Here is a 56,985-nt window from a genome sequence, read left to right as displayed (position 1 = left end):
CATTTCCTGCGCACGTTCGGGCGAGTGGATGCCCGCGGCGATGGCGACGCGCGCCAGCGAGACAAACGCCTCGTCGCCGAGCAGGCGAAGCTTCTGCGTTATCAGCTCCAGCAACTGCGCGCGCAACGGGCGGTCGGGACGGTAGGCCACGTCGACCGCAGCGGCGCTGCGGTCCCACAACTGCTGGAGGATCTGCGCAAACAGCACCTCCTTGCTCGGGAAGTGGTTGTAGACGGTGCGCTTGGACACGCCCGCGCTCGCGGCGATGCGGTCCATGCTGGTCGCCTCGTAGCCGGACAGACGGAATTCCTCGATCGCCGCCTCGACGATCGCGGCGCGCTTGCGGTCGGTCAGGCGGTTGGGAGCAGGGCTGGCAACGGTCATGGCAACATTTTACACCGAGCAGTGTACTTTCCTGTGATTGGGAACTACACTGGGTAGTGTAGGTTCTTGGGTCGGTCCCCGATCCGCCACTGCCTGAGTCCCATCCATGAAACGTTTGGTCTGCCTGACCGCCGGAGCCCTGATCGTGACTGCCTGCCTGTTGCCCGCCCTGCCCCGTCCCGTCGCCGACTACACCGGTTCGCCCCAGCAGGTCGACGGGCGATTCCGCAATTCAGCACCCAAGCCCGCCGAGCGCTTCGGCAAGAGCCTGCGGATTGCCTGGGACTTCTTCTTCAACAAGCCGGCCGGCACCGAGCCGACGACGCCGCTGCCGATGCAGGAGCTGACGCGTTCCGACCTGGACGCGGCGCCGGACCGGAGCCTGTTTCGCCTTGGCCATTCGACCGTGCTGTTGAAGCTGCGCGGCGACTACTGGATCACCGATCCGGTGTTCGCCGAGCGCGCGTCACCGCTGCAGTGGATCGGGCCCCGGCGTTTCCATGCGCCGCCGATCGCGCTCGACGCGTTGCCGTCGATCCGCGGCGTGATCTTGTCGCACGACCACTACGATCACCTCGATCGCGCCACCGTGCAGCACCTTGCCAAGACCGCCGGCGTGTTCCTCACCCCGTTGGGCGTCGGCGATCGCCTGATCGCGTGGGGCGTGGATCCGGCCAAGGTGCGCCAGCTGGATTGGTGGGAGGGTGTTGACATCGACGGGTTGCGCATCATCGCGACGCCCGCGCAGCACTTCTCCGGACGCGGCATGACCGACGGCAACATGACGCTGTGGGCCTCCTGGGTGATCGTCGACAACGACCTGCGCGTGTTCTTCAGCGGTGACACCGGCTACTTCGACGGGTTTCGCAAGATCGGCGAGCGCTTCGGCCCGTTCGACCTGACCCTGCTCGAAACCGGTGCCTACGACGCCCAATGGCCGTACGTGCACATGCAGCCCGAACAGACCGTGCAGGCGCACGTCGACCTGCGTGGGCGCTGGTTGTTGCCCGTGCACAACGGCACGTTCGACCTGGCGATGCACGATTGGCGCGAGCCGTTTGAGCGCGTGGAAGCGCTCGCGCGGACACGCGGCATCGCGCTGGCGACGCCGCGCATGGGCGAGCGTGTGGACCTGCGTTCGCCGCACACCGGGACGCGCTGGTGGCGCGATGCCGCCACCGCCACCGCCACTGATGCGCCAGCTGTCGCCGTTGCAGGCGTCGACTGACGGGCGTCGGGTGAGGCCGCGCGCGTGGGCCTGAGCCCTGCCATGCGTCTAGCGGAGCCGCACCGGCCGGACTGTCCGGCCACCCCGGCCGATCCCGTTGCCCTGGGTACTCGGAATGGCCCGTCGACGCGCGCGCAACACCGTGCGGCGGGAGCCGGTCAGCACGGACGACGCGACGATGAGCGACAAGGACACGGTCACCGACCAGGGCAAGGGCGACGGCGGCGCGCAGAAGCGGCTCGACAACACGACCAAGATCGTTTCGATCGTCTCGGTCAGCGTCGGATTGATGCTGTCGGTGGCCGGCTACTTCGGCAACCTCAAGCTGCAGGCCCTGCAGAAGAGCATCGCCGAGCTCAACGTGGCCAAGGGCAACATCGACGTGGCCAAGGGCCAGCTCGACATCAGCAAGGGGGCCATGGAGGTTTCCGAGAAGCAGTACGTTCTGGCGGCGCGACTGGCCATCAGCTTCTCGACGCCGCTGGCCAAGAGCTTTGCGCTGGACGTGTCGCAATGCGGAGCCGATCAGGCCTGCCTGGGCCAACGCATCTCCTATCCGACGACCCAGATGGGCAACGAGTTCACCATCGCCGTTCCGCGATGGCGCGAACGCAAGGGCCTGATGACGGGCGACACATGCTCGCGAGAGGGACTGCACGCGCGGCAGGTCGTCCTCCTGGGGATCCGCAACATCGGTTACGCCGATGCGCAGAACGTGACCATCCGTTTCATCCGGAAATCCTCGCCGCACCCCAGCCCCCTCCAGCCGTGGTTCGAGCCGTCCGCCAATGGCGAGGCGATCGCGTACTACGACCTGCCGCCGACGAGCCGAGGCTGGACCAGCGATACGGTCTCGATCGATGTCGTGCGCGGGGCCAGCTCACCGGAGAAGGACCGCGTCGAGGAGCAGTTGGTGATGGCCAGCGTGGCCAGTGCGAGGGAGTTGTACGGCACGGTCCTGGTGCCCATCGAGATCTCCTGGACCGATGCGCTGACCGGAAAGACAGGCAGCATGCCGGTCATGCAAGGGCAGCAGCCGCGGCTCCGGAAGTACCTGGGCAACCACCTGGGCGGCTCGGAGATCGGCAACCTCGGCGATTCGTGCTGAGGGCGTGGCGCGGCGCCGGCGCGGTGCTCGCCGACTGAAGTGTCGCGGGCGGCGCTTGATTGCCGCGTCGCTCGCCACCATTGCCAGGGTTCCCACGCCTTGGAACACGCCATGAAGACCGTCCTGATCACCGGTGCCAATCGCGGCATTGGCCTGGCACTGGCGCAACATCACGCCGCACGTGGCGACCGGGTCATCGCCGTGTGCCGCAGCGGCAGTGCGGCGCTCGAGCAGACCGGCGCGCGCGTCGAGGCCGGCGTCGACGTGACCGACGGCGAAGCGCTCGCGGCGCTCGCACGGCGCATCGGCGATGTGCGTATCGACACGCTGATGCTCAACGCCGGCATCCTGGCGAAGGAATCGTTGGGCACCATCGATGAGATCGGATTCGACAGCCTGCGCCGGCAATTCGAGGTCAATGCCGTGGGCCCGTTGCGCGTGGCGCAGGCGCTGTTGCGCCAGCTCGGCGAGGGCAGCCGGATCGGCATCATCACCAGTCGCATGGGCTCGGTAGCCGACAACGGCTCCGGCGGGTATTACGGCTACCGCGCGTCGAAGGCGGCGGTGAATGCCATCGGCAAGTCGCTGGCGAACGACCTGCGGCCGCGCGGCATCTCGGTGTTCCTGCTGCACCCCGGTTACGTGGCCACCGACATGGTGGGCGGCAACGGCGACGTCACGCCGGTGCAGTCGGCCGCGCAGCTGGTCGAGCGGATGGACACGCTCACCTTCGAACAGACCGGCAGCTTCTGGCACGCCAACGGCACCGCGTTGCCCTGGTAAGGCCGGCGATCGCCGTGCAATAAAAAGCCCCGCGATGCGGGGCTTTTCGGTGTCGGGTCAAGGCGGATCAGTTGCCGCCCAGGATCTGCGAGATCAGGCCGGTCGCGGTCTGGATCAGCAGGTAGCGGCCGTCGTCCGGACGCACCCAGCGGTAGCCGCGCGGTGGCGCCGACAGGTGATAGACGTGGTAGTCGTGCACGTAGTAGCGCGGCTCCAGGTAGACCACCGGCACACGCTCGCCACGACGGAAGGCCCGGCGGTGGCCGTAGTGGTTACCGTTGTCGTGGTGGCGATGACGATCGTGGTGGCGGTGGCGATCACGATGGCGGTCGCGACGATCGTCGTGGCCGTGGCGGTCATGGCGATCATGACCGTGGCCGTGGCCCCCACCTGCAAACGCGGTGACCGACGAAAGCGACAGCACAGCAAGGGACGTGGCCAGCAGCAGACGTTTCATCGGGACTCCGGGTCGGGTGAGAGGCAGGTGGCCGATGCTAGGTGGACAAAACTGAACGGACCGGGAGCCAATCCGGACGCGCGCAAGGGCACCGTGACGCCGTTCAGGTCGATGCGCCCACGACGTGCGAACGATGCGTCAGCCCAGTGCGACGTACGTCACGGCTTTGTCGGGCGGGCGCTTCCGCCGCGCCGATCAGCGCACCACCACCGTCGTGGCCTTGTTGGCGACGATGTAGGTCTGCAGGTCCTCGACGAAGCGCAGCTTGCCGATCGCGCGCTGGGCGAACTTCTTCGTCGTGATGCGCACGTGGCAATTCTGGAATGGCGCGGACGCGTTGCCGCCCTTGGACGTGTAGACCACCCGGCCGTCGCGGTCCCAGCCCAGCACCAGCCGCTCCTGGTCGTTGCTGGTGCGGTAGATCCAGCCCTTCTCGATATCGGATTCGGCCATCGCCATGGTGGTTGCCTTGTGGTGTCGGTGTAATCGCGGTTGCGCAGCATGCCGCAAGCGCGTGCGTGGCGGCAGTGGGCCGGTGCGGAGGGTCCCGTCGTCACGTCGACGAAATTGAATTGTCGCCGCGTGTCGATTTGGGCCTCGCCCGTTCGTCGCACCTTCAAGCACGCGGAAAAACGGACACGAGGTCCGGTCCCGCGACGCCGAACTCCCTCAACCAAGGACGCACCATGACCACCAAGATTTTCGTCAACCTGCCCGTCAAGGATCTCGATCGCGCCGTCGCCTTCTACACGCAGCTCGGCTACAGCTTCAATCCCCGTTTCACCGACCAGAACGCCACCTGCATGATCGTGTCCGACGACATCTACGTGATGCTGCTGGTCGAGCCGTTCTTCCAGGGGTTCACCAACAAGCCGATCTCCGATGCGCACAAGGCCACCGAAGTGCTGCTGTGCGTGTCCGCCGAGAGCCGCGCCGCGGTCGACGCACTGGTCGACAAGGCCATCGCCGCCGGCGCGAACTCGCCCAACGAAGCGAAGGACTACGGTTTCATGTACCAGCGCGGCTACGAGGATCTCGACGGCCACGTCTGGGAAGTCATGCACATGGACCCGGACGCAGCCGGCGCGCCGTAAGCAAGATGGTTGAGCGAGGCGACGCGGGTCGCCTCCTCTTCTCGCGGCAGGAAGGTAAATCGGCGCTCGAGGTGTCCGCAACCGGGGGTCACGCGCCCGGTTGCGCCTGCGCCTCGCGGCGCAGCCAGGCGATCACCGTGCGCGCGGCATCGCGCACGTGCGTGCGGTGCGGGGTGACGATCCAGTAGGACGTCTCCAGCGCGATGTGGCGTTCGCCGAACGGACGCATCAGCAGGCCGGTCGCGAGGTCGTCCTGCACCAGGCGATGGCGGGCCAGCGCCACGCCCATGCCCTGCGCCGCCGCGCGGAGCAACAGGTCGCTCGACGCCAGTCGCGGGCCGGATCGCACATCCAGATCGGCCGGTCCGAAGGCCTCTCGCCACAGTTGCCAGCTCGCGCTGGCGTCGCGGTCGTGCAGCAGCCGCAGCCCACGCAGTGCGGCGCTGTCGGCGGGCCGCCCCGAGGCCTCCCAGAGGGCGGGGCTCATCACCGGGTACAACGCGTCGCCCATCAGCGGTTCGGCGATGACGTCCGGCCACGGCCCGCGACCACTGCGGATGGCGAAGTCGCTGGTGCTGGCATGCGGATCGTCGAGGCGTTGGTCGACGTGCAGCGACACTTCCAGGCGCGGGTGCGCGCGCTCCAGTGCGGGCAGGCGCTGCAGCAGCCAGCGAGCGGCGAACGACGGCGTGGTCGAGATCGCCACGGCGTGCGCGGGACGAAGCTCGCGCACGGCATCGACCGCCAGCCCGATATCGCGCAGAGCATCCAGCGCGGCGGTCGCCAGGCGATCGCCTTGCGCGGTGACGAGCAGCCCGCGGGTGCTCGCGCCGCGCTCGATCAATGGCGCGCCGAGCCAGCGCTCGAGTTCGCTGATGTGACGGCTGATCGCCGAATGGGACACCGACAGCTCGCGCGCCGCCGAGCGCACGCCGCCGTGCCGGACGGTCAGGGCGAAGGCGCGCAGCGCGTTCAGCGGGATGGGTTTCATGGTGACTTAAGTAGACCACAACCCACGTCCATCGGACCACGGCGCGGCGCCACACTTTCCTCCAGAAGCCCTGCAGCCAAAGCCAATGCCGTGATGTAGGCGGCGGCCGCTACGCCGCGGGGAGGTCGAAACCGGTGCAAAACAGGCACCCGATGGGAGAACCACATGGACGCCTTCGCCAGCATCGCGATGCTCATCTTCGTCTCCGCGGCGACGCCGGGGCCCAACAACGTCGTCGTGCTGCGCAAAGCGGTGTCCGGCGGCGTCCGGTCGGTGTTGCCGGCGTTGGCGGGCATCGTGCTGGGCGGCATCGCGATGCTGGTGCTGGCGCAGGTCGGGCTGGCCACGGTGCTGGCATCGAATCCGCGCCTGCACACCGCGATGGTTCTCGCCGGTGCCGCCTACCTGGTCTGGATGGGCGTGGTGCTGATCGCACGCGCCGGCACGGCGATGCCCGCGCACACCGGAGAGTCGGACGCGCGCGGCGCCATCGCGATGTTCGGCTTCCAGTTCACCAACCCCAAGGCCTGGACGCTGGCGCTGACGGTCGTCGGCGCGTCGCAGGCGATGGCAGTCCCGAGCGCGATGACGTCGGCGGGGTTGCTTCTGATGTTTGCCGTCATCTCGAGCGCTTGCCTGATGGCCTGGGCGCTGCTGGGAACGTATGCCCGGCGCGTGCTGACCGATGCGACGGGGCTGCTGCGCCTGGATCGCGCGATGGGCGTGCTGCTGGTCGCATCTGCCACCGCCCTGCTTTTCCCCCTCTGACCCAACCGTGAGTCCACCATGAAGCACCCTGCCACCACCTCCGCTCCAGTTCGCCGCTTCCGCGTCCTGGCCATTGCCGGAAGCCTGCGCAGCCAGTCGTTGAATCGTCGACTGCTCGACGCCGCGGTCACGCTGGCACCCAACGGCATGCAGGTCGAGGTGTACGACGATCTGGCGTCGCTGCCGATGTTCAACGAGGACACCGAGTCGGCCCTGCTGAACTCCGGTGCGGTGCTTGCGCTGCGCGAACGCGTGGCCGCCGCCGACGCGGTGCTGATCGCCACGCCGGAGTACAACCAGTCGATTCCAGGGGTGCTGAAGAACGCGATCGACTGGTTGTCGCGCCCCGCCCCCGACGAGGTGCTGGTGGGCAAGCCGGTGGCGGTGATCGGGGCGAGCGGCGGCCGGTGGGGCACGCGGCTGGCCCAGGCGGCGCTGCGCCAGGTGCTGTTTGCGACCGAGTCGTTGGTGCTCACTGGTCCGGCGCTGTACCTGGGCGGTGGCGACGCGGCGTTCGATGCGCACGGACGCCTGGTCGATGCCGCGGCGCGGGCATCGCTGGAGCGGGTGCTGCTGGGGCTCGCGCAACTGATGCACCTGCACGCGGCGCGCGAGGACGCCGACGTGCCGGTTGCGGCGTGAGGCCGGATCCGGCGCGGGCGGCGATCACGCGTGCGCTGCCCCGCCGCCAATGGCCACCCTACGCCTTGTTGCGGCTGTCGCCGGCGAGGGCGTGGAACTAGGCTCCACCCACACCCATCGCAAGGAGTGCGGTCATGTGGCAGTTCCAGCAGATCGACAACCCGTCCGGCGCGACGCTCTGGTTCAGTGACGGACAGCCGGTGACCGCGCCGCGCGGCGGCGACGGCGTGTCCAGCCGGTTGATGGTGGACGGACAGGGCTTCCTCGACCTCACCGATGTGCAGATCGCCGCGACGTTCGGGGCGTCTGTCGAAGCCATCGACTGCAACGGCGTGGATCTGGCCCTGCCGGTGACACCGGCCGAGCTCACGCTCTGGCTGCCCGGCGACGGCAGTTTCACGGTGGCCCTGGAGGACGGTGGCGGCGGCGTGGCCGGCCGACTGAAGCCCTTCCCGGCGGTGAGCGCGGCGGACGCGGCGTACCTGGACACGATGATCGCCGGTGGCTACGTGCCTTACCCGAACATCCCCGATGCCCCGGGCAAGACCACCGAGCAGATCCGTGCGTTGGGCCAGCAACTGTTTCCGTTCTCGCCGTACGCCTTCGAGCTGGCGATGTCGATCTACGACTGGACCACCGCCTCGTTCACGCGCATGGTCTTCATGAAGATTTTCCAGTACACGTCCATGCCGGCGTCGCCGTTGCCGCTGGACCAGTCGAGCATCGCCAACGAGATCTGGGAGTCCGACTGGGGCACGTACACGCCGCAGAACCCCGACTACATGAAGTCCTTCCTGATGAAGCCGGCGACGTCGCTGCAGGACGTGCAGGTCCAGCTCGCCAGCGTGGCCACCCAACTGCAGCAGTTCGGCGACGTGGAGAACCGCCTGCTGGCCGCGGCGTTCCAGTCGATGCCGCGAACCAGCACGTTCGACCAGCCGCAGTTGTTCAGTGGCCAGATGGACATCTACCAGCTGGGCACCGAGCACTTCGGCATCGAATTCCTGCAGTGTCCGTTGAACGCCGGCCCCACGTCCGTGCCGCTGCAGATCGACCTGCAGCTCGCGCTGGACACCTACATCGGCGTGGGCGACACGCTGACCACCAAGATGGTGTGGAGCTTCGGCAACTCGATGGACGAGGCGATGCAGTACCAAAACGGCATCGTGCTGGTCGCCAATCCGCCGACGGGTGCGGCGGTGTGGGATGTCGCCAGTTACATCACGCCGCTGTCGGACGATCCCACCAAGATCGAGTACACGTTTGCGCCCGGCACGACGTTCCTGGTGCAATCGGTCGAACAGACCCAAGTCGACAGCAAGACGGTGTGGGTCATCAATCTGCTGGTGCAGCCCGCAGTGGCGCTGCACCGAAGCCCAGGAGTGGTGGATGTCGCCCAGGAAGCCAGCGCCGGTTAGGGAACCCGATACGCCCACGCGCGAACCGCAGCGCCCGGAGCCGTCCGGGCCTGCGACGCCCGGTCCAACCCCGCCCGGCCCGGAGATACCGCACCGGCCCGAGCCCGTGCCCGAGCAACCCGTGCCCGAAGTGCCCGAACGGCCGGATCCGCTGCCGCAACCGGCCGGCCCGGAAATTCCAGATCCAGGCGATCCCGATCCCACGCCACCGCCGGCGCACGACCCGCCGGTGCGCGCGCCACGGGGCCGTTGAGGCGCAGGCCCCTCGTGGTGCAGGCGCTGTGGCGGGGGCGGTCGTGGGCGTTGGGACGGGATCAACCGATCCGGCGGTTACACACCCAGGCGCTGCCGATCCACATTGAGATCGAACACCGGGCGGACTTCGACGCAGCCGGTGCGCGCCCACGGGAACTCCGACGCGATGTGGATCGCCTCGTCGAGGCTGTCGGCTTCGATCAGATTGAATCCGGCAAGCACTTCCTTGGTTTCCGCAAACGGTCCGTCGAGCACGCTCAGCCGGTTGTTGCGAATGCGCACCGCGCGCGCGGTGGCGGGCGCTTCGAGCCGTTGCGAATCGAGCAACTTGCCCTGGTCGCGCAAGGCGTCGGCATGGTCGATGCAGTGGCGCATCATCGTGTCGTGCTCGCCCTCGGGCAGGGCGTCCATCAGCGTGTCGTCGGTGTAGATCATCAGCAGGTATTGCATGGAGACCTCCGGGGGGATGGGGGCAACTGCAGTGCGGCCCAGACCTTATCGCATCGCTCCGGATCCGGCGACGGTGGCGTCGTGGCCACCCTGCGCAGCGAGGCCCGGACCGTGTGGCGGCCCGGGCCTGCCGGTGTCAGGACATGCGGCGTGGCTGAACTCAGTTGCCGGCGAACAGCGCGTTGAGCCCGCTGTAGCCCGTGGCCGCCTCGGTCTGCGGCGCAACCACGCCTTCGCGCAGGAAGCCGTCGACCAGCCTGCTCAGGTGGCCGAACAGGTGTTCGGCCAGGTCGGAGCCTGCGCTGAGGCGGCGCACGCCGAGCGCGGCCAGCGCGTCGGCATCGGGCACGCCCGACAGCGCCAGCACGTTCACCGGCAACGCCACCGATTCGACAACCGCGGCGATCTCGGCGCTGGCGCGCAGACCCGGAACGAACACGCCGTCGGCGCCGGCATCGCGATAGAACGCAGCGCGTGCGACGGTCTCGGCAACGCGCTGGTCCGGAGCGGCCAGGCCGCGCAGGTAGACGTCGGTGCGTGCGTTGACGAACACGTTGATGCCGACGCGCGCCGCGGCCCGCTTCACGTGTTCGATCTTGGCGCACAGCTCGAGCGGACTGGCCGCGCCGTCCTCGATGTTGATGCCGACCGCGCCCAGCTCGAGCAGCGAGGCGACGTTGTCGGCGACAGCTGCCGGGTCGTCGGAGTAGCCGCCCTCGACATCGACGCTGAGCGGGACCCGCACCACGCGGGCAATCGCGTCGACCGTCGCGCGCAGGCGTGCCACCGGCAACTGGTCGCCGTCCGGATAGCCGTTGGCCCATGCGACGCCGGCGCTGGTGGTGGCGATCGCCTTCGCGCCCAGGCTTTCGATCAGGCGGGCGCTGCCGGCGTCCCAGGCATTTGCCAGGCGCAGCAGGCCCGAATGGTGGAGGCGGTGGAAGGTTTCAGCGGCAGCGGGTTGAAGGCTCATGAGGCGTCCTGGCGAGCAATGGGGCTGCAAGTCTGCCAGCAGGGCGCGCGATCGACTCGCCAGTTCCGGACAGGATCACCCGGACAGGATCACCTGGAAAGGATCACCCGGACAGGCCGCATCGCCGCTCACGGGTCACCCGCCGCGCGCACGAAGGCGCGCCCAGGCGAGTGTCCGCGCCGAGCGTTTCGTTCGCAATCGGGGGGCCCTGGTGGCGGGCGGAGCGTCCGAGGCGCCGTGCGACGGGCGTCGATGCCCGGCACGCCGCCCCAGGGCGATGATGGCCGATCAGCGCTTGCGCGCGGGCTTCGGCGGCGCGGCGACCTTGTCGCCGGGCAGGGGTTCGATCTTCTGCAGGACGCGGGTCACACCGAGCACTTCGACGCGACCGCCGGACTTCTCGAAGTCGGCAATGTCGGTGGAGATGCGCTCGCTTTCGAAGCGCTTGTGCAGGTTGCCGTCGCTGCCGGCCGGTGGCCCCTTGGCTGGCAGGCCCTTGGCCACCGCACTCTTGGCCACGGTTGTCCTGGCTGCCGCGCCCTTCGCCGGCGTACCCTTCGTCGCCGCAGCCTTGGGCGTCGCGGCCTTGCTGGCCGGGGTCTTGCTGACGGTCGTGCCACTGCTCTTCTTCGCACCTGCCATTGCCTTTCCTCCGCCGTGGGCATTGCCCCCGGCTTCCACGCGGTGGCCGCAGGTTGCGGCTTCCTGCCGCCACTATGCGCGCTTGAAGCCCAAAAGAGCGCAAATCGGCGGCTTTTCTCGGCCGTTTCGCCCACGATTGGGGCGATTCACCCTCGGAAACGCCCGGAAGGCTGGGCCACGGCGGGACGATCGGGTAAGTTCCGCCGGCCCCGGACCCTGACGCCATGCCCGACGCCCCCATCCGCTATGCCTGCCAGGCCATTGCCCACGTGCGCTCGCCGTACGCGCGCCGCATCGACGCGCCGCACCAGTCGACGGTGGTCGAAGGCACCGAAAGTGGCGACGTCGCGCAGGCACGGATCGAGTTCGTCGCCGACTTCCCGGAAGCGGCCTATGCCGATCTGGCCGGCTTCGACCGGATCTGGCTAGTCTTCGTGTTCCACCGCAGCCAGGGCTGGAAGCCGCAGGTGAAGCCGCCGCGCGGTGGGCCAAAGCGCAGCGTTCTGGCCACCCGATCCCCACACCGTCCCAATGCGATCGGCCTGTCGGCGGTCGAGCTGGTGGGCGTCGAGGAAGGCGCCCTGCGCGTGCGCGGTCTCGATCTGCTGGACGGCACGCCGATCCTCGACATCAAGCCGTACGTGCCGTACGCAGACGCCTTCCCGGATGCCCGGGCGGGCTGGATTGACGCGTTGGACGCCGCGCAGGGCCGTCATTCCGCGCCGGGGCCGCGCCGCCCGCGCTAGTGGCGGCGAGGACGACGGGCCTGGCCGACAGCCGGTGACCGTCGGCCGCCAGCGGGCGCGTTGGCAACCTAGCCCCGCCCGCGTCCGGGCGATCGAGGGATCCCCCCATGAAACGCCAGCTCCTGATCGCCGCTCTGGCGGCCGCCGTGTGTACCTCGCTGGGTGGCTGCCAGGGCCCGACCTCCGAAGGTACCGGTCCGGCTGCCGCACCCACGACGACGCCGGATGCGTCCTCTTCCGCGGCGCCCGCCAAGCCCGCACCCACCGACATGGAACAGCTCGCGCAGCGGCTGGTCACCCAGAGCGCGGCGGTGAAGGAAGGCGACGCGGTGCTCATCACCGGACGCGCCCACGATGCGGAGCTGCTGGAAAACATCGCCGTCAACGTGCGCAAGGTCGGCGGCTTCCCCATGATCGAGTACAGCAGCGACCGCCTCAGCAAGCGGATGTTCTTCGACGTGCCGGCGCAGTACGACAGCCAGGTCGACGGGCTGGTCCGGTCGCTCGCCGACGTGCTCGACGTGGTGATCAGCGTCAACAACTTCACCAGTGAGGACCTGTTCGAAGGGGCCGACCCCAAGCGCATGGCCGATCGCGGTAAGGCCAGCGAATCGATTGGCGCGGCCTTCCTGAAGAAGAACGTGCGCACCGTCGAGGTCGGCAACAACCTGTATCCCACGCAGTGGCGCGCGGCGCGCTTCGGCATGAGCGAGGACGAACTGTCCAGGACGTTCTGGAACGGCGTCAATCTGGACTATTCCGAGCTCCAGGCGCGCGGCGCGCAGGTGAAGGCCGCGCTTGCCGGCGGCAACGAGGTGCACATCACCCATCCCAACGGCACCGACCTGAAGGTGCGCGTGCAGGGGCGGCCGGTGCTGGTCAGCGACGGCATCATCGGGGCCGATGACATGAAAGCCGGTGGCGCATCGGCGTCGGTCTACCTGCCCGCCGGCGAGGTCTTCACCACGCCCGTTGCGGGCACCGCCGAAGGCAAGCTGGTCAACTCGCGCACGTTCTACCGTGGCAAACAGGTCGACAATCTCACGTTGACCTTCGCTGGCGGCAAAGTCACCGGGATGAGCGGGTCGGGGCCCGGCTACGAAGGCATGAAGGCCGAGTACGACGCCGTGGGCGATGCCCGCAAGGACCTGTTCGGCTACGTCGATTTCGGCATCAACCCCAACGTGAAACTGCCGGCGACCAGCCAGGTCGGCAACTGGGTGCCCGCCGGCACGGTGACCGTGGGGACCGGCAGCAACACCTGGGCCGGCGGCGACAATTCGGTGCCTTACGGCATCACCGTCTCGTTGCCGGGAAGCACCGTCACCCTGGACGGCAAGCCGGTTGTCGAGAACGGCGTACTGAAGCTTTGAGCCCGTCGCCGCACGCGCGCGGCCGTCGTCGCCGACGACCGCGCGCAGGGCGGCGCGGCGGATTTACGGGCGAACCAACGGCGGGTTGCGTTCGGTGAACATGCCGTTCCAGTACGGGTAGTGGGGATACGGCGGCGTGACCCGGCTTGCGTCGTCGAGCACGGCCACCTGCTCGGCAGTCAGCGACCAGCCCACCGCACCGAGGTTCTGCACCAGTTGCTCCTCGTTGCGCGCGCCGATCAGCACGGTCGACACCGTCGGGCGCTGCAGCAGCCAGTTCAACGCGACCTGCGGGATCGTCTTGCCGGTCTCGGCAGCGATCGCGTCCAGCGCATCGACCACGCGGTACAGGCGTTCTTCCTCGACCGGCGGTGCGAAGCCGGCGGTGTCGTGCAGGCGGCTGCCCTCCGGCCACGGCTGGCCGCGGCGGATCTTGCCCGTCAACCGGCCCCAGCCCAGCGGGCTCCACACCACGGCGCCTACGCCCTGGTCCTGTCCCACCGGCATCAGGTCCCATTCGTAGTCGCGGCCGATCAGCGAGTAATAGGTCTGGTTGGCGACGAAGCGCGAGTAGCCATGGCGATCGGCGACCGCCTGCGATTTCATCAGCTGCCAACCGGAGAAGTTGGACACGCCGAGGTAGCGGACCTTGCCGGCGCGCACCAGGTCGTCGAGGGTGGACATCACGCTCTCGACCGGCGTCATCGCATCGAAGTGGTGCAATTGCAGCAGGTCGATGTAGTCCGTGCCCAGGCGCTTGAGCGCCTTGTCGGTGGCGGCGATCAGGTGATGACGCGAAGCGCCGATGTCGTTCGGGCCGTCACCGGCGCGCAGGGTGAGCTTGGTGGACAGGATCACCTGGTCGCGGCGGCCCTTGATCGCCTCGCCCAGGATCGACTCGGACGCGCCATCGGAATAGACGTCGGCGGTGTCGAACAGGTTCATGCCGGCGTCGAGGCCGAGATCGATCAGCCGACGGGCCTGCGCGACATCGGTGCTGCCCCAGGCGCTGAAGAGCGGGCCCTTGCCGCCAAACGTGCCGGTGCCCAGACCGAGGGCAGGTACCTTGAAGCCGGAGTTGCCGAGAAAGCGGGTTTCCATGGATGGGTCCTGGTTGAACGTGGAATGTTGAACGTGGGGGAGTGAGCAGCAAACAGCGGTGTTACGGCGTGCCGGGCACGCAATCGGCGATGTCCGACGCGGCGGGCTCGCCGGCACGGTCCAGGCGCACGCTCCACAGGGCAACGGCAAGGCCGGCGACGGTGACCAGCGCGGCAACCCAGGTCACGGCAGCCAGGCCCGGGCCGTGATTGATGACCGCGCCACCCAGCCAGGCGCCGATTGCATTACCCAGGTTGAACGCGGCGATGTTGAAGCTCGACGCCAGGCTCTGCCCGGCGCCTTCGGCCTTGTGCAGCACGCGCAGCTGCAACGGCGCGACGGTGGCGAACGCGGCGGCGCCCAGCAGGCCGGTGAACAGCACGGCAGCCGGCTTGCTGTGCAGCGCGAACGTCATCGCGCCCAGCACCACCGCCAGCACCGCCAGCGAGCCCAGCAGGGTCGGCACCAGGCGGCGGTCGGCGAGCTTTCCGCCCAACAGGTTGCCGGCGATCATGCCGACGCCAAACACCAGCAGGATCGGCGACACCGCGCTTTCGGCGAAGCCGGTGATGCGCGTCAGGATCGGCTGGATGTAGGTGAACACCGCAAACACGCCGGCGTAGCCGACCACCGTGGCGAGCAAGCCGAGCTGCACCTGGCGGCGGCCGAGCACCTTCACTTCCTCGCGCATCGAGATCGCAGCGCCCTCGCCCTGCACGGACGGCACCAGCGCAGCGATCACCGCCGTGGCAAATACGCCAATCGCAACCACCGCCCAGAACGTCGAGCGCCACCCCAGGTGCAAGCCGAGCCAGGCCCCGGCCGGCACGCCGAGCAGCGTTGCCACGGTCAGACCGGTGAACATGATCGAGATCGCCGACGCCTTGCGGTCTTGCGCCACCATCCCAGTGGCCACGACCGCCCCGATGCCGAAGAACGTGCCGTGCGCCAGCGACGTGACCACGCGTGCCGCCATCAACCAGGCGTAATCCGGAGCCAGCGCGCAGGCCAGGTTGCCCAGGGTGAAGATCACCATCAGGGCCACGAGAGCGGCCTTGCGCGGCATCCGGCTGGTCGCGGCGGTCAGCAGCGGCGCGCCGACGAACACGCCCAGCGCGTAGCCGGAAATCAGCAGGCCGGCGGCGGCGATCGTCACCTTGAGGTCGGCGGCGACCTGCATCAGCAGGCCCATGATCACGAACTCGGTGGTGCCGATACCGAAGGCGCCGATGGTCAGCGCGTACAGCGCCAGGGGGATCCCGGTGCGGGTCGGGGTGTGGACGGTCGATGGGGCGAGCATGCGGCGGGCCTGGCGGAAGCAGAGCGGCAGGCTAGGCGGTTGCATCCTCATCAAAAACCACCACTATCGACAATCAGTTTCAACGATTGCTTGATAGTCATGGACCGAATCGACGACATCGCCCTGTTCCTGCGCGTGCTCGACCTGGGCTCGATCAGCGCCGCCGCGCGCAGCCTGGACCTCTCGGTAGCGGTGGCGAGCCAACGCCTGCAGCGGTTGGAGCGCGATCTCAACGTGCGTCTGCTGCACCGGACCACGCGCCAGTTGCACCCCACGCCCGAGGGCCTGCTGCTGGCCGAGCAGGGACGTGGGCTGGTTGAGGAACTCGAGGCGCTGACCGACGGCCTGCGCAAGGCCGGTTGCAGCATCGCCGGCACGTTGCGCGTGTCGATGTCGTCCACGTTCGGCAAGTTGTACATCTCGCCGCTGCTGCCGGAGTTCCTGGCGCGCCACCCGGCGGTGCGCGTCAGTGTCGACCTCAACGACCAGAAGGTGGATCTGATCAGCGCCGGGCTCGACCTGGCGATCCGCATCGGCAGCCTCGACGATTCGACCCTGGTGGCGCGCCACCTGGCGATCAACCGGCGCGTGCTGTGCGCCTCGCCCGACTACCTGCGGCGGCACGGTGCGCCGGCCACGCCGGCCGAACTGGAGAACCACCAGTGCGTGTTGCTGCTGGGCAACCAGGGCCGGCTCGACACCTGGCGCATGCACGACCGCGCGGGTCGCGAAGCCGTTGTGCGTGTGACCGGTCGCATCGAGAGCAATCAGGGTGAACTGGTGCGCGACGCCTCCGTCGCCGGCCTGGGCATCTCGCTGCATTCCACGTGGCACGTGGCCGCGGACCTGCGCGCCGGCCGCCTGCAGGTGGTGCTGCCGGACTGGAAACTGCCCGATACCACCATCACCGCGCTGATGCCGCAACGCCGGCTGGTGCCGCCGCGCGTGCGCGCGTTCGTGGACTTCCTTGCCGAGAAATTCGGCGACACACCACCGTGGGAGCGCGTGCAGTGACGAGTTGCCGGCATGCTGCGGAATCGATCGGGTTGCCGAGTCACGGTCTCGGGCGCCCACCCCGCGTCGCGTTCACCCCAGCAGATCCTGTGGCAGGCGCTTGAGCACGCGCCGGAACGGTGCGGGGTCGGCGAGGCCGCGCGCAACGATCAGCGCGCCCTGGATGCGCACCACTGCGTCTTCGGCACGCTGCTGTGCTTCGCGCTCGGACACGCCTTTCTCCCGCGCCAGCCGCGCCAGGCACTCGATCAGCGTGCGCAAAGACGCGATGAGGCGGTCCTGGAACAAGGCACGGGCGTCGCCCACCACCAGATTGCCGAGCAGGCAGGCTTCCGCGCCGCCACCGTAGTAGCTGTCCAACGCGGCAATCACTTGGCTCAGCCGCCGCTCGGGCGTTCCCGACGCCAGCGCCGGCGCGAGAATCGCCTCGCGTGCCCACTCGTCAACGCGATCGAGGACGGCGCGCGCCATCCCCTCCTTACCGCCGGGAAAGTAGTGATACAGGCTGGAGCGGCCCAGGCCGGTGGCGTCCGACAACTGCCCAAGCGAGGCGGCGTCATAGCCGTATCGACGGAAAGCGCCGAGCAGGCGGTCGACTACGGCTTCGCGGGAAAGCAGGGGGGCTGGCATCGGTCTAATGGCTGGAACGTTCAGTCCAATATGGCCACGACAAGCGCCGTCGTCAACCTGGCAAATCCATAGGGCCCTCTGTCTCCTTGCCGTCCTTCCCGCGAAGGCGGGCGCGCCGCAGCGGAGCTGATTATCCAAGGCTTCGACGCGGTGATTCCATCTATCTGGATCCCCGCCTTCGCGGCTGACGGGCCGACTGTTCGAGTTCTCAATAGAAGCAACTCATCCATGGCTTGACGGCGGTCCTGTTCATCCATATTGTACCGATCGTTCGGTTCAATAACGCTACCGCCACGGAGCCACACCATGTCTGCGCAATCCCGTTACTCCCGCCTCCCGTCGCGCGCTCTGCGCACCACCGCATCACTGATGCTCGCGGCGTCGCTCGCTCTGCCCAGCTTGGCCCTGGCGAGCAGCGCCGCATCGCCCGAGCCCGCAACGACGCGCAGCGAAGCCCATCCCGTCCACTATCGGAAGCTCACCGTCGATGGCGTGGAGATCGCCTATCGCGAAGCCGGTCCGCAGAATGCGCCGGTGTTACTGCTGCTACACGGCTTTCCGACCTCCAGCCAGATGTTCCGCGACCTGATGCCGCGCTTGGCCGACCGCTATCGGGTGATCGCGCCTGACTATCCCGGCTTCGGCCAGAGCGCCGCGCCCGCGCCCGATGAATTTGACTACAGCTTCGATCACTACGCCGAACTGATGCAAAGCTTCACCCAGCAGCTCGGTCTGCAGCGCTACGCGCTCTACCTGATGGACTACGGTGCGCCGGTGGGCTTCCGCCTCGCCAGCCGGCATCCGGAGCGCGTCACCGCACTGATCGTCCAGAACGGCAATGCCTACGCCGAAGGCATCGGCGAATTCTGGGACCCGATCAAGGCCTACTGGAAGGACAACAGTGCCGCCAATCGCGAACAATTGCGCAAGGCGGCACTGTCGCCGGAGGCTACGCGCTGGCAGTACCTCGACGGCGTGCCCGACCCGACCCTCGTCAACCCGGATGCGTACACGCTGGATCAGGCCTACCTGGAGCGCCCTGGAAACCAGGACATCCAGCTGGCGATGATCTACGACTACCAGAACAACCTGCCCAAGTACCCCGAGTGGCAGGCGTACTTCCGCAAGCACCGCCCGCCGACGCTGGTGATCTGGGGCAAGAACGACGCAATCTTCCTGGCGGCAGGTGCCGAGGCGTATCGCCGCGACAATTCGCAGGCGCAAGTGCATCTGCTCGACACCGGTCACTTCGCGCTGGAAACCCACGCGCCGCAGATCGCCACGCTGATCCGCGACTTCCTCGAAGGCCATTGAGTCCATGCGACAGCGCTCCGGATTGCCGGAGCGCTGTCTTGCCCATCACCGCGGGTGATCAAAAACCTGCCGACCGACGCAAGCGAGCGCAAGTTCCACTGCTGCGCGCGGGGGCTGGGCAGGGCGGCGATCCGTTCCCCAGCCTCCCAGCGACCCCGAGATGCGGCACACCTAAGCCGCCGCCGTATGCAGCGACGGGTACGAGCACAATCGCCGCGCGAACCTACCTTTGCCGAGAAGTTTGGCGACACACCACCGTGGGAGCGCGGTTGGAGCAAAACCGATTGCGGCTCCCCGCCCGGGTTGTGCGCCACCCGGTGTACGACGTCAGCGGCTGCGCGCTTTGCGGGTCGGTGCGGTCGTCGTCCAGCGCAACGCGCCGTCGCCCTGTTCGGACAGCACGTCGGCGGGGTTGGCCAGTCGGCAGCGCTTGAGCGAAAGGCAACCGCAGCCGATGCAGTCGTCCAGCGTGTCGCGCAGCAGGCTGAGTTGCGCGATCCGCGCGTCGAGTTCGCTGCGCCATCGCGCCGACAGCCGCGTCCAGTCCGCGCGCGTGGGCGTGCGGCCATCGCCTAGCCCCGCCAGCGCCTCGGCCACCGTCGCAAGCGGGATGCCGACGCGCTGCGCCGCCCGGATGACCGCCACGCGGCGCAGGGTGTCGCGCGGGTAACGGCGCTGGTTGCCGGCGGTGCGCTGGCTGTGGATCAGGCCCTTGGTTTCGTAGAAGTGCAGCGCCGACACGGCCACGCCGCTGCGCTGCGCGAGTTCGCCGACGCTGAGTTCGCCGTGGGATTCCATGCGTGCTTGACCTCAACTTAAGTTGAGCTTCTATCCTCGCCGCCTCGATCGCGACCGTCAACGCGAACCACAGGAACATCGATGGAAATGCAGGTTGCCGCCGCACCGCCCGCCGAGGGCCTTTTTGCTCCGCGCTACCGTGCGCCCACCCTGGGCGCGGTGGCACTGATTGCGCTGCACGCCTTCGAGGCGCTGGCGATCACCACCGCGATGCCGACTGCGGCCCAGTCGCTGGACGGCTTGCCGCTGTACGCGCTGGCCTTCGCCGCGACGCTGGCATCGAGCGTGGTGGGCATGGTCGCGTGCGGTCGCTGGGCCGACCGTCGCGGGCCGCACGCGCCACTGACCCACGGCATCGTGTGGTTCTCGATCGGGCTGCTGGTGGCCGGCCTCGCGCCGTCGATGGCAGTTCTGCTGCTGGGACGGGTGGTGCAGGGCTTCGGTGGCGGTCTGATGTCGGTGGCGCTGTATGTCGCCGTGGGTCGGGTGTACCCGCCGGCGCTGCGCGTGCGCGTCTTCGCGGCGTTCGCCGGTGCCTGGGTGGTGCCGGCGATCGTCGGTCCGACCATCAGCGGTCTGATCGTCGAACACCTCGGCTGGCGCTGGGTGTTCCTGCTGGTGCCCGTGGTGGCCGTGCTTGCAGCCACGATGGTGCTTCCGGCGTTGCGGGCGATCACGCCGTTGCCGGACCCGATGGACGAGGCCGGTGCCGCGTCCCGCGAGCGCCATCGCCTCGCGTGGGCCATCGCGGCGGCGGCCAGCGCCTTGCTGTTGCATTGGGGCGGGCAGCAGCGCGGCTGGCTCGCCGCGCTGGTGCTGGTGTTGGCGGCAGTGGCTCTGCTTATCTGCATGCATCGGCTGTTGCCCCGCGGCACGCTGAGCGCAGCGCGTGGACTGCCGACGGTGATCGCGATGCGCGGCATCGTCGCGTCGGTGTTCTACGGCACCGAGGTGTTCCTGCCGCTGCTGCTGTCGCGCGAGCGCGGATTGTCGCCAACGATGGCCGGCGCAGCGTTGACCATCGGCGCGGTGGGGTGGTCGGCGGGCTCCTGGTACCGGGGGCGCATGGTCGATCCGTCACCGGCGCGCGTGGTGCAGACCGGCATGGCGTTGCTCACGCTGGGCCTGGCGGTGGCGACGCTGGCCGTGTTCCCCACGATGCCGCTGGCGTTTGCGCTGGTGGGCTGGGTGATTGCCGGCGTCGGCGTCGGCACGGTGTTTCCCAGCATCTCCGCGCTGACCCTGGAGCTGTCGCCGCCGGCACAACAGGGCGTCAATTCGTCGGCGTTGCACTTGTCCGATGCGCTGTTTACCGCCACGGTGCTGGCAGTGGTGGGCTCGCTGTTCTCGGCGCTGCTGGAACACTCGCCGATGGCGGCCTACCTGTGCGGCTTCGCGATCACCACCGCACTGGCCGCGATCGGAACCGCAGTGGGTGGACGCGTGCGGCCCGCGGCGACGTTGTGAGTGTCGATGCCCGCGATGGGGGCGGCATTGCCCCGCACGCGGGACGAAGCTTCCCCGGATTGCCGACTTATCGGAACACGGGCGGCTGCCTACGCTAGCCGCTCCATCGCAAGGATGCCTTCCATGCCGCACTTCCCCGTTGGGCGATTGGCTCGCATCGTGCTCGCGGCCGCTGCTGTCTCCGCCCTCGCCAGCGTTTCCACGGTGGCGCTGGTCAGTGGCATCGCGGCGATCCTGCTCGGCACCTGGCTGCACGTCTGGCCGCTGGCGTTCGCGATGACGCTGCCGGTGGTGTGGCTGCTGCGGCCGGCACTGCATTCGCTGCGCCGCGACCGGGTGCCCGCCGTCGACGCCCGCCCGCACCGTGGCTACGGCGAACTGGGCTGAGCGCGCATCCGATCGCGCGGTGGCCTGCACGCCGGGCACGGCCGGCGGCGCTAGGATCCAGCGTCGGGTACGACGCCGGGCGCGCCTGATACCCCGTCGGCCGCGAGCATGGCCACGGACTGACCTTCATTCTCGCCGGGCAGCCGCCCGGCAACCGTTCGGCGACGAGGTTTCCACGTGCAATCGATCATTTCCATCCGCAATGTCGGCAAGACCTACGCTTCGGGCCATCAGGCCCTGAAGGCGATCGACCTCGACATCCGTCGCGGCGAGATCTTTGCCTTGCTCGGCCCGAACGGCGCCGGCAAGACCACCCTCATCAGCATCATCTGCGGCATCGTCAACGCCAGTTCTGGCAGCGTCACCGCCGACGGCCACGACATCGTCGGCGACTACCGCGCCGCGCGCGCGAAGATCGGCCTGGTGCCGCAGGAGCTGTCCACGGATGCGTTCGAGACCGTCTGGGCAACTGTCCGATTCAGTCGAGGACTGTTCGGCAAACCGCCCAATCCGGCGTACCTGGAAAAGGTGCTGCGGGACCTGTCGCTGTGGGAAAAGAAGGACAGCAAGATCATGGCGCTATCAGGCGGCATGAAGCGACGCGTGCTGATTGCCAAGGCGCTGTCGCACGAGCCTTCCATCCTGTTCCTCGACGAACCCACCGCGGGCGTGGACGTCGAGCTGCGGCGCGACATGTGGAAGATGGTGCGCGAGCTGCGCGAGAGTGGCGTGACCATCATCCTGACCACGCACTACATCGAGGAAGCCGAGGAGATGGCCGATCGCATCGGGGTGATCAGCAAGGGCGAACTGATCGTGGTCGAGGACAAGGACGTGCTGATGCGCAAGCTCGGCAAGAAGCAGCTGACCCTGCAATTGCAGGAGCCGTTGCAGCGCCTGCCAACGGGACTGGCCGGCCTTCCGCTGGAGCTGGCCGACGATGGCGCCACGTTGGTGTACACCTTCGACGCGCAGGGAGAGCACACCGGCATCGCCACGCTGCTGAAGCGGCTCAACGAACACGGCATCGACTTCCGCGACCTGCATTCCAGCGAGAGCTCGCTGGAGGAGATCTTCGTCAACCTGGTGCACTCCAATGCCGCACCGGCGCGAGCGAACGGGGTGCGCGCATGAACCTGCACGCGATCCGCGCGATCTACCGCTTCGAGATGGCGCGCACCTTTCGCACGCTGACCCAGTCCATCGCCTCGCCGGTGCTGTCGACGTCGCTGTACTTCGTGGTGTTTGGCGCGGCGATCGGCTCGCGCATGGGCGACATCGACGGTGTCGGCTACGGTGCCTTCATCATCCCGGGCCTGATCATGCTGTCGCTGCTCAACGAGAGCATCTCCAACGCCTCGTTCGGCATCTACATGCCCAAGTGGGCCGGCACGATCTACGAGCTGCTGTCCGCGCCCGTGTCGCCGCTGGAGGTGGTGATCGGCTACGTGGGGGCCGCGGCCAGCAAGTCGGTCATGCTGGGCGTGCTGATCCTGGTGACGGCGCGCGTCTTTGTGCCGTATGAGATCGCCCATCCGGTGTGGATGCTGGTCTTTCTGGTGCTGACGGCGGTGACCTTCAGCCTGTTCGGTTTCATCATCGGCCTGTGGGCCGACGACTTCCAGAAGCTGCAGGTGATCCCGCTGATGGTGGTCACGCCACTGACGTTCCTGGGCGGCGCGTTCTACTCGATCCAGATGCTGCCGCCGGTGTGGCAGAAGATCACCCTGTTCAACCCGGTGGTCTACCTGATCAGCGGCTTTCGCTGGAGCTTCTACGGCATCGCCGACGTCAATGTCGGCATCAGCCTGGCCGCGATCGTCGGGTTCCTGCTGCTGTGCCTGTCCGCGGTCTGGTGGATTTTCCGCACCGGCTACAAGCTCAAGTCGTGAGCGTGGTGCGCGGCCGCCCGCACGGCGGGTGTGCCGCGCGGGCCGTCGCGTCGCCGGGGCTTACGCTTCCGGCGTGGCGTCGAGGAAGTACGGCTCGACCACGCCCTTCACCTTGATGGTCATCGGCTGGCCACGGCGATCGAGCGAGCGGCCAACCGGCATGCGCACCCAGCCTTCGCTGATGCAGTACTCCTCGATGTTGGTCTTCTCCTCGCCGTTGAAGCGGATGCCGATGCCGCGTTCGAGCACGGCGGCATCGTGGAACTTGCTGCGCGGGTCGGTGGAAAGGCGGTCGGGCAGGGTATCGGTCATCGTTGCGGCTTCGGTAAGGGTGGCGCGACAGGCCACGGGGCGCACAGGATAAGGCGCCCGGCGGCCCGATCCCATTCCCGCCGCCGATGCCCGCCGGGCGGCCTCGACAGGCCGGCCGCGCGGACAAGCCCACCAAGGACTGCCGCCCATGCCCGATCGTCCCCTGACCCCGTTGCAACTGAACCGCGCGCTGCTGGCGCGCCAGTTGCTGCTGAAGCGCCAGCGCCTGCCCGTGCGCGACGTCGTGCATGCCGTCGCCGGCCTGCAATCGCAAGAGCCCAAGGACCCGTACGTGGCGTTGTGGTCGCGCAGCAGCGACTTCACTGGCCAGCAGCTGGTCGCCGCCGCCCAGGCGCGCGAGGTCGTGCGCGGCAGCTTCCTGCGCGGCACCATCCACACGGTCAGCGTCGACGACTACGTTGCGTTCCGGCAACTGCTGCAGCCGTTGCTGAACCGGGAAATCGTGTCCAACCGGCACCTCGCCGGCGGGTTCGACCCGGCCGAACTCGAGGTCGCCGCGCGCGCACTGCTTGCCGGCGGAGCGCTCACCGCGCGACAGGTGGGCGAGGCCCTGGCCGAGCGTTTCCCACAGGCGCAGACCGCGGGCCTGGCCAGTTGGGTGCGCAGCTGCATCGCCTTGGCGACGGTGCCCGGCGACGACCGCTGGGGTTACCCGCGCCCGCCGCGCTTCGTGCCCGCGGTGCAGTGGCTGGACCGGCCGCTCGACGAGGCGGGCGTGGGCGCGGCCGAGGCCCTGGTGATGCGCGCGCTGACCGCGATCGGACCGGTCAGCATCGCCGACCTGCGCAGCTGGTCCGGCCTGACCGGCCTCAGCGCGGTGGTCCAGGGGATGGGCGCGAGACTGCGCTCGTTTCGCGACCAGGCCGGGCGCGAGCTGTTCGATCTGGACGACGCGCCGCGTCCGCCCGCCACGACGCCGGCGCCTGTGCGCTTCCTGCCCGAGTTCGACAACGCCCTGCTGGCGCATGCCGACCGCAGCCGGATCATCCCGCCGGAACTGGCGGGACGTTTCGCGATGGCGTCCAACGGTCGGCGCGAGCGCGCGGTGCTGGTCGATGGTTTCGTGCGCGCGACCTGGAGCCACGCCTGCACGCGCGGCGCGGCCGGCATCGAGGTCAAGCTGCTCGGGCCGCAGCCGGCCCCCGCCTGTTCCGACATCGCCGAGGAGGCGGAGGCCCTGCTGCGCTTCCTCGAACCGGAGGCGACATCGATCGACGTGCGACTGGTGGCTGTCTGAGCCGGGCGGCAACGGGCACACTGCCCGCAAGCCCATCGCCATCGATCCACGGAGTCCCCATGTCCAACGCCAGGTCCGGCCCCGACAGCAGCAAGCTCGACCAGATCGTCGCCCAGGCGCGGCGCAACGCCGAAGAGCGTCAGCAGGGCTATCGCGAGCGCGCGCTGAAGATGTACCCGTGGGTCTGCGGGCGCTGCGCGCGCGAGTTCACACGCGCGAACCTGACCGAGCTCACCGTCCACCACCGCAATCACGATCACGACTACAACCCGCCCGACGGCAGCAATTGGGAGCTGCTGTGCGTGTACTGCCACGACAACGAGCACTCGCGCTACATCGATCACGCTGCCGGCGGCGGTGGTGGCGCCGATGCCGACGCCGCCAAGCCGGCCACCGGCAACCCCTTCGCCAACCTGAAGTCGCTGTTGAAGAAGTCGTAGCGCATCGCCGCCGTTGACCGTGGCGCGTTGCCGTCCACGCCCGCGGCTTGAGCTGGCACCGACAAGGCAGCAGCGCGCTGGCAGGCGCTTCGACCCGCCAGGCGGCCGCTGCCATCGCGGGCGATTGACGTGACGGCGGCTCCCGGCTGATCCACTGCAAACCCGCGCCGCGGCAGGGTTCTCATCCTCTGCGACGCGATCGCGCGACGCTGGCCCGATGAGCGCATCGACCAGTTTCCGCATTGCATCCCTCGACCGTCGCCTGGACGCGGTCGCCGCCGCGTTGCCAACCCTGCTGGCACGCCATCCCTACGAAGAAGACTTCTGGCCGGCGTTCGCCGACGAGGTCGATCCGATCCATGCGCTGGCGTGGTGTGCCAGCGACACCCGCTACGTCGACGCGCGTATCGAAAGCATGCTCGGCGAACACGGCGTGTTGCGCGACTACGCGCAGGGCCTGGAATTGCTCGAGACCCTGCACGACTAGCGGTGTGGTCGTGGTCAACAGCTACGGCCGTCAAAAACCGTGTCAGGGCAGCCCGTAGGATGGGTTGAGCGAAAAGCGATACCCATCGCACGCGACGGCGGCCAAGGCAGCCAGCTGCAATCCCGCGGGCGGGTCGCATCGGCCTGAAAGAATCGACATTCGCCGGGAGCGCTGCTTTCGCTCCCGCCTGGACCCCGGTTGATGGGTATCGCTGCGCTCAACCCATCCTACGTCGCTGCGCGATTACGCGCAGGGCCTGGAACTGCTCGAGACCCTGCACGACTAGCGGTGTGGTCGTGGTCAGGAGCCGCGGCCGTCAGAAACCGCGTCCGGGGCAGCCCCGTAGGATGGGTTGAGCGAAAAGCGATACCCATCGCACGCGACGGCGGCCAAGGCAGCCAGCTGCAATCCCGCGGGCGGGTCGCATCGGCCTGAAAAAATCGACATTCGCCGGGAGTGCTGCCTTCGCACCCGCCTGGACCCCGGTTGATGGGTGTCGCTGCGCTCAACCCATCCTACGTCGCTGGAAGGTCGTCGCTAGCGAGGTGGTCGTGGCCGGGAGTTACGGCCATCACCAACCGGGGCCGGGCAGATCACGCAGCCGGCCATGGCTTCCTGCAGGCGTCGATGTCGCATGACATGGCGATAATGCGCGCCAGTCACGCCACGGAAGAGTCACGAATGCGTCATCGCCACACCAGGCAACTCACGATGGGCATCGCCGGCAGCGGGTTGCTGATGGCGCTGTTGGCGAATGCGGCGATGGCCACCGGCCGATCCCCCGCGCCGGCACCGCATTGCCTCGATGCGCGCGCCATGCGCGAGGCGCATCAGGTCGACGCGCGCACCCTGGCGATCCTGGGCGAGAACGACGTGCGTCATCGCATCGACCTGGCTGGAAGCTGCCCGACCGCGGCCGTAAGCGGCGCGGCGAGCCTGCTCGCGCGCGAGGGCTGGGTGTGCGGTGGCGGCAACGAGTTCGTTCGCGATGGCCAGGCGCTGTGCCCGATCGCCGCCGTGACGACCGTCGACGCACGCGAGTACGCCCGCCTGGCCCGCACCAGCCAGGCGAGCGATGGCACGGCGTCGTTGGGGACGGTGGAAGTGCGCGGCGAACGCCGTCGCGGCTTTGGCGGTTCGTCGTCCTTCTGCTTCAGCCCGCGGCACATGCGCAGTTGGTCCGAAGACGGCAAGGGCGTGTTGGTGGAGTTGTCGCCGGCCCGCTCGGGTGGGCACCGCTACTACCGCGTCGAGCTTGGCAACGCCTGCCCCGAGTTGAACGCCGCGCCGCAGATCGGCTTCGAATCGGGCCTCGGCGTGGGCGTCATCTGCGGAAACCCGGGCGACCGCATCAAGGTGGTCGAGCAGCGCTCGGAAACCATGCCAGGCGCGCCGCGCCTGATGGGCACCGCCCGCATCGGCTGCCCGATATCGGCGGTGTACCCCATCGTCGAGGAGGCGATCATCGAAGCGACGCCCGTCGAGGGCGCGCCATCGCGTTGAAGCGTACGCGCGGCAACGCCACCGTGGCCTAGCACTGCTCTCCACGCCCTTGCGCGCGCGCGCGGGCAATCACCGCGCGGACCTGCGCGCGGTCTCGATGACGCGAGATCGGCACCGCCCCCAGCGCGATCGCCCGATCGCGCAACGACGCCGGCACGTCGTAGTGGGCGCCGCTGGTCCTGTCCTGGAACCTGTGACGCGCAATGCCGAGCTGCGCGGCGAGCGCGTGCAGCTCGTCCAGCGTGTCCGCCATCAGGTGGGCCCAGCGCTCGCCACGCCACGGCCAAACGGCATCGTCGATGTACACACTCATGGGGCGGTCGTGCCATCTCCCGGGTGATGGGCATGCCGTGGCCATGCTGTCGGCACGTGCGCAGCATGCCTTGCGCCGCCCACGGGCGCGAGCCCGACGCAGTCACGCATGCGACCGCCGATGCCGGTACCCCTGCCGGACCGGCGATGCGGACCACGGCAGGGCTGTGCTATCACTGCCGCATCGTCGACACGGATGTTCCGCGATGCCCGAACGTGAGGAGCGATACCACGCAGGCGTGGATTCCATGACGCCACGTCAGCGCGAAGTGCTTGCCTTGGTGGGACAGGGACTGGATTGCGCGCGGATCGCCTCCGCGTTGGCGATTGCGCCGCACACGGTCCGCAAGCATCGCAGCCAGTTGCTGGCCAAACTGGGCCAGCGCAACACCGTGCAGTTGCTGGTGCATGCCAGCGCGATCGGCCTGCGCGCCGACAGCACAGAGAATTCCGACCGCAACGGCTACCGCGACCTTGGCCCACGCCAGCGCCAGGTGATCGACCTGGTGGCGGCCGGCCATACCAGCAAGGAGATCGCGCGCCGGCTCGGCATCAGCCCGTTGACCGTGCGCAAGCACCGCGAGATCGCAATGCGCAAGCTCGGCGTGCATTGCATGGCCGACCTGATCCGGCTGGCGCGGCCGCGTTTGCCGTTTCTGAAGCTCGACCTGGCGACGGTTGGACCCATGCCCTGATCGCATGCGATGCCGGTACGCCATCGGTGCCATTCCGCGAGGTCTCACGGCACTACACCCTGCGCACTCGCCGGTGGCTGCGCATTGCCAACGCGACGTTTCGTCCATTCCACAGACAAGGAGAGTCCCATGCCCCTGGAAACCCAGGTGAAATCGACCCGGCCCGGCGGCAGCCTCACGTTCGACTTTGTTGGCAACATCGCCAAAGTGGCCGTCGGCATCCGCGCCTTCAACCTCAGCTTTGGCGCCGGCGACGAACACCATGTCGAAACCGTCGGCATCCAGCTGATCTCGTCCTACACCAACAACGCACTGGTCGTCCTGGTCAACGCCACCCTGGACGACGACGGCGGCAACAACCTGCTGCCGGACGGGTCGAGCGTGGAGGTGGTCGCCATTGCCTGGACCGGCATCGACAACCCGGACGTGACCCTGGCCAACGCCCTGGACGTTGCCAACGGCCAGGCCAGCTCCGGCATCGCCGTTCCGTGCACGACCCCGCTGGTACGGGCGGCGCTGCTGTCCGGATTCGAACTCTCGTTTGGCAATACCGATCACGAGGTGAAGGTGATCGAGGCCGGTGCGGGAACGGCCCAGTCCGGCAGCAGCGTGCAGGTCACCGCCAGCGCGCGGATGTTCGACGACAGCGGCAACAGCGCCACCACGGCCACCATCGACGGCGGCCTGCTGGTCAGTTGCGATGCGACGCTGCCGTTCCAGGTGCTGGCCACGGGCGACCTGCAGAACACCCAAAGGAAGCTGGCGTTCGACAGCCGCATCAACACCTTCGAGGCGCTGCTGACGGGCTTTCGCGTGCAGTACGCCGGCAACACCGATCACGACGTGACCACCGTTGGCGGCGTCATCAGCATCCAGTCCAGCGACGCCGGATCGGCGACGGCCAGCGGCGCGACCTACATCAACGACGACAGCGGCAACCGCCAGGACGACACCCTCAGCCACGTCACCGGCGTGGTGGTCGGCTACGTCCGCTGACACTTCCCAGGAGCTCTCCGATGCCTCTCGAAATCCAGTTCGCTGTCCTGCGCCCCGACGAAACCAAAGTGTTCACGTTCTCCGGCCCGATCGCACAACGCATGGTCGGCATCAGCCAGTTCGAGCTCGCCTTCAGCAAGGATGACCACCACGTCCAGCGGACGTCGATCAGCCTGTCCGTCAACCAGCAGGGCAACACGCTGTCGGTCAATCCGCACGCGTCGATGGTCGATGCCGGCGGGCGCAACCTCGACGCCGGCAAGTCGTCGGTGACGGTGGTGGCGGTGGCTTGGGTGGGGATCGACAACCCGAGCGTGCGCTTCGCCAATGTCGGCGGCATCGTCGACAACGGCGCCAGCGCGCCGCAGGCCGTGCCGTGCAACTCCCCGCTGGTGCTGCAGTCGCTGCTGGCCGGCTTCGACCTGTCGTTCGGCAAGGACGATCACCACATGGAGACCGCGCTCGCCTCGGTCGGCAACCAGCTCAACGGCAATTCGTCGGTGGTCACCGGGTTGGCGAAGATGTCCGATGCCAGCGGCAACAACGCCAGCACCGCCACTGTCGACGGCGGGCTGGTGGCCAGCTGCGACCGCTCGTTGCGCATGGTCGTGATGGCCAGCAACAGCCTGCAGTTCGGCGCCCAGACACTGCAGTTTCCCGCGGACGTTTCGCGCTTCGTTTCGCTGCTGACCGGGTTCAAGGTGCAGTTCAAGAACGAGCACGACCACCACGTGAAAACCTTCAAGGCCAGCTTCCAGGTCGACAAGATCCAGGACCACGCCGTCACCGTGGTCGGCTCGGCCGGACTGTCGGACGGCAGCGGAAACGAACAGGACAACACCATCAGCAACGTCACCGGTGTCGTCATCGGCTATTGATCCACCACGTCGCGTACCACGACGAGGCACGCCCCGGCCCTGCCGGGCGCGTGTCGCAATCGCATTGGCAAGGAGGCCTGCATGCCCAGTTCCAGCACCCCCAGCATCCGCACGTTCCAGATGGACGCCAGCACCGTCGGCGTGCTGGCCAGCAGCGTCAACCTGTTTCGCGGCGACGTGAACCACACGCAGACGCTGTTCTCGATGCCGGGACGCAGTGAGAACGACGGACTGCAGGTCGACCTGTCGATCCAGTACCAGAGCAACATCAACCGGCAGGCGATGACCTGGAACCGCGACCAGCCGACCGGCGTGCTCGGCATGGGCTGGCAGCTGCCGATGAATTCGATCCGACTGGACGACGGTGGAAGCCCGACGCCGGGCATGCGCAGCTACACGATCACCATCTCCGGCAACGCCAGCGCGATGGTGCGCGAGCCCGACAGCCCGTGGCTGTTTTCGATGGACCGCGCGCTGGCCACGCAACTGGCCAACGGCCAGGCCGTGCCCGCCGACGTGCGCGCGCAGTTCGTGCGTCGCGGCCTGCCGTTGTCGGCCGACGCGCTGATCGAGGGCGATGCCAGTCCGTGGATCGTGCGCGACGACAAGCTCGAGCAGGAGTTCACGCTCACCCTGGACAGCCAGGCGCTGCAGGCCAGCGACGGCGGCCAGGCGTACCAGCTCAGCAACTACCGGTTCTGGAAGGTGCTGTACTACCCGCGCTATGAGCGCTGGACGGTCTGCAACGAGTCGGGCCAGCGGATGTCATTCGGCGGCGGCGTGGCGACGACCACCGAGGGTTACCGCAGCAGCGCCGGCAACAGCATCGAGTGGGGCGTGCAGTGGGTCGACGCGCACGGCGTGCCTGCCTGGCAGGGCAGCAGCGCGCTGGCCGCAGGACAGCAGCAGTACGCGCGCGCCTGGCACCTGGAGCGCGCGTACAGCCGCTTCGGCGAATCGGTCGGCTATGCCTACAACTGCTTCGAGCGCGGACCCGACGGGCTGCTGCCGGGCGTCGAACAGTTGGTGGCAACCGGTGGCAAGCCCTACACCAAGGCCTGCTACCTGGGGCGCATCACCGACGTGTTCGGCCGCACCGCGCGGCTGGGCTATGCCGCGAAGCTGTGGAGCAACGCCACCGCCGGCAGCCCACGCGAGTACGCCGACCCGCACAAGGCCGTGCCAAGCACCACGCCGAACGGCTTCCAGGACTGCTACGAAACGCTGTTCCTCGACGCGATCCAGGTCTGCGCCGCCGACGGGTCGCTGCTGTTCTCGGTGGGGCTGGGATACGACCCCAGCCCGGGTTCGCCCGGCAGCGAGGCGGTGGCCAACGTCGCCGGCGATTCCGGCGACACCTGCAAGCGCCTGCTGACCTCGGTCACGCTGTACAACGCCGAAGGCGCCAATCTGCCCGGCTACCGATTCGACTATGCGCTCGACGTGGCGGCCGGCGGCAATCTGGGCGCCCTCGCCAGCATCACCTGGCCCACCGGCGGCGTGGCCAGCTACGACTATGCCAGCGTGTCGTTGCCGATCTGCGATCGCAGCCTGGCGATTTCGGCACCGTCGCCGATGCCCACCCAGTCGATGGCACGCGTGTTCTTCGGGCCGGACTACGCGGTGGTGCTCTGGAACGAGACCACCAACGGCAAGCTGTCGATGCAGGTGTTCACCTGGAACGGCCAGTGGGTGGCGTGGCAGGCCGATCCAAAATACCCGCTGCTGATCGACGGCGGTGGCGGCACGGGCCTGGCGACGGTGTCGGTGGAGGCCGGACAGGACTTCGTTGCGGTGTCCTACCGGACCACCCAAAACGTCAACCTGCACCTGTTTCGCAAGGACATGGCGCGGCCCGGGCAATGGGTTGCGGCCGCGATCCCCGGCGGCGGCACCGGCGGCTGCAACAGCCCGACCTGGCAGTGGTCGGTCAACGACGGCGCGGTGCAGATCGTCGCCGGCGCCGGCTTCGTGTTCGCCTCTCAGATGAGCACCTCGACCGCCAGCGGCAGTAGCGATCGCTTCACCTGGCACTGGCCGGACCAGGCCTGGGTCCATGACCAGGTCGACGACCTGGGCTATCGCTGGTACGCCGCGGGCCGCGATTACGTTGCCAGCATCGACCTGGATTCCAACGCGCGACTGGACTGGATCGACGCGCTGGGCGTCTGGCACGAGGCCACCAGCGTCAACCTCGGATTCACGCTCAACAACCTGTCGTCGATCGCGTTGTCGGGCGACCTGTCGATGGTGGCGGTGAGCCACTTCATCGCCGGCAGTGCGTCGTCGGGGCAGTACGACTACGACGTCTGGCTGCTGCAGTGGAACAGCGAGTACGCGTTCGGGACGCCGACGAAGTTCAGCTTCACCGATCGCTTCGATCCGGCATTCCCCACCTCGTGGCGGCCGGCGACGGTGGCCAACGCGCTGGTGGCGGTGGCCGGCAACGTGATCCGGTTCGACGGCGCGCAATGGAGCACCGACAGCCGGCTAAAGCCGCAGGGCGTGATCAGCGGGGAGCAGCGTTATGGCTACGGACCCGACTACGCCGTTCAGGTGCTGGTGCCCAACGGCGCTCCGACGGCGGCGCTGGTCGGTTACGACCCCAGCGGTAACGGTTGGGGCGACCCGGCGGCCATCACCGGCCTCACCACGCCGCTGGCCGATCCCGGGACCGCGAACTGGATCGGCGCCGGCAGCCCGGACTACCTCACTGTCGGCACCCAGCTGTTTTTCCGCGGCGTGGCCACCGACTGGGGCGATGCCGTCGCGGCCAACATCGGCGACCTGCAGCAACTGGTCAACCAGGCGGCCGGCGGCGGGTCGCGGTACCAGCTCAATTCGGCCTCGGTGATCAACGAGGGGCCGGCATTCATCGCCTGCGCGCTGTACGACAGCGACGCGTCGTCGACCGGTCACGCGACCGCGGCATCGGCCCTGGTGCTGCGCAATGGCGGCGTGTTCGGCGCAGCGCAGTTGCTGGCGCAGGAGCAGATGTGGACGGCTCAGGAGCAGGACGTGCCGGGACAGGGCACCCAGCCCGGCGGTCCGTCGGCGTTCTTCACCTATCCCGACAGCGCCGGCAATCTCGATGCCGCCACCACCATCACCCTGCATCGCTACGCCGGCGATGCGGTGCAGGGGCCCATCAGCGATTGGCCGGTGAGTGCCATCACCATCGACGATGGCCTGTCGGAGGCCTTCACCACCACCTACGTCGCCGACACCACCAACGCCGCCTGCGATGCGAGTGGCGAGGTCGTGAAGTACTTCCAGACGGCGGTCTATCCGGGCGGCACCGTCGACCACCCGGTCAACGGTTCGGTGATCAGCACCTACCTCAACGGCAACGCCCTGGTGACCGGCGCCGACTGGTACAACATGCTCGACGGCCTGTTGCAGAGCGTGGCCACGCTGGACGCGCAGAGCAACCTGCTGGCCAGCACCAGTTACCAGTGGACGGCCTACGTGAAGCGCGCCGCCGACCCGGTCGACGGCAGCGTCGCGGCGCGCCAACTCTACGGCGCGTACGTGCTGCAGACCGGCCAGAGCAACATGCGCGATGGCGTGGCGTCGGCCACAACGACCTCGTTCGTGCCCGCCGGGCTGCCGGCCCCGTACACCGGGCAACCGGCCAGCGTCACCTCCAGCACCGTCAACGGCGCCGGCGTCACCGAGTCCGACGTGCTGACGTACCGCTATGCCTGCGAGGTCAACGCCACCAGCCGCCTGCTCAACGACGTGTCCAGCGCGGTCCAGCAGAGCGCCACCCAGGCGGGCGTCGCCACGGCGGTATCGGCGATGGCGCTGGCCGACTGGCCCACCGCGTGGGGCAGCGACGTGCTGACCCCGGCCGAGGCCGCGGATTTCGGCTGGACCGGTGGCGACAGCAGTTTCCCGTTCGCCGACTGGCAGCCTGGCAAGGTGCCCGATGGCTGGCAGGCCATCACCGTCCTGCAGCAGCGTGCGCCCGATGGCTCGGTGCTGCAGAACCTCGACGGCGCCGGCACCGCGTGCTCGACGGTGTTCGCCAGCACGGTCGGGCTGCCGGTGGTGTCGTTCCGCGCGGCGGCCCTGGCCGAGTGCGCATGGAACGGTTTCCAGGCTTATGAAGACGTCAGCGGCTGGCAACTGTCGGGCACCTCGCCATGCGCCGACAACGCCTGGCTCGGCGAGCAGAGCCTGACGGTCGGTGTCGGCGGCAGTATCGCGACAACGGTCCACCCCGCCGCCGGCCGTGGCACCTACCTGCTGGCGCTGCGCTACCAGACGCCGGCGGGCTACAGCGGCGGGACCGGGGCGATCCACCTGGACGTCGGTGGGCAACCGCAGACGTTCGATCTGGCCGACAGCGACGGGCAGTGGCGCTACGACACCGCGACGATTGCCTTGCCCGACGGCACCACCACGATCGCGCTGACCATCGGCAACCCCGGCAGCAGCGCGGTGCTGATCGACGGCGTGCTGCTGGTGCCGTTCGGAACCGACGTCAACGTTCAGTCCTGGCAGGCCGCCAACCGGCTCCTGCGCGCCAGCATGGGCGCCAGCGGCTCCAGCGATTTCACGCCGTACGACCGGTTCAACCGTCCGCTTGGCGCGGTCGGCGCGACCGGGCAGTGGCAGGAGCTGGCGTTGCGGTTCCAGTCACGCCAGGGCGCGGCCAACGACCGGTTCGACGACGCCAGCCCGAACGCCGAGCTGACCCTGCAGATGTCCGGCGGCGGCATCACCGAAACGTTCCGAGACGGCGGGAAGTGGCGCAATCGCTGGAAGTCCGGCGATGCCACCGCCTGGCGCGCTGTCGACGGCGGCCTGGTCAAGGACGGTCGTGACGCCGACAGCCTGACCTGGCAAGGCGGCATCGCCGCGACAACCGGCGCGTTCTTCATCGAGTTCGAACTGCTGGCAGCAGCCCAGGGCGCGTTGTCGCTGACCTTCGGTGGCGGCCAGTCGATTGCCTGGAACGCCGCCGACGGTTGGCGCTGGACGCTCGCCGACGGCACGTCCGGACAGGCGCCGCTCGCCGCCCCGCCGCGCATCGCCCAGCAGTGGTTGCTGGTGGTGGGCGGTGGCCATCTGCTGTTCTTCGCCGACGGGCAGTTGCTGTTCAGTGCCGACAACGCCGCCACCGTGGCCGACGGTTGTGTGTTCGACACCGGCACCAACACGCTCCGGGTGAGCCAGCTTGGCGTCGGCGCGGACCCGCGCCTGGGGCTGTCGTACACCGATGGCGCCGCGCGCCAGCGCCAGATCCACCAGCGCCACGGTGAGGACAGCCGCGTGATGGAGGCGGTTTACGACGCGCTCGATCGGCAGCTGGCATCGACCAAGGTCGCGCCCGGCAGTTTCGGTTCCGGTGCCGACGTGCCGATGCTGCGCTATCGCAACACCTTCCTGGACGTGCCGGCCTTTCTTGCGGCCACCGCCAGCAGTTGGTCGATGCAGGGCGACATCGCCGACTACTACGCCGGCCAATCCGATGGTGCGGTGGTCCGCTCGGACGATCAGGACTACCCGTACAACGGCACGCGCTACGAGGCCTCGGCGCAGCAACGCGCAATCGAGGCCGGCAAGCCCGGCCTGGCGCTGTCCATCCACGACATCAACCAGCCAGCGTCCGGGCGCCAGACCACGCGCATGGCCTACACGGCCAGCGACGCCAGCGACCCGGTCGCGGCCGGACGGTTCTACGCCACCACCACCACCACACCGGGCGGCTACGACGGTCGCCAATTGGTAGACACCAGCAACCGTGCCGCGGCGATGCTGCAGTCCGACACCAGCGGCAACAACGTCGGCCAGAGCCTGGTCGCGCCCAGCTACAGCGCCCAGGCAGGCAGCGCCGGCACGCTGGGCACCCTGCAACTGCCCAACGCCTTCACCAGCGCGCCGCAGTCGCAGCCGTCGGCGTACGTGCGCGCCACGCTGAGCAACCCGCTCGGTCAGATCGTGCAGTACACCGACCCCGATTCCGGCGTGACCCGAAGCCTGTACAACGGCAAGGGCCAGCTGCGGTTCGTGCAGCCCGCGCTGGACCCGGGCGAGCAGTTCTTCCTGTACACGCGGTACGACGCGCTCGGCCGGACGATTGAGGAAGGCGTGGTCAACGCCGCGTGGGATCCGGCGAAGCTGGCGACCGAGCTGGACAACCCGGACTGGCCTGGAAGCGGCGACGGCGCGGTGGCCGGTCGGCACTACTGGTACGACGGCGACGGCAGCGACGCCAATGCGCTGGGTCGACTGGTGCGCGTGGCCACCTTCAACCCGGCACCGGCCAGCGATCCGTCGCTGGGCGTTTGCGACGTGCTGGAATCCTGGGTGTACGACGTGCTCGGGCGCGTCATCAGCGCCCGCCTGCAGGTGTCCGGCCCGACCAGCCTGGATGCGGTCGCGGGCTACCACTACAACAACCTCAACGAGGTCGTCCGCATCGACCTGCCGGAGGGATCGCCACTGGCGGCGCTCACCTACCAGTACGACGACCAGGGGCACATCGTCGCGATCGGCACGCCCGAGGACCCCAGCGCCATCGCGAGCTACGGCTGGAACGCCGACGGCCAGCTGCAGTCCGCGCAGCGCGGCAAGCTTGCCGAGCTGTGGAACTACGACTCGCCAGGCAACATCGCCCTGCACCAGGCCAGTGTCGGTGGCGACAGCGTGTTCGCGCAGACGTTCGCCTACACCCCCGACGGCAACATCCAGCAGCGCCAGACCGCGTTCGGCTTGGACATCGCCAGCGGAACGCGCGAGGCCGGCTACACCTACGACGGCCAGCAGCGGCTGGCCAGCGCCAGCGTGGCCAACAGCCAGCCGGGCAATCTCACGATCGACCAGTACGACGCCAACGGCAACATCTGGGCCGCTACGGCCGATGGCGTGACGCTTTCGGCCACCTGCAGCGCCGGCACCGACCAGCTCGACAGCGCGCAGTTCGGCGACGACACCGCGCAGGCGTTCCGTTACCGCGCCGACGGCCGCCCGGACCAGTGGCGCGGGTTGGACATCGGCTACGACCCGGCGCTGTCGACGACGGCCACCATCAGCGGCGCCGGCGACACCATCCGCTACGCGCGCGGGCTCAACAACCTGCGCGTGCTTCGCCAGCAGGGCACGCACCGGCGCGTCGCATTTGCCGGCGCGGGCAGTACGCCGTTGATGGTCTGGAACGATGGCACGCCGCAACTGTGCATCTGGGGGCCCGATGGCCTGGCCGCGGTTCACGACGGCACGTTGAGCTACCCGGTCAGCGATCACCAGCACACCGTGTGGGCCGTGCTCGACGGCGACGGTACCGCGCGTTGCGCGTTCGACTACGCGGCGTTCGGCACGCTGCTTTCGCGCAGCGGCCCGGCCAGCGCCGACTGGCTGTTCCTGTACGCGGGCAAGGAGTACGACTCCGGCACCGGGTTGTACGACTTCAGTGCACGCCTGTACGACCCGGCGCTGTTGCGCTTCCTCGGGCCCGATCCGGCGCGCCAGTTCTCCAGCCCGTACGTGTTCGCCAGCAACAACCCGCTCAACTTCATGGACCCCAGCGGCAACATCTCGGTGTGGGCGCAGGTGGGAATCGGCATCGCGATGGCGGCGCTGGCGGTGGCGGGCATCGCGCTCAGCATCGTCACCGCGGGAGCGGCCGCACCCGGCGTGGCGGCCGGCGAGGCGGCCCTGGCCGGTGCGGCGGTGGCCGGCGAAGGGGCCGCCGCCGGCGTGGCCGCGGCGGGCGCGGCGGCTGCCACCGAGGTGGCCGGTGCAGCGGCCGTGGAAGGCGCGGCGGGTGGCGTGGTTGCTGCGGCAGGCGAGGTGGGTGCGGGCGCGGGCGCGGCGGCCGTCGAGGCGGCAGTACCGATGACCACGGCCCAGGTGATCGCCCAGAACGCGACGTCGGTGTTCTGGAGTTCGGTCAGCAGCGCCATCACCGGGGCCGGTACCAGCGGGTTGAGCTACGACATCCAGCACGGCCGCGACTTCACCGCCAAGGGCTTCTTCCAGGCGATGGGCATGGGCGCACTGACCGGCTTCATCAGCGGCGGCATCGGCGGCCTGGCCAGCATGCCGGCGTCGGTTGGCCTGACCCAGGGCATGAGCATTGGCGGGGGCATCCTCTTCCGCACCGTCACCCAGAGCGTTGCCGGAATGGTCGGCAGTGACGTCTCGGCCCTGATCAGCGATGCGATCACCGGCAAGAAGATCACCGCCAGCGACTTGCTGATGGATTCGCTGCAGGGCTTTGCCATCGGCGCCGCATCGGGTGCCTTCAGCAGCGTCAAGAACATCAACCCGAGCAAGGCCGCGGTAAACGGCGCCGAACGTTTAGCCATACGCACGCAAAGCTTCATCAACAACAGTATCGACAACCTCAAGAGCGCCGCCACCTCGCAAACCGCCATCGGCCTGTATGTGCCGGGTGGCTTTCTTCTGGTGGGCGGCTACGCCGCTTGGGGTGCCACGACCAAGCGCGACGAGGGATCGCTGTGAGCGGCCCGGCAATGAAGCATCCGCGTGCGCAGAAGGCGCGCCTCGGAGGAAACGCCGTGTTCGACCGATCGATGACGATCCGTCTTGCCAATCGGACCGACCTGCCGTTGATGTTCGGCGATGCCGGCGCCACCAGCGGGCCGGTGCCGACGGCGGTGCCGACCATGGTCCAGCCGGGTCAGACGATGACCGTCTCCGCCCGCAATCCGTCCGGTGGCTGCGATGGGCATTTCCGGGTCGCCGGGGCGGGCATGGGGTTCGACATTACCTACCGGCATCCGCTCGGCGCCGGGGCCACTACCGTGGCAACGACCGCGGCACCCGGCTACCTGGCGATCGCCGACGCCACTACGTTTCCTGGCCACGACGCCGTGGCCGCCGTGGGCCTCTACCGTGGCATCACCAGCGGCTCGGGCTGGGTCGCGCCGCTGGAGCTGCTGGACGCCCCGCCACGCGACAACGCCCAGGACTTCGTCAACAGCGTGTACGGGCCGGGCGTGCGGGACGGCGCCATCATCCACGCCGCCTACGGTCATCCGTCGCCGGACGGTTACGTGCAGCCGGCCGACTTCACTGGCGGGCAGTTGTCCGGGTTGGCGGGCCTGCTCAGCACCCAGTGGTTGTCCGCGACCGGTGCCTGCCCAGCGGTGGACGCTGCGTTACTGAGGTGGCTGGCCGGGTACCTGCGCACCGCCAGCCCGGCCGGTGCGCTGACGATGTGGGTGCCGCAGATGCGGCACGTCGATGCCACATCGCCGTCGGTCTTCTCGTTGTCGGGCTATCGCCGCTTCGACTTTGTCGACGGCCAGGACTGGAACCCCGCCACCGTGTCGGCGTTCTGCAACCTGCTGGTTGCGGGCGCGCACTTCGTCGTGGTCTGCGCCGACCGCGACCTGCCAGCGGGCGTGTCCGTGCAGCCGCTCGACCGCTCGATGGATGCCTCCGGCCTGCCGACGCGGCACGACCCGGGCAATTCGCACTACGCCACGTTGCTCAACGTGACCGGCACCTACGTGCAGCCGGCCGACGGCGACTTCGCCGGACGGGGGAGCGGGCTGCTCCAGGCCCTGCTGGTGGGGCGCACGGTCAACGACATGCTGGCGTCGCCGGGCAGCTACAACAATTTCCTGCAGCTGGAAGGCTGGCCGGCCATCAGCACGCGCCACAACGCCGACTACATCGCGCACCAGCGGACCGCCTGGAACATCTCCACGTTTGGCGCATCGCCTTACAGCGAGAAGCGCGCCACCAGCGTGTTCCTCGCCCCGTCCGGCTGGGAGCCGATGCTGTACCAGACCACCCTGATGATGCCGTACGTCGGTGCCTACGCGGTCGCCGAGGGGGTGCCGCAACCGTGGCTGGACGCGTCGCTGGCGAAGGTTCCGTCCACGGCCCCGCCGCTGCCTGCGCGCTTCATCGACTGAGCGGTGCGGCTCAGGCCATCGATCGCACGCGTTCCCAGTCCAGCTCGAAGCGGGCGAGGTACTTGCGCAGACGGTCCGCGTCGTTCCCGCTGGCCTTCTGCGTGCGCGACACGGCAAACAACTCGCGTCCGGCCTGCGACAGGGACTTCGCATGCCGGCACACGCGCAGCACATCCTCCAGTTGCACGCGATCGTAGCGATCGAGCCCGGCCACGCGCTCGCCCAGCAATTCGTCCAGCGGGGAGGGGGCCTGGCCGCTGCGCCATTGCCGACGCAGCCGTGCGATTTCATCGTCGACCAGCGCGGTGTTTATGCGTCCGCCCTCGGCCAGCGTCGCCAATCGCATTACCGATGCGCCCAGGTCGCGGAAGTTGCCGCTCCAGCCCGCGTCCGCGCTGGTGGCAAAGCGCAGGTAACGTTCGCGCGCCTCGCGGTTGAGAGTGACGCGCTGGTGCTGCTCGCGCGACCAGCGCTCGAGTTCGAAATCGAGGTTCGGCTCGATGTCCTCCCGGCGATCGGCCAGCCCGGGCAAGTGGTAGGTCCACAGGTTCAGGCGCGCGAGAAGGTCCTCGCGAAAACGCCCGTGCGCCACCGCCTGGTGCAGGTCGCGGTTGGTGCCGGCGATCAGCTGGAAATCGCTTTCGACCTCCTTGTCGCTGCCCACCGGCAGGAAGCGTTTCTCTTCCAGTGCGCGCAGCAACATCGCCTGCTCGTCGGCGCCAAGCTCACCGATCTCGTCGAGGAACAGCAATCCCTGGTGAGCCGAGCGCAGCAGGCCGGCGCGGTCGCTCGACGCGCCGGTGTAGGCCCCCTTGGTGTGGCCGAACAGCGTGCTCATCGCGCCGTCGCCGCGCAGCGTTGCGCAGTTGACCTCGACGAAGCGCCCCGGCAACTGGTGCTTGAGCTTCTTGAGCTCGAACACGCGCTTGGCCAGTTGGCTCTTGCCTGCGCCGGTAGGGCCCATCAGCAGCATCGGCGCGCGCGAGCGCGTGGCCACCGTTTCGATCTGTTCGATCATCCGGTTGAACGCGGCGTTGCGCGTGGCGATGCCGCTCTTGAGCAGGTCGCGATCTTCCAGTCGCTGTTGGGCGAAGCGCTGCGCGATGCGGTCGTAGCGCGACAGATCCAGGTCGATGAACGCGTAGCTGCCCGCTGCCTCGCCATTCTGTTTGCGCGGTGGCGAGGTCTGCAGCAGCCGCCCCGGGAAATGCCGGCTCTCGGTCAGCAGGAACCAGCAGATCTGCGCAACGTGCGTGCCGGTGGTGATGTGGACGTAATAGTCCTCTTCCTCGGGAAGAAACGCGTAGCCGCGCAGGAAGTCGTGCAGGCAGGCGTACACGCTCTCGAAGTCCCACGGATCGGCGAGATACGTGTCGTGGCGACGCACAACGGTGTCCGGGGATGCCTGCGCCAGGTCCTCGACCACCAGCGTGGCGAGCTTGCCGTAGCGGCGCTCGTCCAGCATCAGCTCGATGCGGTCGGGCAGGAAGTCCTCGTACTGGCCCAGGCTGACCGTGGGTCGCCACTTTTCCCAGCGCCCGGGCCCGGTGCCGGCGTCGAGTTGGGTACCGAGCATGCCGAGGATGACTTGGCGCTTGCGCATATCCGTTCCGATAAATAACTGCGCCAGAAATATACAGAAGCCGGCCTTCCGTCGCCGGCGCATTTCCGCCTGTTGGCCTGGTAAATCAATAGAACCAATGACTTGCCGTATCCGAGGCGAAGTTGGCACGGCGATTGCTCTGGTACTTGGCACGAACGCGGCGGGATCTTCCTGCCGCCGCCCGCCCCAAGGAGCATCACGATGGCCAACCCGTCCCTCTTCCAGTCGATCCGCGGCGCGCTGTTGCCGGCGGCGACCGCGCGCAACGAAGCCGGTGGCCTGGCCTATGTCCGCGAGCCGAAGGCCGCCCTGGCGCTGTATGCGGCGACGGGCTGCCTCAACGGCACGTACTACGCCGACGGCGAGGACCAGCTGGCGCAGGTGCTGGCCTTGAGCGAGCAGGTCGATCCGGCCTTCGTGGCCCGCACGGCGGTCTACACCCGCCAGGTGGGGCACATGAAGGACATGCCCGCGCTGCTGCTGGCCACGCTGGCCAGCCGCGACGGCGAGACCTTCGCCAGCGCCTTCCCGCGGGTGGTGGACAACGGCCGAATGCTGCGCAACGTGGTGCAGATCCTTCGCAGCGGCCGGACGGGGCGCAAGTCGCTGGGCTCGCGGCCCAAGCGCCTGGTACGGCAGTGGTTGGACCAGGCCAGCGACGCGGCGATCGTGCAGGCCGCGATCGGCCAGCAGCCTTCGCTGGCCGACGTGATCCGCATGGTCCACCCCAAGCCAGCCGATGCACGTCGCGAGGCGCTCTACGCCTGGGTGATCGGCAAGCCGTACCGCGAGGAACTGCTGCCGGAGGTGGTGCAGGCGTACGAGGCATTCAAGCGTGCCCCCGATGGCGTGCCGTCGGAAGGTGTGCTGCCCCAGATGCCCTTCCAGTACTACACGTCGTTGTCGTTGACGGCGTCGCACTGGAAGACGCTGGCCTTGGACGCCTCGTGGCAGACGCTGCGCATGAACCTCAACACGTTCGCGCGCAACGGTCTCTTCGACGACGCGGCCACCGCCGCCGCGGTGGCGCAGCGCCTGCGTGATCCGGACCGGATCCGCCGTGCACGCGTGCTGCCCTACCAGCTGCTGACCGCGTACCACGCGTCGGCGGGCAGCGTGCCCGAGCCAGTGCGCGAGGCCTTGCAGGATGCGATGGAAGTCGCGACCCGGCAGGTGCCGGTGCTGGACGGCCATGTGGTAGTGGCGGTGGACGTGTCGGGCTCGATGGCCTCGCCGGTCACCGGGTACCGCAAGGGCGGCACTACTGCAGTGCGCTGCGTCGATGTCGCCGCGTTGATGGCGGCGTGCGTGTTGCGCACCAACCCCTCTGCGCAGGTGTTGCCGTTCGACACCGGCGTCCGCACCGAAGTGCGCCTGAATCCGCGCGACAGCGTGATGACGCAGGCGCGGCAGCTGGCGGCGCTGTGCGGCGGCGGCACGAGCGTGAGCTCGCCGCTGGCGCTATTGAACAAGCAGAAGGCGCAAGTGGACCTGGTGGTGATCGTGTCCGACAACGAAAGCTGGCGCGACACGCGCCACGGTGGTGCGACGCAGACCATGCACGAATGGGCGCAGCTGAAGGCGCGCTGCCCGCAGGCCCGCCTGGTGTGCATCGACCTGCAGCCGGTGGCCACCGCGCAGACGGTCGAACGCGAGGACGTGCTGCACGTGGGCGGCTTCAGCGATGCGGTGTTCGACGCGATCGCCGCCTACGCGGCGCAGGGCCCGGGTGCGACGCGCTGGGTCGACAAGATCGCGTCGATGGCGTTGTAACCGGTTGGACAAAGGGCCTCGCCCCTTGCACAGCCGGCACGAATGCCCGGCTGGCAATGGGGCCAGCCGGGCCGGGAGAGACGCTCCGTGCGCGGGCGCTCACCACGCATTCTTCGTCGGACCGCAGGGGCGGCCCGGCAACGCAGGATGCCCGGCCGGCAACGGGGCCGGCCGGGCCACAGGAGAGTTTCAGACAGTTTCAAAGTTTGCGATGTCGGCGAATGCCGGCCTGACTACATCAGATCGTCAGGCCTCGACCTTGTCGCCGTCATCCAATGCACCACCGTTTCGCCGCCGACGGCCACGAATGCCGGAGGAACTACAGCCTATTACGCTCCAGGTCGCGGGTTCGAATCCCGCCCGCCGCAAGGCGGTAGCTCAGTTGGTAGAGCAGGATGTTCCTTCAAAACGTTGTCGTGGTTGTCGTCGGCCCTAGCAACACCGCTGCGGCGGATGCAGGTGCGAACTACAAGTGCCGCGGGTTCGAATCCCGCCCGCCGCGAGGCGGTAGCTCAGCCTGGTAGAGCATCGTCACGTTCCACCGTTTCTTGCCGTCGCAGCGGTCTAAACCGGCCCGCGCCCTCTGCGGTGTGGCCACACGTTTCACGCGGTGAATGCCGGCGGAACTACATCGGTTGTCCCCTCAGGGGGTTGGGTTCGAGTCCCTGTGCGTCGGGCGGCTTCGGCCGGCCTTCGCGATGTTCCGTTTCCCTTGTCACCGCACCTTCCCAGGGCCGCTCACGCAGCGGCCCACGCCACCGATGCACCATCCATCCGAGAACGAGCAAGCACCATGAGCACCACCAACTACAACGTCATCAACGAGCCGGGCAGCGTCCCGATCAAGCTGTGGACGCGCGGCGTCCCGCTGGAGGACGAAGCACGCGCGCAGCTGCAGAACATCGCCAAGCTTCCCTTCATCCACCGCTGGATCGCGGTGATGCCCGACGTGCACCTGGGCAAGGGCGCGACCGTGGGTTCGGTGGTACCGACCATCGGCGCGATCGTGCCGGCAGCGGTCGGCGTGGACATTGGCTGCGGCATGATCGCCGCGCGCACCTCGCTGACCGCCAGCGACCTGCCCGACAACCTCGCCGAACTGCGCAGCGCGATCGAGAGCGCCGTGCCGCACGGTCGTAGTCCGCCGCGCGGCGGCCGCGACAAGGGCGCCTGGACGAATCCGCCCGAGCGTTCCATCGAAGGCTGGTCGCAGTTGGAAGCGGACTTCAAGCGCATCTGCGAGCGCAACCCGCGCCTGAAGAACACCAACAACCTCAACCACCTGGGAACGCTGGGCACGGGCAACCACTTCGTGGAGGTCTGCCTGGACGAGGCGCAGCGCGTGTGGTTCATGCTGCACTCCGGTTCGCGCGGCGTCGGCAACGCGATCGGCACGCACTTCATCGAGCTGGCCAAGAAGGACATGCGCCGCTGGATGATCAACCTGCCCGATCAGGACCTGGCGTACCTGCCCGAAGGCAGCGAACATTACGGCGACTACGTGTTCGCGGTGCATTGGGCGCAGCGGTATGCGCGCCTGAACCGCGAGATCATGATGCAGCACGTGGTCGACGCGGTGCGCGGTGTGATCACCAAGCCGTTCGAGGCGCAGGCCGAGGCGGTGAACTGCCACCACAATTACGTCAGCCGCGAGCACCACTTCGGCAAGGACGTCTTCGTGACCCGGAAGGGTGCGGTGAGCGCGCGCAAGGGCGAGCTGGGCATCATCCCCGGCAGCATGGGCGCCAAGAGCTTCATCGTGCGCGGCCTGGGCAACGAGGACAGCTTCCACAGCTGCAGCCACGGTGCCGGCCGAGTGATGAGCCGTACCCAGGCGCGCAAGCTGATCAGCGTGGAAGACCACGCCAAGGCCACCGCGCACGTGGAATGCCGCAAGGACGCGGATGTGGTCGACGAGTCGCCGGCCGCGTACAAGTCGATCGAGGCGGTGATGGCGGCGCAGAGCGATCTGGTCGAGATCGTCCACACGCTGCGCCAGGTGGTGTGCGTCAAGGGCTGATCCGCGCACGCGCGGCAGAGCGGGGCGCCGGCCATGGATTCACGCCGCTGCTCCGTTCCCTTTGCCTGACCTCTTGCCTTCTCCAACCTAGTACTCACAGTCCAATGGAAATGATCGAACTCGACGGCCAGGCCGGCGGCGGCCAGTTGCTGCGCACCGCGCTCAGCCTGAGCCTGTGCACCGGTATCGGCTTCACCATGCAGCACATTCGCGCGAAGCGTCCGCGTCCCGGACTCCTGCGCCAGCACCTCACCGCCGTGGGCGCCGCGGCAACGGTGGGTCAGGCGCGCGTGGACGGCGCCGAACTGGGCGCCACCACGCTGCGCTTCGAGCCGGGCTCGGTGGTGGCTGGCGAGTACCGCTTCGCCACCGGTACCGCCGGTTCGACCACGCTGGTGCTGCAGACCGTGCTTCCCGCCTTGTGGCGTTGCGATGCGCCATCCCGGCTGCGCCTGGAAGGCGGCACGCACAACCCGATGGCGCCGAGTGCCGACTTCCTGGCCGATACCTACCTGCCGGCGTTGCGACACATCGGTGTTGACGCTGCGCTGACGCTCGAAAAGCACGGCTTCTACCCGGCCGGTGGCGGCGTTGTGCATGCCACGGTCGAGCCGGCGGGTTCGCTCCGGCAGTGCACGTTCGATGCGCGCGGCGAGCTGCTCTCGATCGAGGCGGTTGCGCTGATGTCGGCGTTGTCGGGCAGCATCGGGCGGCGCGAACTGGCGGTGCTGGGCGAGCGCCTGGGGTTGCCCGAAGCGGCGATGCGCCTGCAGCGCGTGCAGCCAGCCATCGGTCCAGGCAACACCGTGCTGGTACGCGTACGCCATGCAGGGCACGTCGAGACATTTGCCGGTCACGGCGAACGCGGCGTGATGGCCGAGCAGATCGCCGAGCGTCTGGCCAACGAGGTGCGCGAGTACCTCGACGCCGATGCGCATGTCGGCGAACACCTGGCCGATCAGTTGCTGCTGCCGATGGCGCTTGCCGGTGGTGGTGCATTCACCACCACGACCGTCAGCGATCACCTGCGCAGCAACGCGGCGTTGATCGAGAAGTTCCTGCCGGTCGAGATCGCGTGGCAGCAACAGGCCGCGCACAGCTGGCGGGTGACTGTCAGTCCGTGAGCCCGGGCGGGGCAGGTGAGCACGCCCCTCCGGGGTGTTCGTCGCCGGCTTCCGCCACGCCCACTACTGGACCACGAAGGTTGTGAATGCCGTCGCGGTGAGGGTGCCGCTGGTCGCGATGACGGTCAGCTGGTAGGTGCCGATCGAACTGGGGCCGACGCCCGACACGAACGAGATGCTGGCGTTGCCGTTGCCGTCGGTGGTCGCGCTGAGCCGCACGTGGTTGATGAGGTTGGGCTTGAGCGCGTCGAAGCTGACCAGTGCGCCGGACACCGGCACGCCGTTGTTGAGCACACGCGAGGTCATCGTCACCGTTTCCCCGCGGATGTAGACGGGCTTGCTGGTGCCGGCGGTCGCCGAGAGCGCTGCGGACAGGTCGTTGTTGGTGATCGTGCAGGTCGTGCTACCGCCGGCGGCCAGCACGATGCTGTTGCAGCCCGACAGGCTGGCGGCATAGCCGGCCACGGCCGGCTCGGTGACGGTGTAGGTTCCGGCCGGCACGCTGAGTGCGTTGCTGCCGTCGGACTCGAACGCCACGGGCGCGGCGCCATTGACCGAGAACGTGAAATCCGATGCGAGCTTGCTGCCGCCGTCGTTGTTCACCACCACCTTGCGGACGGTCAGTGTTGCCGGTTGTGCGGGCTGATCGTTGTTGGTGATCGTGCAGGTCGTGAAGCCGCCGGCGGCCAGCACGATGCCGCTGCACCCCGACAGGCTGGCGGCATAGCCGGCCACGGCCGGCTCGGTGACGGTGTAGGTTCCGGCCGGCACGCTGAGCGCGTTGCTGCCGTCGGACTCGAACGCCACGGGCGCCGCGCCATTGACCGAGAAGGTGAAGTCCGATGCGAGCTTGCTGCCGCCGTCGTTGTTCACCACCACCTTGCGGACGGTCAGTGTTGCTGGCTGCACAGGCTGATCGTTGTTGGTGATCGTGCAGGTTGTGCTGCCGCCGGCGGCCAGCACGATGCCGCTGCAGCCCGACAGGCTGGCCGAGTAGCCGGCCACGGCCGGCTCGGTGACGGTGTAGGTTCCGGCCGGCACGCTGAGCGCGTTGCTGCCGTCGGACTCGAACGCCACGGGTGCTGCGCCATTGACCGAGAACGTGAAATCCGATGCGAGCTTGCTGCCGCCGTCGTTGTTCACCACCACCTTGCGGACGGTCAGTGTTGCCGGTTGCGGCGCCTGGGAGGTCTGGACCACGAAGCTCGCGTAGGCCGTGGCGGTCAGGCTGCCGCTGGTCGCCAGGGCGGTCAGCTGGTACGTGCCGATCGAACTGGGGCCCGTTCCGGACACGAACGACGCACTGGCATCGCCGTTGCTGTTGGTGAAGGCCGTGAGCCGCACGTGGTTGATGAGATTGGGTTTGAGCGCGTCGAAACTGACGCGCGCGCCCGAAACCGGCGCACCGTTGTTGAGCACGCGGGCGGTCATCGTCACCGTTTCCCCGCGGACGTAGACGGGCTTGCTGGTACCGGCGGTCGCCGTCAGCGCGGAGGCAACGTCGTTGTTGGTGATCGTGCAGGTCGCGCTGCCGCCGTTGGCCAGCACGATGCCGCCGCAGCCCGACAGGCTGGCGGTGTAGCCGGCCACGGCCGGTTCGGTGACGGTGTAGGTGCCTGCCGGCACGTTGAGCACGTTGCTTGCGTCGGTCTCGAATGCCACGGCCGGCGCGCCGTTGATGGAGAAGGCGAAGTTCGACGCGACCTTGCCGCCGCCGTTGTCGTTCACCACGATCTTGCTGACGGTCAGTCGGGCGGGGACGTGCGTGTTGACGCGCAGCATGGCCGCCTCGGACGGAACGCCCTGGCCGTTGACCACGAACACCATGTAGAAGCCCGGTGGCGTCTCGAAGGCATTCGCGGGGAGGCTCGCCTGCAGTTCGTTTCCCGCCACCGTGAAGGGCAGCTCGATGAAGCGCTGATCCATGTCGAACGAGTGCGTGACGGCACCGGTCTTGATCAGCGTCACGCGGGCAATGGCGGCCGCGTCCGGTGTGGTGATCGCGATGGTCTGGCCGGGGTCGCTGGTCATCGGCGCAGACGCGATAGCCGGTCGTGCAGCGGGCGTGCCATCGGCGTTGAAGAGATACCCGGGGTAGTAGATTTCCGCATTGAGGTTGAGTTGCGGGCCGTTGGCGCCTCCTCCCAGCGTCAGCACGCTGGCGTCGGGCAGCAGCAGCGCCGCCGAGTGGTACAGCCGCATCCGTTGCGCCGTGGCGCCTGCCGACCACGTGTTCGCGACCGGATCGTAGAGCTCGCTGGTGTAGGCCACGCCGTTGATCGGGTTGTTGTCGGCCGTGCTGCCACCGGACAGGAACACCCGACCGTCGGGCAACATCGTGCTGGTGGCCCAGTGGCGTCGATGGAGCGGTGGCGCCACCGAGGTGACGACCGGGGTGGCCGGACGGATGTCGATCACGCGGGCTTGCGGGCTGGCCGACATCAGGTCGTATCCACCGCCCACCTGCAGGATCCGGCCGGGCCGGAACATCACGGCCGTCGAGCTCGCGCCCAGGTTGCTGCCGGGGAAGGTCCCGGCCGAGGCGATGGTGCCCACGCCGTTAGGGTCGACCCGGTACATGAATTCATAGCGTGTCCCGAAGACGTTGCCGTCCGGCGCCAGGAAGTTGCGTGGGTAGAGCGCGCCCAGATGCGTCGTTGGTGCGCCGGTCAGCAGGCGAAAGCTGCCCGTGCCCGTGCGGACCTCCGGGAAGTCGCCGCCGCCATCGCCGCCCTGAATGTAGACCTCGCCGTTGGGCAGCGTGGTGGAGGTGGCATACCAGCGCTTGCGGAACATCTTGCCGGTGCGCACCAGGCTGTTGTCCAGCGGTCGGAACAGCGCGGAATCGTCGTTGGGGTCGAGCGAGGCCGCGCCCGTGCTGAGGTTCAGGACATCGCCGCCCCACATCTCGATGTTGCCGTCGGGCAGCAGCAACTGGGCATTGCAGAAGATGTCGACCGCTGTCGCGTTGGGCAGGACCGTGTGCGACTCGATGCCCACGCCCAGCAGTGGGTCCCAGACGTCGTAGACGAAGTACCCGGTGCGCGTGCCGGTGATCGTGGTGCCGTACGTGAGCACACGGCCATCCGGGGTCAGCACCGCGTGGATTCCGATCAGCGGCCAGTCGATGACGGGAGAGTAGACGCCGCGCAGCGGGTCGCCCGTCGCGGGCAACGCCGTCAGGGCGCCGGGCGGACGGGCGGTCTCGAACGCGGCCACGGCAGCGGCGTCGCCAAACATGATGCGGTTCGCGTTGGCCGGCGTCTGGATGGCCGCCAGGATGATGGGATCGCCGCTCGCGGCCGCCACGGCCTCCGCCCAGTTGCGGTCCGCACCGGGTTCGGCGCGCGTCAGGTTCGGGGTATCGCCAGGCAAACCGACGGCCGCCCAGGTCACCATCGCGGCCAGAACCCATGGGACACCAGTCGCGAAGCCGCGACGCGCGGGCAGGTGACGCTTCATCTCCGTCATGCCTCGGATCACGAAAATGATCGTGAGTCACCGCGCGCGTTGCGAGCACCCATCCGGGGGATGGGGCGTGCCCGGCAGGCCAGTCTGTCCCGAAGCCCGTCGCGTCCAAGATGGACTGGGCCGAAGCCTAGTAGTATCAAATGCTTGAATGCGAGAGGTGCACTAACGGTGTGCGTCGAGCGGGCTTGAAAACCGCTACGGCGCCGATTTCACGAGCTCTTTACGTTGCTGTCAGTAACAGCTTGTTGACATAAGGCGGCCCTGTGGTGCCAGTATCGCCTCCGGGGTCGGAGCGCCCGGGGGAAATTGGTGGCCAAGGGGAATTCGCAGCCGCAACGGCGTGCGCCAACGAATACCGCACTGGTTCGAGAGAACGAGCGGTTGAAGGTGGAACTTGAAGTACTTCGGAAATCGCGCTTAGCGACCAATTTTGGCGCGATCGGCACGCAAGCCGTTCGCTGGTCGGGAATCGCGCTGACGTGCTGGCTTGTCGCAAAGCAAGTGGCTGGAAAGACCACATATCTGGACGCTGCTGTCGATGTTTGCGGTTCGTTTACGGATGCACTGAAGGAACTTGTCCCAGGCTGGATGGTCTACATAGCGGCGCTCGTCGTAGCAACGGCTTTGTTTGGTGCTAATAGCAGGTTGCGTAAAGTGATTCGGTCGCAGAGTCAGCGCCTCGGGGTGCTCAACGCGGAGTACGAGCGGGCTCATGATCCGAGGCGCTCTTCCAGTGGAATCGCCGGCGATGGCAATACCCACGAGAGGGATGAAAGATGACTATCACCGTTGCGATTACAGCTTTGTTGCTTATCGGCGCGTGGTTGTCCATTAGAGTGCTTTTCAAGGAATACCCGGATTCCGCAATTCGAGAGGCACGCGACACGCTCTTCGCGCTCCGCAGTGAGCTCTTTGAACTGGCCAAATCGGGGGCAATTCGCTTCGACAGCGCGGCCTACGGCTTTAATCGCTCGCTTCTCAACGCGATGATTCGCTACGCACATGACGTGAGCTTTGTGCAGCTATTGTTTGCGCGAGTGATTCGAAAGGGACCGGCTGCTCGTCGCTACCAAAAGGAGATGCGTGCATACGTCGGTCGAACGCACTCCCAAGTGCCGAAGCCAGCACAAGAGGACCTAGATCGGATCATGCTGCACGCCGATGCCGCGATGTTGCAGTTGATCTGCACTCGTTCAATCGCCTTCAGTGGAGTGCTCTGGACCCTCACGGCGTGCTTTGCTGTGCACCACTTTGTCGGCAAAGCAAAGGCTTCGGTGAAAGAGCGGATGGAGTCTGCAGCCGCAGCGGCAACGCAGGCACATCATCGGTCTCGTGTGGAGGAGTCGATCGACGAAGTGCTCGAGAGCGAGCGGGTACGGAACAAGATCATCCCGGCGATTCGGATCGAAGCTTTCCGTTACATGCCGGAAGACCAGTTCGCAAACGCGTGCGCGGCCTAATCAAGCCGCGTTGCTGGCCTTTCGCATGCCTTCCCTCCAGTCGGCGACATCTCGGGTGTCGAGCCGGTGCGCGTCGGCAGTTGCCGAGCGGCCAGCTTGTTGCGCATCGTCTTCAGAGTCGTGCTCGGGAAGAACTCAGCACGCAACTGATCGAGCGTCATGGTCGGCCCGTGCTTGCCGAACAGGATCCAGAAGGTAGCCAGGTCGTTCGCGGTCATTGCGGAGTTGACTCCTTCTTCTTGCGGCGCTGCCGTTCTCGGTTGATCGCGTTGAGCAGGGGCTGTGCGGCCGAAATCTCGCGGCACAGTCGTGTCGCCTCAGTCGCCAACTCGGCGTCGATCATTTCGCGCGGTCGCGGCGGTCGACTTCATGCTGCTATCTGTTCTGGTAAGCCCAGCAAGTCCAAGTTAGCGCGTGCTATCGCCAGCAATGGCGGTGGACTCACGCTGTTGCCGACCATCGCGACTGCGCGGCCGTCGCTGACGCGGTCGGCCGTGCGGTTGATGTAAGTGGTCGGGAAGCCTGGGCGCGGAACAGTTCGTGCGGAGGCGTGCCCGCCAGGCCAGGCTGGTCCGGAGCCGGAGCCGGAGCCGGAGCCGGAGCCGGAGCCGCGGCGCCGTACAATGCGCCCCGATGATCACCACCGCCATTCCCGCCCAGCAATTGCGCCTGTCCGTCGCGCCCATGATGGATTGGACCGACTCCCACTGCCGGGTCTTCCACCGCCTGCTGTCGCCCAACGCCCGGCTGTACAGCGAGATGGTGCACGCCAACGCGGTGATCCACGGGGATCGCGCGCGGTTGCTGGCGATGGACCCGATCGAGCACCCGGTGGCGTTGCAGCTTGGTGGCAGCGAGCCGGAACTGCTGGCGCAGGCGGCGCGGATCGGCGCCGAGGCGGGCTTCGACGAGATCAACCTCAACTGCGGTTGCCCGTCCGACCGCGTCCAGGCCGGGCGCTTTGGCGCGTGCCTGATGCGCGAGCCGGCGCTGGTCGCGCAATCGGTGGCCGCGATGATTGCCGCCTGCGACGTGCCGGTGACGGTGAAGTGCCGGCTCGGCGTGGACGACGACCACGAGTACGCCCGGTTCCGCGCGTTCGTCGATGCCATCGCCGATGCCGGTTGCCGGATGTTCGTGGTGCACGCGCGCAACGCGTGGCTCAAGGGCCTGTCGCCGAAGGAGAATCGCGAGGTTCCGCCGCTGCGCTACGACTGGGCCTATCGCCTCAAGGCGGAGCGTCCGGACCTGCAGATCGTGGTCAACGGCGGCATCGCCGGTGCCGAAGAGGCCACCTCGCACCTGGCGCACGCCGATGGCGCGATGCTCGGTCGCGCCGCCTACCACGACCCCTACCTGCTGCACCGGCTCGACGTCGCCTGGTTCGGCGGTGAACTACGCAGTCGCGCCGAGCTGCTGCGCGCGCTGCGTCCCTACGTCGAATCCCAGCTCGAGCGGGGTGTCTTCCTCAAGCACATCACGCGCCACCTGCTGGGCCTGTTCGGTGGCGAGCGCGGGGGGCGTGCGTTCCGGCAGATCCTCAGCGAGGGCGCGCACCGTCCCGGCGCCGACTGGTCGCTGGTGGAGCGCGCGATCGACGTCACCGAATCGTTCTCCACACCTCACGCCGCGTCCGCGGCCTGACGACCCCGGTACCGCCATGATCACCCGCGACATCGCCGCGTTCCTCGAGCTTGCCCGCGGCCTCGCGCCGGACTTCGGCCCCGCCACTGCCCGCGCGGCGTTCCTGGTCGCGCCCGATGGCTTCAGCCTGGCCGTGCAGTCGGCGGCGGACAACAAGTACATGGCCGCCGCCGAAGCGTTCGACGCCGAACGCGCTTCGGCCCAGCATCGCGCGCTGCACCGCGCGTTCGCGGCGGTGTTGCCGACCGTGTGCTTCGCCGGCGACCCGCAGACGCCCGACGCGCTGTTTCCCAACAACGTGTTCGCCACCGCGCCGGGTCGCTACGTGGTGGGGCGCATGCGCCATCCGGTTCGCCAGCGCGAGGCGGCCCGTGCCGACATCCGTGGCTTCTTCGGCCAGACCCTGGGCTACCGCGAGATCGACCTGTCGACCCAGTCCCACCCGGCCGAACTGACCGGCGCGCTGGTGATCGACCGCGCCCGGGGCATCGGCTTTGCCGGCCTGTCCGAGCGCTGCGACGAGGAGGGCGCGCGGCTCATGCACGATGCGCTGGGCCTGCGCGCCACGCTGATGTTCGACCTGGCGCCGGGCGAGTACCACACCAACGTGGTGCTGGCGGTACTGGCCGGGCGCACCGCGATCCTCTGCCCGAACGGCTTTGCCGACCCGGCCGTGGTCGAGGCCATCGCCTCCCTGTATGCCCCGTACGCCATGGTCGCGAGCGCGTCCGAGCACGCCGCCTTCGTCGGCAATGCGATCGCGTTGTCGCAGGACACGGTGTGGATGAGCGCCAACGCAGGCCGTGCCCTGACGGCCGAAAGCCGTGCACTGCTGGCCGCGGCCGGGTTCGAGGTCGGTACGGTCGAACTCGATGCGATCGAGGCAGGTGGGGGGTCGCTGCGTTGTTGCGTTGGAGAGGTGTACTGACGCGTTTCGGGGGTGCTTTCCCAGGATTGCCAGGCAGTGCGCGGCAGGGCTGAACGCCCGTGGCCGTGTGAAGGAAAAGTTCAGACCGGATTCACTGCCTCGTTCCAAGAATGCCTCCACGTTGCCGCAGCCCGGCAATCGTCGCCTTTCCAGGAGCCACATGCCGATCCTGCTCGCCCGCCTTGCTCCGTTGCTGGTCGTCGTCGCACTGTCCGCGGCGGCTGGCGATGCCATGGCGCAGCGTGGCCCGGCAGGCAACGGCCACCGTGCCAGCAGCCCGCCGCGCGCGCAGCCACGGCCGGAAGCGCGACCGCGCGATCAGGACGCCCTGTCCGAGGCGGTTCGCCGGGTCGAACGGCGCAGTCAAGGCGGCCAGGTGCTCAGCGCCGAGCGCGTGCCGTTCGACGGCCGCGACGTCAGCCGCATCAAGGTGGTCGATTCCAGCGGTCGCATTCGCGTCTACATGGACGATCCGCGCGACGGTCAGCGCGATGGCGACCGTGACCAGCGACGGTCACGCGACGACGACAACTGAACGAACAGGCTGTGCCCAAGGGATGCGCGCCTGAACGGCCGCTCCAGTCGTGCGAACATCCCGCCATTCATCCCCTGATGGAGCCGCCATGCGAATCCTGCTGGTCGAAGACGAAGCGCCGCTGCGCGAAACCCTGGCCGCGCGCCTGAAACGAGAAGGTTTTGCGGTGGATGCCGCCCAGGACGGCGAGGAGGGCCTGTACATGGGCCGCGAGGTGCCGTTCGACCTGGGCATCATCGACCTCGGCCTGCCCAAGATGTCGGGCATGGAGCTGATCAAGGCCCTGCGCGAAGAAGGCAAGAAATTCCCGGTGCTGATCCTCACCGCCCGTTCGAGCTGGCAGGACAAGGTCGAGGGGCTCAAGCAGGGCGCCGACGACTATCTCGTCAAGCCGTTCCACGTCGAGGAACTGCTGGCCCGCCTCAACGCGCTGGTGCGCCGCGCCGCGGGCTGGAGCAAGCCGACGCTGGAATGTGGCCCGGTGATGCTCGATCTCGCAGCGCAGACGGTCAGCGTCGAGGGCAGCAACGTCGACCTCACCAGCTACGAGTACAAGGTGCTCGAGTACCTGATGATGCATGCCGGCGAGCTGGTCTCGAAGGCCGACCTCACCGAGCACATCTACCAGCAGGATTTCGACCGCGATTCCAACGTGCTCGAAGTCTTCATCGGCCGCCTTCGCAAGAAGCTCGACCCCGACGGCGCGCTCAAGCCGATCGAAACCGTGCGCGGCCGTGGCTATCGCTTCGCGATTCCGCGCAGCGGCGAGTAAGTCCCGCAAAGTGCGTCGCAGTTCGATGACGGCGCGTTGGCGTCGGTGCCGCCGCGTGCGACGATCTCCGGATTCGTCCGCACTCGCGGCGCCGTCGTCGTAATCGTCACGCCATGAGCTGGGGTCAACCGCGTTCACTGCAGGCCAGGCAACTGCTTGGCGCCAGCCTCGGCCTGGTCGCGTTCCTTGCCCTGGCCGGCTACGCCCTCGATCGCGCGTTCATCGACACCGCCGAAAGCAATCTGCGGCAACGGCTTCGCAGCTATGCACTGGCGTACGCGGCCAAGGGAGACTTCGCCCGAAGCGGCGATTTCATCCCGCCGTACGAGATGCCCGATCCCCGCTTCGACATGCCCGGCAGCGGCCTGTACGCGGAACTCGTGTTGCCCAGCGGGCATTGGGGATCGCCATCCGCGCAGGGCCCCTTGTTGCCCGAAGGCGGCATGCTGGAAGCCGGCACCGAGCACTTCGAAGGCCCGTTGCCGATCACCGAAATCAACGGCAAGCAGGGCCAGGCCTACCGATACGGCTACGGCCTGATCGGCGGTGCCGACCAGGGCAGTGACGCAGAGTTCCGCTACACCATCTACATCCTCGAGGACACCACGTCGCTGGGCCGCCAGGTCGCGGTGTTCCGCAAGGCGCTGTGGCGCTACCTCGGCAGCGCCGGTCTGATCCTGCTGTTGCTGCAGGCGGTGGTGCTGCGTTGGAGTCTGCGCCCGCTGCGGCGCGTGATCGACGAACTCAAGCGCGTGCAGCGCGGCCTCGCCTCGCGCATGAGCGAGCGCCACCCGCGTGAGCTCGAGCCGCTGACCGAGAGCATCAACGCCTTCATCGAGAGCGAGCGCGAGAACCTCGACCGCCAGCGCAACACCCTGGCCGACCTGGCGCACAGCCTCAAGACGCCGTTGGCGGTGCTGCGCGCGCGGCTCGACGACAACGTGCCCGACGGCGAGCTTCGTACCGATGTCGACGAGCAGTTGCGGCGCATGAACGACCTGGTGTCGTACCAGCTGGCCCGCGCGGCCTCGGGCGGCCACGCCCTGTTCGCCGCACCGATCGCGATCGAGCCGCACGCCGAGGAAATCGTGCGGGGCCTCGAGAAGGTCTACGCCGGAAAGGGCGTGCTGTGCGAGTTCGAGATTGCCGAGGGCGTGCAGTTCCACGGCGAGCCCGGCGACCTGCAGGAACTGCTCGGCAACCTGCTCGAGAATGCGTTCAAGTGGGCGCGCTCGCGCGTGCTGCTGACCGTGCGCCCGGGCGAAAGCACGCCCAACCGCCGGCCGGGCCTGCTGCTCGCGGTGGACGACGACGGCCCGGGAATCCGCGACGACAAGGTCGCCCTGATATTGCAGCGTGGCGTGCGTGGCGACGAGCGCGTGCAAGGGCACGGCATTGGCCTGGCCATCGTGCAGGACCTGGTGCGCGGCTACCGCGGCACGCTGGACGTCCGCGCGTCCGAGGAACTCGGCGGCGCACGGTTCGAAGTGCAGTTGCCGCCCGGGCTTTGAGGCCGGCGATGCCGAGGGCGGGGCGCATTTCGTAGATACCGTCTTGGCCGTCAACTGCCGGGCAAGTAGTTTGGATCGAACGGCCGGCCGGATTTCACCACGCCAAAGATCAGGTGCAACAGCTTGCGCATGGCGGCGCCGATCTGCTG

50 protein-coding genes and 1 tRNA gene (1 of these 51 only partly in view) are annotated in these 56,985 nt (G+C 68.1%); 35 read left to right on the top strand and 16 right to left on the bottom strand.

Annotation, left to right across the window (positions count from 1 at the left end):
• Positions 1-384, bottom strand: the 5' portion of a protein-coding gene (locus EER27_RS15565; protein WP_123089063.1) for a TetR/AcrR family transcriptional regulator. Its footprint begins 252 nt before the window's first position; the window shows 384 of its 636 coding nt (coding positions 1-384); its start codon is at positions 382-384; the stop codon falls past the left edge of the window.
• 106 nt (positions 385-490) lie between these two features.
• On the opposite strand from EER27_RS15565, the gene EER27_RS15560 reads away from it, so the two are divergent.
• From EER27_RS15560 to EER27_RS15550, 3 genes are all read left to right on the top strand, one after another.
• Positions 491-1,612: an MBL fold metallo-hydrolase gene (locus EER27_RS15560; RefSeq protein ID WP_123089062.1), complete on the top strand. Its 1,122-nt coding sequence runs from the start codon at positions 491-493 to the stop codon at positions 1,610-1,612.
• Positions 1,613-1,790: 178 nt separating this feature from the next.
• Positions 1,791-2,720: a hypothetical protein gene (locus EER27_RS15555; protein WP_148041050.1), complete on the top strand. Its 930-nt coding sequence runs from the start codon at positions 1,791-1,793 to the stop codon at positions 2,718-2,720.
• Positions 2,721-2,831: 111 nt separating this feature from the next.
• Positions 2,832-3,503: an SDR family oxidoreductase gene (locus EER27_RS15550; protein WP_123089060.1), complete on the top strand. Its 672-nt coding sequence runs from the start codon at positions 2,832-2,834 to the stop codon at positions 3,501-3,503.
• A gap of 67 nt (positions 3,504-3,570) precedes the next feature.
• On the opposite strand, the gene EER27_RS15545 is transcribed toward EER27_RS15550, so the two are convergent.
• Together EER27_RS15545 and EER27_RS15540 are read right to left on the bottom strand one after the other, a co-directional pair.
• Positions 3,571-3,960, bottom strand: a complete 390-nt coding sequence (locus EER27_RS15545; protein ID WP_123089059.1) for an RcnB family protein — start codon at positions 3,958-3,960, stop codon at positions 3,571-3,573.
• Positions 3,961-4,155: 195 nt separating this feature from the next.
• Positions 4,156-4,413 (bottom strand): hypothetical protein, encoded by a 258-nt coding sequence (locus EER27_RS15540; protein ID WP_148041049.1) that lies wholly within the window; start codon positions 4,411-4,413, stop codon positions 4,156-4,158.
• Positions 4,414-4,646: 233 nt separating this feature from the next.
• Between EER27_RS15540 and EER27_RS15535 the strand changes: the two genes are divergently transcribed.
• A complete protein-coding gene (locus EER27_RS15535; protein WP_123089057.1) occupies positions 4,647-5,054 on the top strand; it encodes a VOC family protein in 408 nt (135 codons plus the stop codon).
• Between the two features lie 88 nt (positions 5,055-5,142).
• On the opposite strand, the gene EER27_RS15530 is transcribed toward EER27_RS15535, so the two are convergent.
• Entirely contained in the window at positions 5,143-6,045 is a 903-nt protein-coding gene (locus EER27_RS15530) for a LysR substrate-binding domain-containing protein (RefSeq protein WP_123089056.1), read from the bottom strand.
• A 165-nt stretch (positions 6,046-6,210) separates the two neighbouring features.
• On the opposite strand from EER27_RS15530, the gene EER27_RS15525 reads away from it, so the two are divergent.
• From EER27_RS15525 to EER27_RS15515, 3 genes are all read left to right on the top strand, one after another.
• Positions 6,211-6,813, top strand: a complete 603-nt coding sequence (locus EER27_RS15525; RefSeq protein WP_123089055.1) for a LysE family translocator — start codon at positions 6,211-6,213, stop codon at positions 6,811-6,813.
• 18 nt (positions 6,814-6,831) lie between these two features.
• Positions 6,832-7,455, top strand: a complete 624-nt coding sequence (locus EER27_RS15520; protein ID WP_123089054.1) for an NADPH-dependent FMN reductase — start codon at positions 6,832-6,834, stop codon at positions 7,453-7,455.
• Between the two features lie 134 nt (positions 7,456-7,589).
• A complete protein-coding gene (locus EER27_RS15515; RefSeq protein WP_123089053.1) occupies positions 7,590-8,873 on the top strand; it encodes a hypothetical protein in 1,284 nt (427 codons plus the stop codon).
• Between the two features lie 330 nt (positions 8,874-9,203).
• Here EER27_RS15515 and EER27_RS15510 read toward each other — a convergent pair whose 3' ends face one another.
• The 3 genes from EER27_RS15510 to EER27_RS15500 all read right to left on the bottom strand — a co-directional run bounded on the left by EER27_RS15510 (position 9,204) and on the right by EER27_RS15500 (position 11,193).
• Positions 9,204-9,578 (bottom strand): YciI family protein, encoded by a 375-nt coding sequence (locus tag EER27_RS15510; protein ID WP_123089052.1) that lies wholly within the window; start codon positions 9,576-9,578, stop codon positions 9,204-9,206.
• Between the two features lie 160 nt (positions 9,579-9,738).
• Complete coding sequence (locus tag EER27_RS15505; RefSeq protein ID WP_123089051.1) at positions 9,739-10,551, bottom strand: isocitrate lyase/PEP mutase family protein; 813 nt, start codon at positions 10,549-10,551, stop codon at positions 9,739-9,741.
• A 288-nt stretch (positions 10,552-10,839) separates the two neighbouring features.
• On the bottom strand, positions 10,840-11,193 hold the full coding sequence (locus EER27_RS15500; protein ID WP_123089050.1) for a hypothetical protein: 354 nt from the start codon (positions 11,191-11,193) through the stop codon (positions 10,840-10,842).
• Positions 11,194-11,417: 224 nt separating this feature from the next.
• On the opposite strand from EER27_RS15500, the gene tsaA reads away from it, so the two are divergent.
• The gene (tsaA, locus tag EER27_RS15495; protein WP_123089049.1) at positions 11,418-11,939 is read left to right on the top strand and encodes a tRNA (N6-threonylcarbamoyladenosine(37)-N6)-methyltransferase TrmO; all 522 of its coding nucleotides are present in this window, start codon (positions 11,418-11,420) and stop codon (positions 11,937-11,939) included.
• Between the two features lie 107 nt (positions 11,940-12,046).
• Positions 12,047-13,312, top strand: coding sequence for an aminopeptidase (locus tag EER27_RS15490; protein ID WP_123089048.1), 1,266 nt, complete (start codon positions 12,047-12,049; stop codon positions 13,310-13,312).
• 63 nt (positions 13,313-13,375) lie between these two features.
• Here the strand turns inward: EER27_RS15490 and EER27_RS15485 are convergent, their stop codons facing one another.
• Both EER27_RS15485 and EER27_RS15480 read right to left on the bottom strand, forming a co-directional pair.
• On the bottom strand, positions 13,376-14,413 hold the full coding sequence (locus tag EER27_RS15485) for an aldo/keto reductase (RefSeq protein WP_123089047.1): 1,038 nt from the start codon (positions 14,411-14,413) through the stop codon (positions 13,376-13,378).
• 61 nt (positions 14,414-14,474) lie between these two features.
• Positions 14,475-15,713 carry an MFS transporter gene (locus tag EER27_RS15480; RefSeq protein WP_123089046.1) on the bottom strand — a complete coding sequence of 413 codons (1,239 nt, stop codon included), beginning with the start codon at positions 15,711-15,713 and terminating at the stop codon, positions 14,475-14,477.
• A 99-nt stretch (positions 15,714-15,812) separates the two neighbouring features.
• Here EER27_RS15480 and EER27_RS15475 point away from each other — a divergent pair, with 99 nt between their 5' ends.
• Entirely contained in the window at positions 15,813-16,727 is a 915-nt protein-coding gene (locus tag EER27_RS15475; protein WP_123089045.1) for a LysR family transcriptional regulator, read from the top strand.
• A 72-nt stretch (positions 16,728-16,799) separates the two neighbouring features.
• Here EER27_RS15475 and EER27_RS15470 read toward each other — a convergent pair whose 3' ends face one another.
• Positions 16,800-17,357: a TetR/AcrR family transcriptional regulator gene (locus EER27_RS15470; protein ID WP_123089044.1), complete on the bottom strand. Its 558-nt coding sequence runs from the start codon at positions 17,355-17,357 to the stop codon at positions 16,800-16,802.
• Positions 17,358-17,663: 306 nt separating this feature from the next.
• Here EER27_RS15470 and EER27_RS15465 point away from each other — a divergent pair, with 306 nt between their 5' ends.
• Positions 17,664-18,671: an alpha/beta fold hydrolase gene (locus EER27_RS15465; protein ID WP_123089043.1), complete on the top strand. Its 1,008-nt coding sequence runs from the start codon at positions 17,664-17,666 to the stop codon at positions 18,669-18,671.
• Between the two features lie 327 nt (positions 18,672-18,998).
• On the opposite strand, the gene soxR is transcribed toward EER27_RS15465, so the two are convergent.
• The gene (soxR, locus tag EER27_RS15460; protein ID WP_123089042.1) at positions 18,999-19,469 is read right to left on the bottom strand and encodes a redox-sensitive transcriptional activator SoxR; all 471 of its coding nucleotides are present in this window, start codon (positions 19,467-19,469) and stop codon (positions 18,999-19,001) included.
• A gap of 81 nt (positions 19,470-19,550) precedes the next feature.
• On the opposite strand from soxR, the gene EER27_RS15455 reads away from it, so the two are divergent.
• The 4 genes from EER27_RS15455 to EER27_RS15440 all read left to right on the top strand — a co-directional run bounded on the left by EER27_RS15455 (position 19,551) and on the right by EER27_RS15440 (position 23,215).
• Complete coding sequence (locus EER27_RS15455; RefSeq protein WP_123089041.1) at positions 19,551-20,936, top strand: MFS transporter; 1,386 nt, start codon at positions 19,551-19,553, stop codon at positions 20,934-20,936.
• 123 nt (positions 20,937-21,059) lie between these two features.
• Positions 21,060-21,323 carry a hypothetical protein gene (locus EER27_RS15450; protein ID WP_123089040.1) on the top strand — a complete coding sequence of 88 codons (264 nt, stop codon included), beginning with the start codon at positions 21,060-21,062 and terminating at the stop codon, positions 21,321-21,323.
• Positions 21,324-21,500: 177 nt separating this feature from the next.
• Positions 21,501-22,457, top strand: coding sequence for an ABC transporter ATP-binding protein (locus EER27_RS15445; protein ID WP_123089039.1), 957 nt, complete (start codon positions 21,501-21,503; stop codon positions 22,455-22,457).
• Positions 22,454-23,215: an ABC transporter permease gene (locus EER27_RS15440; RefSeq protein ID WP_123089038.1), complete on the top strand. Its 762-nt coding sequence runs from the start codon at positions 22,454-22,456 to the stop codon at positions 23,213-23,215. Before EER27_RS15445 ends, EER27_RS15440 begins: the two co-directional genes overlap by 4 nt.
• A gap of 60 nt (positions 23,216-23,275) precedes the next feature.
• Here the strand turns inward: EER27_RS15440 and EER27_RS15435 are convergent, their stop codons facing one another.
• Entirely contained in the window at positions 23,276-23,527 is a 252-nt protein-coding gene (locus tag EER27_RS15435) for a DUF3297 family protein (RefSeq protein ID WP_123089037.1), read from the bottom strand.
• Positions 23,528-23,675: 148 nt separating this feature from the next.
• Here EER27_RS15435 and EER27_RS15430 point away from each other — a divergent pair, with 148 nt between their 5' ends.
• From EER27_RS15430 to EER27_RS15415, 4 genes are all read left to right on the top strand, one after another.
• Positions 23,676-24,785 carry a winged helix DNA-binding domain-containing protein gene (locus tag EER27_RS15430; RefSeq protein ID WP_123089036.1) on the top strand — a complete coding sequence of 370 codons (1,110 nt, stop codon included), beginning with the start codon at positions 23,676-23,678 and terminating at the stop codon, positions 24,783-24,785.
• 59 nt (positions 24,786-24,844) lie between these two features.
• Complete coding sequence (locus tag EER27_RS15425) at positions 24,845-25,225, top strand: YajD family HNH nuclease (protein ID WP_123089035.1); 381 nt, start codon at positions 24,845-24,847, stop codon at positions 25,223-25,225.
• A 217-nt stretch (positions 25,226-25,442) separates the two neighbouring features.
• Complete coding sequence (locus EER27_RS15420) at positions 25,443-25,712, top strand: hypothetical protein (protein ID WP_123089034.1); 270 nt, start codon at positions 25,443-25,445, stop codon at positions 25,710-25,712.
• Between the two features lie 681 nt (positions 25,713-26,393).
• The gene (locus tag EER27_RS15415; protein ID WP_148041048.1) at positions 26,394-27,215 is read left to right on the top strand and encodes a hypothetical protein; all 822 of its coding nucleotides are present in this window, start codon (positions 26,394-26,396) and stop codon (positions 27,213-27,215) included.
• 28 nt (positions 27,216-27,243) lie between these two features.
• Here EER27_RS15415 and EER27_RS15410 read toward each other — a convergent pair whose 3' ends face one another.
• Positions 27,244-27,528 (bottom strand): DUF4031 domain-containing protein, encoded by a 285-nt coding sequence (locus EER27_RS15410; protein WP_123089032.1) that lies wholly within the window; start codon positions 27,526-27,528, stop codon positions 27,244-27,246.
• A gap of 247 nt (positions 27,529-27,775) precedes the next feature.
• On the opposite strand from EER27_RS15410, the gene EER27_RS17505 reads away from it, so the two are divergent.
• The 5 genes from EER27_RS17505 (at position 27,776) to EER27_RS15385 (ending at position 39,995) form a co-directional block, all read left to right on the top strand.
• Positions 27,776-28,222 (top strand): LuxR C-terminal-related transcriptional regulator, encoded by a 447-nt coding sequence (locus EER27_RS17505; RefSeq protein WP_190285832.1) that lies wholly within the window; start codon positions 27,776-27,778, stop codon positions 28,220-28,222.
• A 129-nt stretch (positions 28,223-28,351) separates the two neighbouring features.
• On the top strand, positions 28,352-29,218 hold the full coding sequence (locus EER27_RS15400) for a hypothetical protein (RefSeq protein ID WP_123089031.1): 867 nt from the start codon (positions 28,352-28,354) through the stop codon (positions 29,216-29,218).
• Between the two features lie 20 nt (positions 29,219-29,238).
• Complete coding sequence (locus EER27_RS15395) at positions 29,239-30,096, top strand: hypothetical protein (RefSeq protein ID WP_123089030.1); 858 nt, start codon at positions 29,239-29,241, stop codon at positions 30,094-30,096.
• A gap of 81 nt (positions 30,097-30,177) precedes the next feature.
• A complete protein-coding gene (locus EER27_RS15390; RefSeq protein WP_123089029.1) occupies positions 30,178-38,571 on the top strand; it encodes an RHS repeat domain-containing protein in 8,394 nt (2,797 codons plus the stop codon).
• A 71-nt stretch (positions 38,572-38,642) separates the two neighbouring features.
• Complete coding sequence (locus tag EER27_RS15385) at positions 38,643-39,995, top strand: hypothetical protein (protein WP_148041047.1); 1,353 nt, start codon at positions 38,643-38,645, stop codon at positions 39,993-39,995.
• A gap of 10 nt (positions 39,996-40,005) precedes the next feature.
• Here the strand turns inward: EER27_RS15385 and rtcR are convergent, their stop codons facing one another.
• The gene (rtcR, locus tag EER27_RS15380) at positions 40,006-41,598 is read right to left on the bottom strand and encodes an RNA repair transcriptional activator RtcR (protein ID WP_123089027.1); all 1,593 of its coding nucleotides are present in this window, start codon (positions 41,596-41,598) and stop codon (positions 40,006-40,008) included.
• Positions 41,599-41,799: 201 nt separating this feature from the next.
• On the opposite strand from rtcR, the gene EER27_RS15375 reads away from it, so the two are divergent.
• The 4 genes from EER27_RS15375 to rtcA all read left to right on the top strand — a co-directional run bounded on the left by EER27_RS15375 (position 41,800) and on the right by rtcA (position 46,515).
• Complete coding sequence (locus tag EER27_RS15375) at positions 41,800-43,371, top strand: TROVE domain-containing protein (protein WP_123089026.1); 1,572 nt, start codon at positions 41,800-41,802, stop codon at positions 43,369-43,371.
• Positions 43,372-43,738: 367 nt separating this feature from the next.
• A tRNA-OTHER gene (locus EER27_RS16995) sits at positions 43,739-43,870 on the top strand.
• A gap of 294 nt (positions 43,871-44,164) precedes the next feature.
• The gene (locus EER27_RS15370; protein ID WP_123089025.1) at positions 44,165-45,391 is read left to right on the top strand and encodes an RtcB family protein; all 1,227 of its coding nucleotides are present in this window, start codon (positions 44,165-44,167) and stop codon (positions 45,389-45,391) included.
• A 110-nt stretch (positions 45,392-45,501) separates the two neighbouring features.
• Entirely contained in the window at positions 45,502-46,515 is a 1,014-nt protein-coding gene (rtcA, locus tag EER27_RS15365; protein WP_223807372.1) for an RNA 3'-terminal phosphate cyclase, read from the top strand.
• A 63-nt stretch (positions 46,516-46,578) separates the two neighbouring features.
• Here the strand turns inward: rtcA and EER27_RS15360 are convergent, their stop codons facing one another.
• Positions 46,579-49,986, bottom strand: a complete 3,408-nt coding sequence (locus EER27_RS15360) for a galactose oxidase-like domain-containing protein (protein WP_123089023.1) — start codon at positions 49,984-49,986, stop codon at positions 46,579-46,581.
• A gap of 387 nt (positions 49,987-50,373) precedes the next feature.
• On the opposite strand from EER27_RS15360, the gene EER27_RS16980 reads away from it, so the two are divergent.
• A complete protein-coding gene (locus tag EER27_RS16980) occupies positions 50,374-50,766 on the top strand; it encodes a hypothetical protein (protein ID WP_148041046.1) in 393 nt (130 codons plus the stop codon).
• Positions 50,763-51,446 carry a hypothetical protein gene (locus EER27_RS15355; protein WP_123089022.1) on the top strand — a complete coding sequence of 228 codons (684 nt, stop codon included), beginning with the start codon at positions 50,763-50,765 and terminating at the stop codon, positions 51,444-51,446. The genes EER27_RS16980 and EER27_RS15355 overlap by 4 nt, the downstream gene beginning before the upstream one ends.
• Here the strand turns inward: EER27_RS15355 and EER27_RS15350 are convergent.
• Positions 51,443-51,664: a hypothetical protein gene (locus EER27_RS15350; RefSeq protein WP_223807371.1), complete on the bottom strand. Its 222-nt coding sequence runs from the start codon at positions 51,662-51,664 to the stop codon at positions 51,443-51,445. The genes EER27_RS15355 and EER27_RS15350 overlap by 4 nt on opposite strands.
• A 415-nt stretch (positions 51,665-52,079) precedes the next feature.
• On the opposite strand from EER27_RS15350, the gene dusA reads away from it, so the two are divergent.
• The 5 genes from dusA to EER27_RS15320 all read left to right on the top strand — a co-directional run bounded on the left by dusA (position 52,080) and on the right by EER27_RS15320 (position 56,836).
• A complete protein-coding gene (dusA, locus tag EER27_RS15340; RefSeq protein ID WP_123089021.1) occupies positions 52,080-53,090 on the top strand; it encodes a tRNA dihydrouridine(20/20a) synthase DusA in 1,011 nt (336 codons plus the stop codon).
• 16 nt (positions 53,091-53,106) lie between these two features.
• Positions 53,107-54,018 (top strand): arginine deiminase-related protein, encoded by a 912-nt coding sequence (locus EER27_RS15335; RefSeq protein WP_123089020.1) that lies wholly within the window; start codon positions 53,107-53,109, stop codon positions 54,016-54,018.
• A gap of 160 nt (positions 54,019-54,178) precedes the next feature.
• The gene (locus EER27_RS15330; RefSeq protein WP_123089019.1) at positions 54,179-54,553 is read left to right on the top strand and encodes a hypothetical protein; all 375 of its coding nucleotides are present in this window, start codon (positions 54,179-54,181) and stop codon (positions 54,551-54,553) included.
• Positions 54,554-54,641: 88 nt separating this feature from the next.
• Positions 54,642-55,325, top strand: a complete 684-nt coding sequence (locus EER27_RS15325; protein ID WP_123089018.1) for a response regulator transcription factor — start codon at positions 54,642-54,644, stop codon at positions 55,323-55,325.
• A 113-nt stretch (positions 55,326-55,438) separates the two neighbouring features.
• A complete protein-coding gene (locus EER27_RS15320; protein ID WP_123089017.1) occupies positions 55,439-56,836 on the top strand; it encodes an ATP-binding protein in 1,398 nt (465 codons plus the stop codon).
• Positions 56,837-56,985: the final 149 nt, after the last annotated feature.

Source organism: Montanilutibacter psychrotolerans, assembly GCF_003719825.1.
Classification (GTDB): domain Bacteria; phylum Pseudomonadota; class Gammaproteobacteria; order Xanthomonadales; family Xanthomonadaceae; genus Montanilutibacter; species Montanilutibacter psychrotolerans.
Note: the sequence above shows the minus strand (reverse complement) of the source record. Positions and strands in the feature narration are given on the sequence as shown.

Coding starts and splice junctions, on each gene's coding strand:
- EER27_RS15560 (WP_123089062.1), top strand. CDS start 491: ATGAAACGTTTGGTCTGCCTGACCGCCGGAGCCCTGATCGTGACTGCC.
- EER27_RS15555 (WP_148041050.1), top strand. CDS start 1,791: ATGAGCGACAAGGACACGGTCACCGACCAGGGCAAGGGCGACGGCGGC.
- EER27_RS15550 (WP_123089060.1), top strand. CDS start 2,832: ATGAAGACCGTCCTGATCACCGGTGCCAATCGCGGCATTGGCCTGGCA.
- EER27_RS15545 (WP_123089059.1), bottom strand. CDS start 3,960: ATGAAACGTCTGCTGCTGGCCACGTCCCTTGCTGTGCTGTCGCTTTCG.
- EER27_RS15540 (WP_148041049.1), bottom strand. CDS start 4,413: ATGGCCGAATCCGATATCGAGAAGGGCTGGATCTACCGCACCAGCAAC.
- EER27_RS15535 (WP_123089057.1), top strand. CDS start 4,647: ATGACCACCAAGATTTTCGTCAACCTGCCCGTCAAGGATCTCGATCGC.
- EER27_RS15530 (WP_123089056.1), bottom strand. CDS start 6,045: ATGAAACCCATCCCGCTGAACGCGCTGCGCGCCTTCGCCCTGACCGTC.
- EER27_RS15525 (WP_123089055.1), top strand. CDS start 6,211: ATGGACGCCTTCGCCAGCATCGCGATGCTCATCTTCGTCTCCGCGGCG.
- EER27_RS15520 (WP_123089054.1), top strand. CDS start 6,832: ATGAAGCACCCTGCCACCACCTCCGCTCCAGTTCGCCGCTTCCGCGTC.
- EER27_RS15515 (WP_123089053.1), top strand. CDS start 7,590: ATGTGGCAGTTCCAGCAGATCGACAACCCGTCCGGCGCGACGCTCTGG.
- EER27_RS15510 (WP_123089052.1), bottom strand. CDS start 9,578: ATGCAATACCTGCTGATGATCTACACCGACGACACGCTGATGGACGCC.
- EER27_RS15505 (WP_123089051.1), bottom strand. CDS start 10,551: ATGAGCCTTCAACCCGCTGCCGCTGAAACCTTCCACCGCCTCCACCAT.
- EER27_RS15500 (WP_123089050.1), bottom strand. CDS start 11,193: ATGGCAGGTGCGAAGAAGAGCAGTGGCACGACCGTCAGCAAGACCCCG.
- tsaA (WP_123089049.1), top strand. CDS start 11,418: ATGCCCGACGCCCCCATCCGCTATGCCTGCCAGGCCATTGCCCACGTG.
- EER27_RS15490 (WP_123089048.1), top strand. CDS start 12,047: ATGAAACGCCAGCTCCTGATCGCCGCTCTGGCGGCCGCCGTGTGTACC.
- EER27_RS15485 (WP_123089047.1), bottom strand. CDS start 14,413: ATGGAAACCCGCTTTCTCGGCAACTCCGGCTTCAAGGTACCTGCCCTC.
- EER27_RS15480 (WP_123089046.1), bottom strand. CDS start 15,713: ATGCTCGCCCCATCGACCGTCCACACCCCGACCCGCACCGGGATCCCC.
- EER27_RS15475 (WP_123089045.1), top strand. CDS start 15,813: ATGGACCGAATCGACGACATCGCCCTGTTCCTGCGCGTGCTCGACCTG.
- EER27_RS15470 (WP_123089044.1), bottom strand. CDS start 17,357: ATGCCAGCCCCCCTGCTTTCCCGCGAAGCCGTAGTCGACCGCCTGCTC.
- EER27_RS15465 (WP_123089043.1), top strand. CDS start 17,664: ATGTCTGCGCAATCCCGTTACTCCCGCCTCCCGTCGCGCGCTCTGCGC.
- soxR (WP_123089042.1), bottom strand. CDS start 19,469: ATGGAATCCCACGGCGAACTCAGCGTCGGCGAACTCGCGCAGCGCAGC.
- EER27_RS15455 (WP_123089041.1), top strand. CDS start 19,551: ATGGAAATGCAGGTTGCCGCCGCACCGCCCGCCGAGGGCCTTTTTGCT.
- EER27_RS15450 (WP_123089040.1), top strand. CDS start 21,060: ATGCCGCACTTCCCCGTTGGGCGATTGGCTCGCATCGTGCTCGCGGCC.
- EER27_RS15440 (WP_123089038.1), top strand. CDS start 22,454: ATGAACCTGCACGCGATCCGCGCGATCTACCGCTTCGAGATGGCGCGC.
- EER27_RS15435 (WP_123089037.1), bottom strand. CDS start 23,527: ATGACCGATACCCTGCCCGACCGCCTTTCCACCGACCCGCGCAGCAAG.
- EER27_RS15430 (WP_123089036.1), top strand. CDS start 23,676: ATGCCCGATCGTCCCCTGACCCCGTTGCAACTGAACCGCGCGCTGCTG.
- EER27_RS15425 (WP_123089035.1), top strand. CDS start 24,845: ATGTCCAACGCCAGGTCCGGCCCCGACAGCAGCAAGCTCGACCAGATC.
- EER27_RS15420 (WP_123089034.1), top strand. CDS start 25,443: ATGAGCGCATCGACCAGTTTCCGCATTGCATCCCTCGACCGTCGCCTG.
- EER27_RS15415 (WP_148041048.1), top strand. CDS start 26,394: ATGCGTCATCGCCACACCAGGCAACTCACGATGGGCATCGCCGGCAGC.
- EER27_RS15410 (WP_123089032.1), bottom strand. CDS start 27,528: ATGAGTGTGTACATCGACGATGCCGTTTGGCCGTGGCGTGGCGAGCGC.
- EER27_RS17505 (WP_190285832.1), top strand. CDS start 27,776: ATGACGCCACGTCAGCGCGAAGTGCTTGCCTTGGTGGGACAGGGACTG.
- EER27_RS15400 (WP_123089031.1), top strand. CDS start 28,352: ATGCCCCTGGAAACCCAGGTGAAATCGACCCGGCCCGGCGGCAGCCTC.
- EER27_RS15395 (WP_123089030.1), top strand. CDS start 29,239: ATGCCTCTCGAAATCCAGTTCGCTGTCCTGCGCCCCGACGAAACCAAA.
- EER27_RS15390 (WP_123089029.1), top strand. CDS start 30,178: ATGCCCAGTTCCAGCACCCCCAGCATCCGCACGTTCCAGATGGACGCC.
- EER27_RS15385 (WP_148041047.1), top strand. CDS start 38,643: ATGACGATCCGTCTTGCCAATCGGACCGACCTGCCGTTGATGTTCGGC.
- rtcR (WP_123089027.1), bottom strand. CDS start 41,598: ATGCGCAAGCGCCAAGTCATCCTCGGCATGCTCGGTACCCAACTCGAC.
- EER27_RS15375 (WP_123089026.1), top strand. CDS start 41,800: ATGGCCAACCCGTCCCTCTTCCAGTCGATCCGCGGCGCGCTGTTGCCG.
- EER27_RS15370 (WP_123089025.1), top strand. CDS start 44,165: ATGAGCACCACCAACTACAACGTCATCAACGAGCCGGGCAGCGTCCCG.
- rtcA (WP_223807372.1), top strand. CDS start 45,502: ATGATCGAACTCGACGGCCAGGCCGGCGGCGGCCAGTTGCTGCGCACC.
- EER27_RS15360 (WP_123089023.1), bottom strand. CDS start 49,986: ATGACGGAGATGAAGCGTCACCTGCCCGCGCGTCGCGGCTTCGCGACT.
- EER27_RS15355 (WP_123089022.1), top strand. CDS start 50,763: ATGACTATCACCGTTGCGATTACAGCTTTGTTGCTTATCGGCGCGTGG.
- EER27_RS15350 (WP_223807371.1), bottom strand. CDS start 51,664: ATGACCGCGAACGACCTGGCTACCTTCTGGATCCTGTTCGGCAAGCAC.
- dusA (WP_123089021.1), top strand. CDS start 52,080: ATGATCACCACCGCCATTCCCGCCCAGCAATTGCGCCTGTCCGTCGCG.
- EER27_RS15335 (WP_123089020.1), top strand. CDS start 53,107: ATGATCACCCGCGACATCGCCGCGTTCCTCGAGCTTGCCCGCGGCCTC.
- EER27_RS15330 (WP_123089019.1), top strand. CDS start 54,179: ATGCCGATCCTGCTCGCCCGCCTTGCTCCGTTGCTGGTCGTCGTCGCA.
- EER27_RS15325 (WP_123089018.1), top strand. CDS start 54,642: ATGCGAATCCTGCTGGTCGAAGACGAAGCGCCGCTGCGCGAAACCCTG.
- EER27_RS15320 (WP_123089017.1), top strand. CDS start 55,439: ATGAGCTGGGGTCAACCGCGTTCACTGCAGGCCAGGCAACTGCTTGGC.